Genomic DNA, 54,119 nt, shown 5'->3' on the forward strand with positions numbered 1-54,119 from the left:
GACCAGCGGGTACGGCGGAGGCGTTGCGCGAGGCTGCCAACAGATGTCCTTCCGAGGGCTCGCGGCGGACTGACTACACGCACGCCAGACAACCTCGCAACGTGAGCAAGCATCGCGGGTCGTCAAAGGGCAGCGCAAAGGGGCAGTGTAGCCGAACGGCACACGCCTGTCCACTTTGCTCTCGCTGCATGCTCCACGTTGGTCGCAGCATCGCCCGTTCAGACGGAAACGTCAAGCCCGTGAGCCCGACTTTTAGCCGACTCTGGGCCCGGACGCTGGGTTTTCTCCCCTGTGTGACCGATCGCCTACCGCACAGGCCCAAGACGATACCCGCGAACGGGGGCGGTTAACGCTCCGTCACACCAGGGGTCGAACCCATGCCGACAACCGGTGTAGCTGTGACTGGATTACCCCGGCCATATGCTTCGCTAAACCAGATTTTTGGTAACAATTGAACGAAGCGCCGCGCCGCCGGAGATCGTCCGGTGCGTCATGCGGTGCCGACCAAGGTCGACAGGCTGGCGACCAGCCAGCGCGAGTCCTGCCGGACCATGACGAACCTGGCTCGGTTCCGGAAGTACTCGTGCCGGGGCTTGGGTTCGCCGGAGACCTCCTTGACGGTAGACATGTTCACGAAGAGCAGAACCTCGACGCGGTCCGGCTCGGCTCGCTCCACCCCGGCTCCCGCCACCGCGATGGTCTGCACGATCTTCTGTGCCTTGGCCTTGGCGACCAGGCTCGTGCTCAAGTCTTTGAGGTGCTTGGTCAGCTCACCGGTGGTGTGCGCGCCGGCCCGCACCAGGTCCTCCTCTACGCTCCGATAGTCGTACGAGAGCAGGTCGGGCGCGACCTTCTTGGCCACGGCCACGGCCTCCACGCCGGCCGCGTCGGCGTCACGAAGATCGCGCAGGTTGAACCACATCGCCGGCACCAGCACGCCGGCCACGACCACGAGCACGCCCAGCAGCACGATCACGAACGTCTTCACAACACCTGCACCGCCTTCGACACCAGCCAGGCGCCGCCGACCTTGTCCAGGTCCATCGACCAGCGGTAGTAGCGCGCCTCCGGCGCGTTCTTGGAGTCGTCCCAGCGGATCTCCACATCCGCGACTACCAGCACCTTGGCCTTCGCTCCTGCCAGCGAGACGAGCCCCGTGGCGCGCAGCACGCCCTGCTGGACGACCTTGCTCCCGGTCGTGGTGGACTTGAGCTTGTCCGCGGTGGCGACGTATTCGGCCCTGGCCGCACCCGTGGAGGTGTCGAGCATGCGCTGCAGGTCGGCCTCCACGGTCCGGTAGTCCAGCGAGATCAGGTTCTTGGCATGCGCGCCCGCCGCCAGCAGCACGGCCTCCTTGTCCCCCGCCCTGCCCTGCTCGTCGCGCGCCTGCACGGCGATCCACACGCCCACGCCGACGAGCACCGCCAGCATCCCGCCGAGCACCGCGATCAGGATGCGGGCGAGCCTGACGTCGAGCCCTTCCACGTCTGCCTCACCCCTTCCCGCGCGTCGGCCGCCGCCGGATCATAACGCGGCGGTCACGCCTGGGGCCCCTGAACCAACCCAGGAGGTAAGGGATCGGCGAAAGGGTTGCAGATCCCACAAATGCCTCCATACGGCCCTCAGGGGCTCGCAGAGCGTCCGTTAGAGGCGCGCCCTACGTAAGTGACCCTTCGGGGGCGGAGCTCACTTGATGCCGTGCAGGTAGGCGTTGACCAGGCGCGGGTATTCCTCCAGCCAGTTGCGGCCGCGCTCGTCCACGAACGAGCCCTGCGGCGGGATCACGCCGTTGGCCGCCAGCCAGGTGCCCGGCGGCTGCTGAGCGCGGCGGATCCGATTGCCGGTCGGCATGAGCTGCGGGGGGATCGGCGGCAGTGCGCCGGGGTCGTGCCCCAGCTGGGCCTCGGCCTCCAGCTCGGAGATGTCCTTCTCCTCCGACATGCCGATCGGGCCGTGCCTCCTGGCGTTGAGGAACTGCCGCACGACCGGCTCGTCGCTCGACAACAACATCTCGCGCGGGCCGAACATCACCAGTTCCCGCCGGAAGAGCAGCCCGATGCTGTCGGGCACCGTACGGGCGGTGTTGATGTCGTGCGTCACGATCAGGAACGTCGCCTCGACCTCGGCGTTGAGATCGACGATGAGCTGGTTGAGGTACGCCGTGCGCACCGGGTCGAGTCCGGAGTCCGGCTCGTCGAACAGGATGATCTCCGGATCCAGCACCAGCGCCCTGGCGAGCCCTGCCCGCTTGCGCATGCCGCCCGAGATCTCCCCCGGCAGCTTGCGCTCCGCGCCGAGCAGCCCGACCAGCTCCATCTTCTCCATCACGATCTGGCGGACCTGGGACTCACTCTTCTTGGTGTGCTCGCGCAGGGGGAAGGCGATGTTGTCGTAGAGGTTGAGCGAGCCGAACAGCGCGCCGTCCTGGAACAGCACCCCGAAGAGCCTGCGGAGCTCGTACAGCTTGCTCTCGGTGCAGTTGGCGAGGTCGTAGCCGTCGATCCAGATGTGGCCGCGGTCCGGCCGTAGCAGCCCGACCAGTGTCTTGAGGAAGACCGACTTGCCGGTGCCCGACGGCCCGAGCAGGACCGAGATCTCGCCCGCGGGCAGCGTGAGCGAGACGTCCTCCCAGATGACCTGGCGCCCGAACGACTTGGTGAGCCCGTCTACGACGACTTCGACGCCCACTGGCCACCTTCCCGTGCTCGGGGATGATGCCATCACCGTAACGACGCCCGGCCGGATGACGACCAGGTTCGATAACTTGTTACGAGGCAGTTATGAGACTTCCGGTCCAGTAAGCGCTCGCAGGCTCGGGCGCAGCACGCGCGCGATCTCCCCCTGGGAGACCTCGCGGAGATCGTCCAGCTCCAGCAGCTGATGGCCGACCGTCACGCCGAGCATGATCATCGTCATCAGCGCGGCCCGCAGCCGGGCGTCCTCGCTGGGGATGGAGTCCGCCAGCCGGTCGATCTGCCTGCCCAGCAGCTCCCGCGCCGCGGCGGCGGCCTCGGGGTGGGTGAGCATGGACCGCATCATGGCCAGCGAGCCCTGCGGCAGCTCGCCGATCTTCATGGTGAGCGTGCCGAGGAGGTATTCGACCAGCTCGTTCGCGTCCAGACCCGCGCCGGGGACCGGCGCCACGCGCACGGCCTGGTTGAAGAGCTCCTGCTTGCTGCCGAAGTACTGCATGACCAGGGCGGGATCGACCTCGGCCGCCCTGGCGACGGCCCGGATCGTGGTGCGCTCGAATCCCAGCTCCGCGAAGAGCGTCCTGGCCGCGTCGAGGATCCTGCCCTCGGTCCTGCGTCGCCGCTCCGCCCGCGGAAGCACTCTCTCGCTCACGCGACGACTCTACATGCGTTGACCGATCGCACGTTTTCGCTCTACGCTCGTTGAATCAACGTCTGTTGAGCGAGTTGGGGAGTCACTCATGTCCATGGAAGAGATCGTCACCGCCTTCCACGACGCGATGCTGCACAAGTCGGCCGACGAGCTGGCCGAGCTGTATGCGGAGGACGGGCTGCACGAGTTCCCGTTCGGCGGGCTGCCGCCGTACAAGGGCAGGGAGGAGATCCGCGCGGGCTACCGCGCGTCATGGGGCGCGACGCCCGCCGACGTCAAGGAGGTCCGCAGGCTGGCGCTGCACCGCACGGACGATCCGGAGGTCGTGGTGGTGGAGCAGAGCACGTACGTCACGGCCGGGGACCGGTCGATCACGGTCCCCGGCCTCCTCGTCCTGCGGATCAGGAACGGTGAGATCGTCCACACGAGGGACTACATGGACACCAGCGCCATCGCCCAGGTCCGCGGCTAGGCGTTCTGGGTGAGGTCGAAGACGGTGGCGCCCCCAACGGTCGTGGCGGTGAAGGTCTCCTGGACCCACGCGGCGATCTCGGCCGCGTCGCCGCTGCCGCCCGTGCTCCGCCCGCCGAAGCCGCCCATGCCGGTGCCCAGGAAGTAGTGAATCTTCTTCTCGGCCACGTACTGCTTGAACTGCTCCAGCGTCGGCGCGGGATCGGTGCCGTTGAACCCGCCCACCGCCATCACCGGTTGGCCGCCGGCGAGCTGATATCCGGCCGCGTTATTGGACCCCACGGTCGCCGCCACCCACGTGTAGCCGGAGGCGCCGTTCTTCAGCAGCGCGGTCAGCTCGGCGGCCGGCGTGCCGGCGTTGAGCAGCCCGCCCATGCCGCCACCGCCCATCCTGCCGCGCGCGGCGCCGTCGCCGACGGCCGTCGGCGGGCGGAATGCCTGGCCTCCGCCGCCGGGCCGCTGGAACCCGCCGCGGTTCCCGCCACCGGCCGGCCGGCCGAACCCGCCGCCGCCGGTAGAGGGCCCAGCCGTCGGGATGGCTCCGGTGTGCGGCGAAGCGGCGGTGTCCACGGCGTACGCTGCCGGCCCCGCCAGGCACGCCACCAGGGCGATCGCGACCACGGCCAGGACGCGGCGGGTCAGCAACATCGCCAGCACCGCCCCCAGGCCCGCCACCAGCACGGCGACCCCCAGCCACGCGTTCCAGTCGGCGCTGCGCGACAGCAGCACGTACGACCACACGGCCGTCCCCGCCGTGATCATGGCTGGAAGCCTGCGCGCCCCCCGCTCCCAGAGCACGGCGGCTCCCATGCCCACCAGCGCCGCGATGGCCGGCGCCAGCGCCACGGTGTAGTACGCGTGGAAGATCCCTTGCATCAGGCTGAAGACCAACGCCGTGACGAGCAGCCAGCTCCCCCACACCCAGACGGCGGCGCGGACCGGATCGACCCGAGGCGCCCGCCGGGTCAGCCAGGTGACGGCGACCAGCAGCACCAGGGCCGCGGGGAGCAGCCAGGAGATCTGCCCGCCCGCCTCGGTGTCGAACATCCGCAGCCATCCGGACTGCTGGTTGAGGTTTCCCAGCCCGCCGTAGTCGGCTCCGTTGAGCCGGCCGATGCCGTTGTAGCCGAGCGCCAGCTCCAGCACGCTGTTGGTCTGCGAGCCGCCGATGTACGGCCGCTCGGAGGCCGGCACCAGCGCCACCGCCAGCAGCCACCAGCCGGCGGCGGCCACCATCGCGGCCCCCGCCAGCAGCAACTGCCAGATCCGGCGCCAGAACGCCACGGGCGCGGTCAGGAGGTAGACCAGCGCGAACCCCGGCAGCACGAGAAACGCCTGCAACATCTTCGCCAGGAACGCGAACCCGATCGCCGCCCCCGCCAGCACCAGCCACCGGGTCGCCCCCCGCTCCTGGGCCCGCACCACGCAGTAGCCCGCGACGGTCAGCAACAGCACCAGCAGCGCGTCGGGGTTGTTGAACCGGAACATCAGCACGGCCACCGGCGTGACCGCCATGACTGCCCCGGCCAGCAGCGCCGCCCATGGGCTGAACAGCCGGCGCACGGAGGCGTACACCACGGCCACGGTGCCGACGCCCAACAACGCCTGCGGCACGAGCATGGCCCACGAGTTCAGCCCGAACAGCCGCACGCTGAGCACCATGGGCCACAGCGAGGCAGGCGTCTTGTCGACGGTGATCGCGTTCGCGGCGTCGGAGGCCCCGAAGAAGAACGCCGTCCAGCTCTGGCTGCCGGCCTGCACGGCTGCCGCGTAATACGAATTGGCCCAGCCCGAGGCCCCAAGGCCCCAGATGTACAGCACGCCGGTGCCCACGAGGAGGGCGGCCAGCGCCCAACGAGACTTAGCTTCGGTAACCACGTCAGGCACGCTAGGCACGCCGGTTGGTGGGGCGATGAAACCGGGATGAGAATCTCCTGAGCCGGGCCCGCACGGCACCGCTCAGGAAATGCGAAAAGGGGCGCAGACATCCGGCACCAGGATGTCTCGCGCCCCTTCTCAGAAGAGACAGGACCGTCTTACTTCACGGTCACGCTGGCGCCGGCGCCCTCGAGGGCAGCCTTGGCCTTCTCCGCCTGCTCCTTGTTGACCTTGCCGTCGAAGACGTTCTTCGGAGCGCCGTCCACCAGGTCCTTGGCCTCCTTGAGGCCAAGGGACGTGAGGGCGCGGATCTCCTTGATGACCTGGATCTTCTTGTCACCGGCGGCCTCGAGGATGACGTCGAACTCGTCCTGCTCCTCAACGACGGCGGCCTCGCCACCACCGGCGGCGGCGGGGGCGGCCATCGCGACGGGGGCGGCGGCCTTGACGTCGAAGACCTCTTCGAACTGCTTCACGAACTCGGACAGCTCGAGGAGGGTCATCTCCTTGAACGTGTCGAGCAGCTCTTCGGTGCTGAGCTTCGCCATGATGTTTTCCTTACGTTTAGGACTTGCAGACAACTAGGAACGGGACCGCGGTAGGTGCGGCAATCCCCGGTGTTACTCGCCCGCCTCGTCGCGCTTCGCGCGAAGGGCGTCGGCCAGCTGAGCCATTTGCGTGGGCAGCGCGGCGAACATCGCGGCAGCGGCGCTCTGCTTCGCCTTGAGCGCACCGGCAAGCTTCGCGAGGAGGACCTCGCGGGACTCGAGGTCGGCGAGCTTGGTGATCTCAGTGGCGTTGAGGGCCTTGCCCTCGAGCACGCCGCCCTTGATCACCAGAAGGGGATTGGCCTTGGCGAAGTCACGCAGACCCTTGGCCGCCTCCACGACGTCGCCCTTGACGAAGGCGACGGCGGTCGGACCGACCAGCAGGTCGTCAAGACCCGTCACGCCTGCCTCGTTGGCGGCGATCTTGGTCAGGGTGTTCTTCGCCACGGCGAACTTCGCATTCTCACCGAGAGAGGTGCGCAGCTCCTTGAGCTGAGCGACGGTGAGACCGCGGTACTCGGTCAGAACGGCGGCAGCGCTGCCCTCGAACTCATTCTTGAGCTCGGCAACCGCTGTCGCCTTATCCGGCCTCGCCATGGGCCTCCTTCCAGATGTGCCACCGGCGAAGGCCCCCGAACATGAGAACAGCCCCGGGCGCAGGGCGCACGGGGCTCGCACACACGGGTCAAACCATGTGGGAAACTCGCATCACACCTGCGCGGGTTGTCCACATGACGTGGATCCTTCGGCCGTCAGGCTTGAGCACCTGACGACAACCGGCGGTCTTCGGCAACGACCAGACTACGTCCTGGTCGCCGAGTTTCCAAATCGTTCTCAGTTGGTCGTGCCCTTGGGCAGCTCTCCGACCTGGTCGGCGGGCGGCGTCTCGATGGTCACGGCCTTGTTGAAGTCCTTGAAGAACAGCGTGGCGTCGAGCGTGGCGCCTTCCTTCTGCCCGTTCAACGCGAGCTTGCGCGGCAGCCCGTCGGCGGCCACCCAGATGTCGAACTTGACGTCCTTGAGCTCGGCCAGCCCCGTACGGGCCTGCTGCTGCTCGTCGGCGGGCAGCAGCTGCACGGCCGCGTCGACCGGGAAGCTGCCGCTGTAGTGGGTGGTGTCCTCGCTGTTGACGCTCTCGTTGCCGACCGACTTCACGTCCTGCGAGGCCGTGACGAGCTTGGTCACGTTGGCCAGATCGAACTGCTGGATCTGGTTCAGGTACTGGTTCACCTCGCCGGACTCGCCCATCTCGGTGAGCGGGACCTTGATCCACGGCTTGGTGGCGCCTACCAGGTCCTTGAGCGCTTCGACCTTGACGTAGACGGCGTCGCCCTGCAGCACGGCTCGTACGCCGCCCGGCAGGCTCTGACCGCCCATGTCGACGGTGTCCAGGGTCAGGTCCACGGCCAGGGGCTGCTTCTGGTAGAGCATGCGTCCCTGCACCCGGCCGTCGCCCTGCTGGGGGTGCGTGGCGTTCACCACGGCGTCAACGGTGTAGCTGGTGACCTCAGCCGTCTTCTGCGCGGCCTGCGCCAGCACTTCCGAGGCCGCCAGATTGACCTGGATGGGCTGGGCAGTAGTGCCGCAACCGGCAACCGCGGCCACCACGAGCGCGGCTCCGGCCGCGGCGAGACTTATCGATCGCTTCAGCATGTCTTGACCCTACGTTTGCATTCCACGGCCGTAGCGCCTTCCCCGCACAATTAGGGGAAAACCCAGGGTTATCCCCCACAAGGTCTTCACACCATCTTCACAATCCACCATACGGACGCTCCGGCCCGGCCCACCCGCCGCCCCGCTCCACGGTCATCAAACGAAAAACCCCCGCCCGAAAGGGGCGGGGGCTTGTCGAAGAGCAGAGATCAGCTCTCCAGCTCCGCGGTGATGCCGCGGGTGATGTTGGGGTCGACCGGGACACCCGGGCCCATCGTCGTGGAGAAGGTGACCTTCTTCAGGTAACGGCCCTTGGCCGCCGACGGCTTGAGACGCAGCACCTCATCCAGGGCGGCAGCGTAGTTTTCCAGGAGCTCGCGCTCGCCGAACGACGTCTTGCCGATGATGAAGTGCAGGTTGGCCTGCCGGTCGGTGCGGAACTCGATCTTGCCGCCCTTGATCTCCGTCACGGCCTTGACGACGTCGGGCGTCACCGTGCCGGTCTTCGGGTTGGGCATGAGACCACGCGGACCGAGCACGCGGCCCAGGCGGCCGACCTTGCCCATCAGATCCGGCGTGGCCACGACGGCGTCGAACTCGTTGAGCCTGTTGCCCTTGGAGATCTCGTCGATCAGCTCGTCGGCGCCGACGATGTCGGCGCCCGCCTCGCGGGCCGCCTCGGCACGGTCACCGGTCGCGAAGACCAGGACCCGGGCGGTCTTACCGGTGCCGTGCGGGAGGTTGACCGTGCCGCGCACGATCTGGTCGGCCTTGCGAGGGTCGACGCCCAGCCGCAGCGCAACCTCGACGGTGGCGTCGAACTTGGTGGTCGACGTCTCCTTGGCGAGCTTCGCGGCCTCGACGGGCGAGTAGAGCTTGTCGCGGTCGAACTTGGCCGCCGCGTCTTTGTGCGCCTTGCTGCGCTTCATTCTTAACTCCTAGTGGTGAACGGGCCTGACGGCCCTCCCACGAACGTCTGAAAGGGTGTTACTCGGCGACCGTGATGCCCATCGACCGGGCGGTGCCGGCGATGATCTTCTCGGCGGCCTCGATGTCGTTGGCGTTGAGGTCGGGCATCTTCGTCTCGGCGATGCTGCGCAGCTGCTCGCGGCTGAGCTTGCCGACCTTGTCACGGTGCGGGACCGCGCTGCCCTTGTCGAGGCCGAGGGCCTTCTTGATCAGCTCGGGGGCCGGCGGCGTCTTCGTGATGAAGGTGAAGCTGCGGTCCTCGAAAATGGTGATCTCAACGGGGATGATGTTGCCCCGCTGGGCCTCCGTCGCGGCGTTGTACTGCTTGACGAAGTCCATGATGTTGACGCCGTGGGGACCGAGGGCGGTACCCACCGGCGGCGCCGGGGTGGCCTGGCCAGCGGGAAGCTGGACCTTTACCAACGCGGCGATTTTCTTCTTCGGAGGCATTTGTCCTTCTCCGGGTCTTTGATTGTGATGCCGTCCGGGCTGCGGATTGCAGCCCCGGACATGTCGGAGGCCGCCCTCGCGAAGGCGGCCGCCCGAACGTCTAAGTGTAGGTGATCGTCCTAGATCTTCGAGACCTGGTTGAACGACAGCTCGACCGGGGTCTCCCGACCGAAGATCGAGACGAGCACCTTGAGCTTCTGCGACTCGGGGCTGATCTCGCTCACCGAGGCGGGCAGCGTCGCGAACGGGCCGTCCATGACCGTGACCGACTCGCCGATCTCGAACTCGACCGTCGGGCCCGCGGACGGCTTGGCCGCCGCCTTCTTGGCCTCCTCGGTCGGCTCGGGCGCGAGCAGCTTGGCGACCTCGTCGAGGCTGAGCGGGCTGGGCTTGTTGGACAGGCCGACGAAGCCGGTCACGCCGGGCGTGTTGCGCACCGCGGCCCAGGACTCGTCGGTCAGCTCCATGCGCACCAGCACGTAGCCGGGCAGCACGCGCTCCTTGACCGGCACCTTCTTGCCGCTCTTGAACTCCTGAACGGTGTGCGTCGGCACCTCGATCTGGAAGATGTAGTCCTCCATGTTGAGCGACACGTTGCGGCTCTCGATGTTGGACTTCACGCGGTTTTCGTAACCGGCGTAGGAGTGAATGACATACCACTCGCCGGGCAGGCCGCGCAGCGACTGCTTGAACTCCTCGACGGGGTCGACGTCGGGAAGAGCCGAAACGTCCTCGGCGGCGACAGCCTCGACCTCGGCCGCCTCGTCGCTCTCCGCGACCTCGGCCTCTTCGAGAGCCGCCTCGGTGGCTTCCTCAGTGGCCTCTTCCAGCTCGTCGCCCCACTCCTCGCGGGACTCGTCGGCCGGAATAGAAGACTCGGACACGGTGACTCTTCCTCTTTCGTCTAATCGATTGAGCTCGTATCGATGGCGACTCCGTCAGGCGGGCACCGGCGGCGCCGGGATCAGGCTCCGCCGAAGACGCGGAGGACCAACCATCCCAGGGCGGCGTCGAGGCCGTACACGATGCCAACCATGATCAGAACGAATATCAGAACGACCGTGGTGTAGGTGATGAGATCCTTGCGTGTCGGCCAGATGACTTTACGAAGCTCGCCGACGACCTGCCGGTAGAAAAGGGCAGGCGAAGTGCGCGTCTTCTTTTCGCCACTGGGCTTGTCGGCGGTTTCGCCGCGTGTGTCGATCGCCACAGTCCTCACCTGAATTCGTCCGTATCCAACGCAGTTTGCGGCGCGCTTACACGCCTATCGTTGCGCGGACCGCACTCGCAGGGCACGAGGGACTCGAACCCCCAACCGCCGGTTTTGGAGACCGGTGCGCTACCAATTGCGCCAGTGCCCTATGTCATCAACCAGACTACCCTGATCGACTCACTGCCTGGACCGAACCGCCCGGCGACATGCGGCGGAAGGACCAGCCGAAAGCATACGGGGGAATGCCCGGTACGTCGAACCCAAAGCTGATCGCCCAGGTCACGAGCACGTGGGACGATGGACCCATGTCCACCCGACCTCGCATCTCCGCAAGAATTTCCGCGATTTCCGAATCCGCCACCCTCGCCGTGGACGCCAAGGCGAAGGCGATGAAGGCGGCCGGACGCCCCGTCATCGGCTTCGGCGCGGGCGAGCCCGACTTCCCGACGCCTGATTACATCGTCGAGGCGGCGATCGAGGCGGCCCGCCAGCCGCGCTTCCACAAGTACACGCCGGCGGGCGGGCTGCCCGAGCTCAAGCAGGCCGTCGCCGACAAGACCAGGCGCGACTCCGGCTATGCCGTCGAGCCGTCTCAGGTGCTGATCACCAATGGCGGCAAGCAGGCCGTCTACGAGGCCTTCGCGACGCTGCTCGACCCGGGTGACGAGGTCCTCGTGGTCGCGCCCTACTGGACGACCTACCCCGAGGCGATCAAGCTGGCCGGAGGCGTGCAGGTGGACGTCGTGGCCGACGAGTCCACCGGCTACCTGGCGGGCGTCGAGCAGCTGGAGGCCGCGCGCACCGAGCGTACGAAGGTGGTGTTGTTCGTCTCTCCGTCCAACCCGACGGGCGCGGTTTACTCGCGCGAGCAGACCATCGCGATCGGCCGCTGGGCGGCCGAGCACGGCCTTTGGGTCGTCACCGACGAGATCTACGAGCACCTCGTGTACGGCGGCACCGAGTTCACCAGCATCGCCACGGCCGTCCCCGAGCTGGGCGACCGGGTGGTGATCCTCAACGGCGTGGCCAAGACCTACGCGATGACCGGCTGGCGCGTGGGCTGGCTGATCGGCCCGGCCGACGTGGTCAAGGCCGCCACCAACCTGCAGTCGCACGCCACCTCCAACGTCTCCAACGTGGCGCAGATGGCGGCGCTGGCCGCGGTCTCCGGCGACCTGTCGGCGGTGGCCGAGATGCGCACGGCGTTCGACAGGCGCCGCCAGACGATGGTGCGGATGCTCAACGACATCCCGGGCGTGTTCTGCCCCGAGCCGAAGGGGGCGTTCTACGCGTACCCGACGGTCAAGGAGCTGATCGGCAAGGAGCTGCGGGGCAGGCGGCCTCAGACCTCGAGCGAGCTGGCCGAGCTGATCCTGGAGGAGGCCGAGGTGGCGGTGGTGCCCGGCGAGGCGTTCGGCACGCCGGGTTACTTCAGGCTGTCCTACGCGCTGGGCGACGACGACCTGGTGGAGGGCGTCAGCCGCCTGGGCAAGCTATTGGCCGAGGCCCGCTGAGACGCCGCCGGCGATTCGCCTGATGTGGGTGGCGAGGCCGGGTGTCGCACCGATGTAGACCGCGGTGCCCGGCTGCTCCAGCCACATGAAGTTCCGCAGGCCGCTCTTGGTGGTCCAGCGCAGCGCTGGCCGCCCCTTGTATGCCGTCAGCGTCGACCTGGCGACCAGCGTGGCGAACTGCTCGGCGGTCCGCACCCCGCACACCACGCCGACGTACAGGTGCTCGTCGTTCCTGCGCCAGATCAGGCCGTCGACGTCGAGCCGGCGGGCGAGCGAGGGCAGCTGGGCGAACGCGCCGGCACGCTTCAGCTTCGCGGGCATGGCCGGCAGGCTTACCTCGGTGTCGCCGCAGGACAGCGAGATGGTCTTGCTCCTTGCCGGCTCCTGCGACGGCCGGGCGACGGTGCGGGTGGGCTCGGGCTCCGGCACGCCGTCACCGCCGCCGCAGCCGGTGAGCGCGAGCACGAGGAGCACTGCCGCCAGACGCCGCATCGACCCCCCATGACGTGTGTGGATACCCGGAAGAGAGGGACTGGGAAGGGGACCTAGTCTCCTACAGGAGCCTTCACGGAGGCGGCAACTGCGAGGAGTTCCCTGCTCAGGGAGTCGCTGACTCTGATCCACGCGCCGGTGCCCACGCGTTCCAGCCAGACGATCAGGCGACCGCCGTTCGGATGCCTGCCGACCGCGGCGGGCCGGCCGCGTACGGTGGTGTCACGGGCGTCGAGCATGGTGACCCGGGAGCGGTAGCTTTGCCAGTCCGCCGCCACGATACCGTGCTCGACCTGCGCTTCGACGAACCTGTCCGCGGTCGCGAACCTGGCCCAGCCGCCCTTGACGCCCGGCTCCGGCTCGATCACCCCGCCGCCGCTGCGTTCGAGCCCTGCGGGGAGGTAGGTGAGCCAGAAATCGTCGGAGATCACCGCGAGGACGCCGGCCCGCGGGTCCGAGCCGCGGGTGGGCTCGGCCGAAACGGGGCCGACGTTCGCCTGGTCACCGTGACCAGGCGGGTCTCCGGAGGGGCCACGGCGAGGGGTGGGGGCGCCTCGGCAGGACGGGCGATGCGCCCGAATCCCGACGAGAACAACGCGTGGATGATGAGTCCCGCCATCGCGAACGCCAGCGCCGCCACCACGGCGCGCCATCCCCGTCCGCCGTCGCGCCCCTCAGGGATCATGCGTCATTGATCCCCGGTTCCCGCCCATCCATCACTCGCTCGCCCGGCTTTCACGGTCGCGAGCCCGCGAGTGGGACGGCACCCCACCACAGGCCGGATGGCAAGATAAGCAAATGCCACGGCCCCTAGACGCGCTTCCCAAGGCCCATCTCCACCTGCACTTCACCGGTTCGATGCGGCACACCACGCTGATCGAGCTGGCAAGGGAGCAGGGGCTGCATCTGCCCGACGCGCTGGAGGAGGACTGGCCGCCGAAGTTGCGGGCCACCGACGAGCGCGGCTGGTTCAGGTTCCAGCGGCTGTACGACATCGCCAGGTCCGTGCTGAGCCGGCCCGAGCACGTCTACAGGCTGCTGCGCGAGACGGCCGAGGACGAGGCGGCGGCCGGCTCGCGCTGGCTGGAGATCCAGGTCGACCCGTCGGGCTACGCCCAGCGTTTCGGCGGCCTGACCGCCACGCTGGAGCTAGTGCTCGACGCGGCGCGGCAGGCGGCCGAGCACGCCCGGATCGGGATCGCGGTGGTCGTGGCGGCGAACAGGACCAGGCATCCGCTCGACGCGAACACGCTGGCCAGGCTGGCCACGCAATACGTCGGCAAGGGCGTGGTCGGGTTCGGGCTGTCCAACGACGAGCGCAGGGGCGCGGCCAGGGACTTCGAGCGGGCGTTCAGGATCGCCAAGCGGGGCGGGCTGCTGTCCGTGCCCCACGGGGGCGAGCTGATGGGGCCGCGCAGCGTGGCGCAGTGCGTGGACGACCTGGCAGCGGACCGGGTCGGGCATGGTGTGCGGGCGGCCGAGGACGAGTGGCTGATGCACCGGCTCGCCGACCGGCAGATCTGCTGCGAGATCTGCCCGACCTCCAACGTCGGGCTGGGGGTTTCCGAGCAGGCGGCCGACGTGCCGGTGCGGCGGCTGTTCGACGCGGGCGTGCCGCTCGCGCTGGGGTCCGACGACCCGCTGCTGTTCGGTGCGCGGCTGCTGCCGCAATACGAGCTGGCCAGGGACGTCTACGGCTTCAGCGACGCCGAGATCGCCGAGCTGGCGCGGCAGTCCGTACGCTCGTCGGCGGCTCCGGAGTCCGTGCGCAAGGAGCTGCTCAAGGGTGTGGACGACTGGCTGACCGGATCACTGGAGTGACTCGGCGATCGTGATGGCCTCCTCCTTGGTCCGTACGCCCTCCAGGCGGTAGTTGATCGTGTCCTGGCTCCAGATGAGCGTGGCGGCGGCCTGGCGCAGCGGCACCTGTGTGCCGTCCTGGCGCGCGATGTAGCCGAGCGGGTGCTCACCCTCGAGCCAGAACGCCTGGTAGGGGCCCACTTTCACGAAGTCGGGGTACGGCGGGCCGGCCTTCTTGAAGAAGATGGGGTCGACGGCGCCGTCGAACTGGTCGAGCCGGATGCCGCCCGGCCAGAACAGCGACACCACCCTGCCGTTGTCGGCAACCGACGCGCTCTGCGGCGGGCCGAGCCTGGCGGGGATCTTGACCTCGAACCTGGCCAGGCTCCGCACCCCGGACGGGGGCACGGTGCGCTCGCCGGGCAGGGACGCCGTGGTGGTGACCGGCGGGGGTGTGCTCTCGCCGATCTCCAGCTCCACCCCGGCGAACCGCAGGATCCTCGCCACCGCGGCCCGGCCCTGGGGGGTGGCGGCCGTGATGGCGATGACCACGACGACCACCGCTGCCACGATCGTCCACCTCGCCCGCCTGCCGCGCCGCGCCGGCCGCCCACCGTCCCGCCGCCCCGGCGGCCGCGATCGAGCCGGCCTGACGGGGCCGACATAGGGACCGTGCGCCGGATCGGGCCCTTCCCCGGACTCGCCACCCGCCCCGGCGTCGGCGTCGGCGTCGGCGTCGGCGTCGGCGTCGGGATCGGGATCGGCGTCGGAAGACGAGGCGGGGTCGGGGGGCTGAGGGGTGGATTCGAGGCGGGCGCGAACGGCTGCCGCCACATCGGTGGGAGGCGGCGCGGGCACGTCGATGAGATCGCCGAGCGCCAGCAGCTCCGCCTGCAGCTCATCGAGAGGCTCGTCGAAGGGCTCACGCGAACTCATTGCCCACCTCCTCCCTCAACCGGGCCAGCCCACGGTGGGTGCTGGACTTGACGGTGCCGACCGGCCAGTCGAGCACCTGCGCCGTCTCCGCCTCGCTCAGCTGTAAGAAGTACCGGCAGACGACGGCCTGGCGTTCCCGCTCGGGCAGTCCCCGTACCGCCGCCAGCAGGCGAGAACGCCGGTCGGTGGCCACGGCCGCACCCTCGGGATCGTCGGGAGCCGTGACGTCGGCGGTAGCGCCGAGCCGGAGCGCCAGCTCGTTCCGCCGCCCCCGCGACCGGGTCAGGTTGTGCGTCTCGTTGGCCACGATGCGCAGCAGCCACGGCCGGAACGGCGCCTCCCGGCGGAAGCTCGCCAAATGCCGAAACGCCTTGACGAAAGCCTCCTGTACCACGTCCTCGGCCTCGTCCCCCGCACCCAGCATGTACGCGGTACGGTGGGCGAGCGCGCTGTAGCGGGCGACCAGCGCCTCATAGGCCGCTAAGTCACCCTCCAGCGAGCGCGCGATCGCCTCGTCGTCGTCCATGGCGAGTCAGATTCCACCGCATGGAGGGGTCCGCGGGGAAGGGCGTTTCGCAGATCGCGTGACCCCCACCGCCGACAGGGGCATTAGACTCGGGCAATCCGTGTGCCCCCTAGAAGGAACGGGACTATGTCTTCTGGGTATGACCGTGTAGTACAACCGGCGGCCGGTGACGAGGCCCTGGAGAACCACCTAGGTGGGGACGAGGCCAAGAACTATCGGCAGTACGAGTTCGACATGGTCGCCCCGCATGTCGGCCGCTCCATGCTGGAGATCGGCTCGGGGCTGGGCCACTTCGCCGAGCAGTTCCTGCCGCGCCTCGACCGGCTGGTCGTGAGCGACTTCGACCCCTACTGCGTCGAGCAGTTGAAGAAGCGCTTCGAGGGCCGCGACGAGATCGACGTCCTGCAGTTCGGGCTGCCGACCGACATCCCGCTCGAGGACAAGGTCGACACCGTCGTCATGATGAACGTGCTGGAGCACATCGAGGACGACGCCGGGGCCCTGCGCTCGCTGGCCCGGGTCACGCTGCCCGGCGGCCGGATCATCATCTGGGTGCCCGGCTACATGCAGCTTTATGGAGACTTCGACCGCAAGGTGGGCCACGTTCAGCGTTACACGCCCAAGACGCTGGCCTCGGCGGTCGCCAAGGCGGGCCTGGACGTCGAGGTGCTCAAGCCGATCAACTTCCTGGGCGGCATCGCCTGGTGGGCGGCGGTGCGCCGGGGCGGCGTGGGCTACCCGGACCCGCGGCTGGTCAAGATCTACGACCGGACGGTGGTCCCGCTGACCCGCCTGATCGAGCGGTTCGTCCGTCCGCCGTTCGGCCAGACGGTGTTCTGCGTGGCCCGAGTGCCGCAGAAGTAAATCCCAGGGGAAGACTCCCCCTGGGCTTCACTTGATGGAGCCGGCGGTCAGCCCGCCCACCACCTTCCGCTCGATCAGCGCGAACAGGATGATCACCGGGATGGTGGCGATCACAGAGCCGGCGAACAGGTTCTGCCAGTCCACCTGGTATTGCCCGATGAACGAGTTGAGCGCCACGGTCAGGGGCTGGTTCGCGGGCGTCGTGGTCAGGGTCAGCGCGACGACGAACTCGTTCCACGCCGCGATGAACGTGAAGATCAGCGCGGTGATGACGCCCGGCATGGCCAGCGGCAACGTAATCCTGAACAACGCGCCGAAACGCCCGTTCCCGTCGATGAACGCGGCCTCCTCCAGCTCGCGCGGGATCGAGGCGAAGTACGCGTTCAGGATCCACACCGCGAACGCCAGGTTGAACCCGCCGTTGACCAGGATCAGCGACCAGACCGAGTCCACCAGCCCGAACTGGAAGAACTCGCGGTAGATGCCGACCAGCATGGCCGTGGGCTGGAACATCTGGGTGATCAGCACCAGGATCAGGAACGCCGTGCGCCCTCTGAAGCGGTGCCTGGCCGTGTAGTACGCCGCCGGCAACGCCACCAGCAGCACGAGGATCGTCGACCCGGCGGCCACCTTGATCGTGACCCAGAGGTTCCCGGCCAGCCCGCTGGTCCAGAAGTTGGTGAGGTTGGACCACACCCACTCATCGGGCCAGAACGTCACATCCCGCAGCGAGTCCTGTGCCCGAAGCGAGGTGAGCAGCATCACCACGTACGGGAACAGGAAAATGAACGCGATGACGTACGCGCTCGCCGCCACGATCACGGTCTTGAGCCGGGGCATGCCGCGTGCCGCGGTGCGCCGGGGCCGGGCGTGGTGGTGCGGACTGGCCTGCCGCTGGATCGTGTTGACGGCCATCACGCCACCTCCTTGTTCCACCGGGACACCCGAAGGAAGATCACGGTCAGCACGATCACCATGCCGAAGTTGACGACGGACATGGCGGCCGACTCGCCGATGTCGGAGCCCTTGAGGATGAACATGAGGATCGTCGAAGTGGCCGTCGAGTAGCCGGGCTGCCCGTGCGTCATCGCCCAGATGATCGGGAAGCTGTTGAAGACGTTCATCACGTTGATCAATGCCGCCACGGTGAGCGCGGGACGCAGCAGCGGCAGCGTGATCGACCAGTACGTACGCAACCGCCCGGCCCCGTCCATCCTGGCCGCCTCGTAGACGTCGGAGGGAATCGTCGCCAGCCCGGCCAGCAACGCGTACGTGGTGAACGGCACCGACACGAAGACCGCCACGAAGATCAGCCACGGCATCGCCGTGGAGGCGTCGCCGAGCTGGTCGGCCGATGCCCCGCCCATGGCGTCGATGAGCCCGAGCTTCAACCGGATCTGGTTGATCACGCCGACCTCGGGGTCGAGCATCCACTTGAAGATGATCGCCGTCATCAGCACCGAGGCCGCCCAAGGCGCGATCAGCGCCCAGCGTGCGATCTTGCGACCGGGGAAGCGCTGGTTGAACAGCTGGGCCAGGGCCAGCGAGATCAGCACGGTGAGCGCGACGACCGCGACCACCCAGATCACGCTGCGGACCATGATGTCGGCGAAGTCCTTCTCACCGAACAACTTCTCGTAGTTGGCGAACCCGTTGCCGCCCTGGACCACGCCGAACCGGCTGATCTTGAGGAACGACGACCTGATCATCTCGATCACGGGCCAGAGCACGACGACCGCGATGAGCACCACGGCGGGCCCGACCCAGGCGATGGGCTCCAGGGCGCGCAACCTTCTCAATGCAAAGCCTTCCGTGAAAGGGATGGCCCAGCGAGGAGACGCTGGGCCATCCGCCCCGATCAACCGGCCTCGGCGACCTTCTGGAGCTCACCGAGGACCTTGGCCGGGTCCTCCTTGACGGCTCCGCCGATGGTCTGCTTGATCGCCGGGTTCACCTCGGCCCACTTGGGGTCCTGGAACGGGTAGAAGCTGGCGTTGGGCAGCGCGTCCAGGAACGGCTTGAGCTTCTCGTCACTCGACAGCTTCTGGATGCCGCCGTTGGTGACGGGCAGCAGCTTGTAGGTGTCGGAGATCTTCGTCGCGGCGTTGCCGGTGTAGAAGAAGTCGAAGAACTTCTTGATCTCCGCGGCGTGGCCGTTCTTGTTGAACGCCATGATCCAGTCCATGACGCCGAGCGTGGTGTCGAGAGGACCGGCCTTGCCGGGGATGGGCGCGACGCCGTAGTTCTTCAGCCCGGCCGCGTCGAAGATCGGGATGGACATGGGTCCGCCGTTGACCATGCCGACCTTGCCGGCGCCGAAGTCCTCCCAGACCGTCTTGCGGTCCTTGGTGCCCGGGTTGGGGGTGGTCAGGCCGGCGTCGACCAGGCCCTTCATGTACGTGAACGTCTCGACGTTCTGCGGCGAGTTGATCGACCACTTGCCGGAGGCGTCCTTGTAGCCGCCGCCGTTGCCGAGCATCCACAGGAACGACTCGGCCTGGGCCTCCTCCTGGCCGAGCGGCAGGCCGAACGGCTGCGTCACGCCGGCCGCCTTCAGCTTCTCGGCCGCGGCCTTGAGCTCGTCCCACGTCTTCGGCGGCTCGGCGATGCCGGCCTTGGTGAACAGGTCCTTGTTGTAGAACAGCGCGCGGGCGGAGGAGACGAACGGGATGCCGTACGCGGCCCCGTCCACCTTGCCGAACTCGGCGAACTTCTGCAGCATGTCGCCGGAGACGTTCGGGGACAGGACCTCGTCCACCTTGTGGAGCAGGCCGTCCTTGACGAAGCCCGAGTAGTCGCCGGTCTGCAGGATGTCGGGCACCTGGCCGTTCTGGACCATGGTGGCGACCTGCTTGTCGATGTCGTTCCAGTTGATGACCTGGACCTCGACCTTGATGTTCGGGTTCGCGGCCTGGAACTCGTCCACGACGCCCTTCCAGAACGTCTCACCCGAGTTCGGCTTGCCGGGTCCGTCGCCGTAGTCCGCGGCGACCATCTTGAGCGTGACCTGACCGCCGCCCGATGCCTGGGTGCCGCCGCCGTCGCCGGAGCTGCCGGAGCCGCAGCTGGACAGGACCAGCATCGTGGCAAGGCCGAGAGCGGCGCCGCCCACAAGCTTCATGTTCACTGGAGATACCGCCTTCTCGTCGGACGGGTGACGCTGGTCCGTACCAGCTACCGGACCCCGCCCTGGGGGGATGGGCACGCGCGACGCGCGTTTGCGCCAGAGTAAGCCAGCGTTCAGGAGCCGGTCTATACCGGCTTGTCTCGATTTGAAAACACTCTTACCAGTAAGTGCTCACAACCGGTCTAGACCGGACGTCAGAGGATCTTCCTCCGGACGTTCTCCCCGCCCTCCGGCGCGCCGATCCACGGCCCCTCGATGGACGGGTCGAGGATGCCTTCCTCGACGAAGCCGTAGCGGCCTTCCAGCACATACCCGGCCAGCCGCGCGTCGTGGGCGTCGCTGTTGTCCCAGAGCCGGTCGAACAACGCATCCACGCGGCGTCGCGCCTGGTGGCAGAAGGTGTCGGCCAGCTCGTACGGCCTGCGCCCCAGATCCTTGGCGTCCTCCTCGGCCTTGACGCAGGCGGCGGTCATGGCGAACAGCTCGGCCCCGATGTCCACGATCCTGCCCAGGAAGGACTGCTTGTGCTCCAGCCTGCCCTGCCAGCGGGACATGCCGTAGAAGGTGGACCGGGCCAGTTTCCTACTGGTCCGCTCCACGAAACGCAGGTGCGCGGCCAGCGGGCCGAAGTCGGCGTACGCGGTGGGCAGGTTGCCGGTGCCGGCGACCAGCGTGGGCAGCCACTTGGCATAGAAGCGGCTGGCCCGCTTGAGCGCCTGCGTGCGTTCCTGGCGGGACGCCTCGGGGTTGATCAGCTCCCCGGCCGCCGACAGGTGCGCGTCCACCGCCTCCCTGGTGATCATCAGCCGCATGATCTCGGAGGAGCCCTCGAAGATGCGGTTGATGCGCGAGTCACGGAGCATCTGCTCGGCGGGCACGCCGCGCTCGCCGCGGGCGGCCAGCGACTCGGCGGTCTCGTAGCCGCGCCCGCCCCTGATCTGGACCAGTTCGTCGAGCGCCTGGTACGACATCTCCGTCGCGTAGAGCTTGCCCAGCGCGGCCTCGATCCTGATGTCATTGCGCTTGTCGTCGGCCAGGCGGCTGGTGAGCTCCATGACCGCTTCCAGCGCGTACGCGGTGGCCGCGATGAAGGCGATCTTCGTGGCCACGGCCTCGTGCGTGCCGATCTTGTGTCCCCATTGCACGCGCGCGTTGCCCCACTCGCGGGCGATCTTCAGCGCCCACTTGGCGTTCCCCGCACACGTGGCGGGCAGCGACAGGCGGCCGGTGTTCAGCGTGGTGAGCGCGATCCGCAGCCCATCTCCCTCACGCCCGATCAGGTTCTTCGCGGGCACTCTCACCTGGGCGAACTCGGTGACACCGTTCTCGATCCCGCGCAGCCCCATGAAACCGTTGCGCCGTTTGACGGTGATGCCCGGCGAGTCGGCCTCGACCACGAACGCACTGATCTTCTTACCGGTCCTGGCCATGACCACGAGCAGGTCGGCGACGACGCCGTTGGTCGTCCACAACTTCACGCCGTCGAGCACGTAGTCGTCGCCGTCGCGGACAGCGGTCGTGGACAGGCGTGCCGGGTCGGAGCCGACGTCCGGCTCCGTCAGCAGGAAAGCCGAAATTTCGCCCGCCGCGCACCTTGGGAGGAATTCTCGCTTCTGTTCCTCCGTGCCGAACAACTTCAGCGGCTGCGGCACCCCGATCGACTGGTGCGCCGACAACAACGTCGCCAGTGCCGGGGAGTACGAGCCCACCAGCATGAGGGCCCGGCAGTAGTACAGGTACGGCAGGCCGAGCCCGCCGTACTCCTCGCCGATCGTGATCCCGAACGCACCGAGCCCGGCCAGCCCTTTCACGACCTCGTCGGGCACCTGCCCGGTCCGCTCGATGAGCGCAGGATCGACGTGCGCGTCGAGATAGCGGCGCACCGCGCGGACGAACTCCTCGCCGCGTTTGGTCGCCTCGTCGGGCAGCTTGGGCGCCGGATACACCAGATCCAGCCGGAAGTCGCCGAGGAACAACTGCTTGGCGAAACTCGGCAGGGCCCACTCCTTCTCGCGGGCCTGCTCGCCGACTGCCCTGGACTCCGCGTACTTGGCGTGCTCGGTCATAGCACCTCCCGACCTTGCGCCGTCCCGTGCATATGAGTAGTGCCCCGCCTAACGGCGCGCCTGTCGCCGTTTATATGCCCTTTTTCAGCGGACGGCGAGCACCGGCCGCCGGCACAACGGTCGCCACGAGCGCGAGGACGGCGGGAAACACCAGGTAGACGCCGCAGAATGTGAGCGATGCGACCGACATCAAAGCACCGATCACAGCTGTGTTCCGATGCCGGCCCGCAGGCAACATGCGCACCGCGGCCACCACGCCCGCCGCCGTGACGGCGGCCAAGCACGCTGAGGTGGCCCGCATCAGCAGGTCCAGATCCACCGCCCACACCAGCACGGGCAGGCACAGCACGGCCAGCAATCCCAGGCTCCGGTACGGCGTGCCTCCAGGCTCCCCACCCTTGGCGAACCACCCGGGTAGCGCTCCCTCCCTCGCCAGGGCCGCCCCGAGCCGCGCGGCCCCGGCGATGTAGGTGTTGACCGCCCCGAACGTCAGCAGCACGGCCACCACCCCGGTCACGGGCCGCGCCGCGGCACCGATGCCCAGCTCCAACATCGCGGTCAGCGGCACCTCGGTCATGTCCGCGCCCAGGACGGCCACGGAGGAGACCGACACCCCCAGGTAGAGGACGGCGATCACGGCGAGCGTCACCACCGTGGCCCTGACCAGGCCGTTCGTCCGATCGGCGAACTCAGCCGACAGGTGGCTGGCCGCCTCCCAGCCGACGAAGGCGAACATGAGCACGCCGGCCGCCCCGGCCACGCCCGCGAAGCCGTACGGGGCGAAGGGGGTGAAGTTGGCCGGGTCGGCGTGCGGAGCCGCGCTGATCACGGCGGCGGCCAGCAGCGCGACGAGGAGTACGACGAAGGCGATCTGGAGACGCCCGGAGGTCCGGAGGCCCGCCGCGTTGGCCGCGAAGGCGGCGATCATGATGAGCCAGGCGGCCAGGGTGCCGTCCACGCCGAAGCACGCCTCGACGTACTGGCCGCCGACAAGCGCGCCCGCGACGGTGCCGATGGGGACGGCGCCGAAGAACCACCAGCCGGCCACGGCGGAGGCGCGCCGGCCGAACGCGAGCCCGACGAAGCTCGCCACTCCGCCACCGTCCGGGTACCGCGCGCCGAGCGCGGCGAAGGTCAGCGCGACCGGGACGCTCAGCACCAGCAACCCGGCCCAGGCCAGCACGGAGGCGGGCCCCGCGGCGGCGGCCGCCAGATGCGGCAGCACCAGCATCCCCGGCCCCAGCACCGCCCCGACCAGCAGCGCCATGCCTTGTCCGGTGGTCATCCGTCGTGTCATAACCCATGAAATTACTCATCTGAGCGAGATAGGCCGCTGCCCACCGAACGTACGACCGGACGGAGATGCGAATATCCCTCCATGGATGAACTTGATTCGGCCATTGTGCGGTTGCTCCAAACGGATGCTCGGCAGTCCAACAGGGAGCTGGCGCGACAACTCGGCATCGCGCCCTCGACCTGTCTGGAACGGGTCAGGTCGCTCACCCGGCGCGGCGTCATCCGCGGCTACCACGCCGACATCGACCCGGCCGCGCTCAACCGCGGCGTGCAGGCCATGGTCTCGGTCCAGGTGCGGCCGCTCAGCCGGGCGGTGATCAACGCGTTCAAGTCGTCGGCCGCCGAGATGCCCGAGGTGCTCAGCGTGTTCGTGCTCGCGGGCGGGGACGACTTCCTGCTGCACGTGGCCGTCCAGGACCTGGATCATCTGCACGCGTTCCTGCTGGACAAGCTGAGCAAACGCAAGGAGATCGTCGGCTTCCGCACCTCGGTGGTCTTCCAGCAGGTCCAGAAGGCCGTCCCGACCCGCCTGCCGCCAGCCGGCGAGACCTGACTTTCGTCAGGGGCCGTCCTGGACGATCGGTGGATCCGGAGAGGGGCCGCCCCCTTCTAGGTTTTCTCGGGTGAAATCCCTCCTGATCGCCCTGTACGCGGCCACGGCCGTCGCCGCCCCGACACCCACGATGACCCCGGCCGCCATCGACACCTACATGCGTGACGCGCTGGAGGCCACCGGTCTCCCAGGTGTGTCCGTGGTCGTCACGCACGGCGGCAACGTCGTCCATGCGGCCGGCTACGGCCACGACTCACAGGGCCGCGCGGTCACCGCGAACACACCGATGCGCGTAGCCTCGGTGAGCAAGTCGTTCACCGCGATGGCGGTCATGACGCTCGTGGAGCGCGGCAAGATCAAGCTGGACGAGCCGGTGGCCGCCCAGCTCCCGGGCTTCAGGATGACCGACCCGCGCGCGGCCCGGATCACCGTGAGGCACCTGCTGAACCAGACCTCCGGCTTGTCGGACACCACGATCGACATCCGAGAGCTGGACAGCTCCACCTCTCTCGCCGATTACACCGCTCGCCTGGCCGACGACGGGCTACGTGCCGACCCCGGCACACGTTGGGAGTACTGCAACGTCAACTACAACCTTGCTGCCCGGCTGGTCGAGGCCGCCAGCGGCCAGGGCTTCGGCGACTATTTGCGCGAAAGGGTCTTCGGCCCGCTGGGCATGAAATCCAGCGCCGTCAGCGACCAGATCGTCAAGCCCGCCGACGGCCACAACTCGATCTTCGGCGCCTGGCTCCCCCGCCCTGAGCTTCCTGCCTTCCTCAGCGACAGCGGCTCAGGAGGTGTCATCACCACGGCCGCCGACATGGGCAAATGGCTGATCGCCCAGTCCGGGAACGGCAACCCCCTCGTCAAGCGGCAGAGCCTGGAGACCATGCACACGCCCACCGCCCTCCGGGACTACGGCATGGGCTGGGGCGTGGACGACGAGACTGAGCTACTCACGCATTCCGGGAACCTGTTCACCTACACCGCTGTGGAGGCCATCTCTCCCAGGACCGGCTACGGCATCGCCGTCATGACCAACAGCGCCGCACTGCAAGACGACGCCTACACCATCATGCTCGGGCTCGCGGCCATGAGCGAAGGCCGCAGCCCGGAGCCGCCCGGGGGCGACCGGCAGCTGTTCGAGCTGATCCTGGCCGTCATCGCGCTGGCTGCGATCGGTCTCGCAGCCGTGGGCGTGGTGCGGGCCCGGCGCTGGGCCGCCCGGCGGACGGGCAGGGCGCAGTGGCGGACCGGGCTGCGCCTGGTGCCCGCTCTCCTGCCCGCGGCGATGCTGGCCGCGTATCCGGACCTGCTCTCGTTCCTGATGAACGGGCGCACGGTCACCTGGGCGCAGCTCACGTACTTCCCCGCGCCGATGTCGATCACGTTGCTCGTGACGGCGCTCGCAGGCGTGCTTGTAGCCGCCGTCAGGATTTGTGTACTGCGCTGGGGCGGACCTCGTCGGTCGTCGTCAGCTGCCGACCCGCTTCGAGCACCGGTTCGCGGCCGGAATTAATTCGGTTGCGGCGGGTTCCGGATGCCCCGTACCTTCATGGGCATGCGCCTTTACCTGTAATTCGCAGCTTCAGTCCGTCCCGTCCGTCCATCCAGACGCGGCAGCTGAGCATGTCGACCGGCCTTCGTTCGCGAGTGAGCCGCGTCATGAATTACGTAAAGGAGCCTCTTATGCGAGTTCGCGCAGCCAAGAAGGGCAAGAAGACCCCGGCCTTCCCCGGCCGGGAGATGCCGCCCTTGCCCCGGCAGATGCCCCGGATGCCGCAGCGTCCGATCGCGCCGCCCCGGCGCATCCCGCCCAAGGGCCGCTGAGACTACTACCAGGATGGGTAGTTAGGGCGAGCGCCGCCTCCCTCGTTACGCCCGGAGGCGGCGCTCGCAACCCGTTACAACCTTTCGATGATCGTGACGTTGGCCTGGCCGCCGCCCTCGCACATCGTCTGCAGCCCGTAGCGACCGCCCGTGCGCTCCAGCTCGTGCAGGAGCTTGGTCATGAGGATCGCTCCCGTGCCCCCAAGCGGGTGGCCCAGCGCGATGGCGCCGCCGTTGGGGTTGACCTTGGCGGGGTCGGCGCCGAGCTCGTGCGTCCAGGCCAGCGGCACCGGTGCGAACGCCTCGTTGATCTCCACGACGTCGATGTCGTCGATCGACAGGCCGGCCTTCTGCAGGGCCCGCCGCGTGGCGGGGATCGGCGCGGTCAGCATGTAGACGGGGTCGTCACCCATGAGCGCGAGCTGGTGGATGCGGGCGCGGGGCGTCAGCCCGTGGTCCTTGACGGCCTGCTCGGAGGCGATCAGAAGCGCGCCGGAGCCGTCGGAGATCTGCGAGGAGGTGGCGGCGGTGATCTGGCCGCCCTCCTTCAGCGTCTTCAGCGAGGCCATCTTCTCCAGCGTCGTGTCCGCGCGCGGGCCCTCGTCGTCCTCGACGCCGTTGACGGGCTCGATCTGGTCCTTGAAGTGGCCGTTCGCGATCGCCTTGGCGGCCCGCTGGTGGGACTCGAGCGCGTACTGCTCCAGCATCTCTCGCGTGTAGCCCCACTTCTCGCACATCAGCTCCGCGCCGCGGAACTGCGAGATCTCCTGCTTCCCATACCGCTCGACCCATTTCTCGCCGAACGGGAACGGCATGCCTTTCTCCAGGGCGGCCGTGATCGAGGAACCCATGGGGACGATGCTCATCGACTCGACACCGCTGGCCACGACCAGATCCTGGGTGCCGGACATGACGCCCTGGGCGGCGAAGTGGATCGACTGCTGCGAGGACCCGCACTGCCGGTCGATCGTGACGCCTGCGGTGGTCTCCGGCAGCCCTGCCGACAACCAGGCGTTGCGAGCGATGTCCATGCTCTGGGGGCCGAACTGCATGACGCACCCCATGATGACGTCCTCGACCGCCACCGGATCGACGCCGGTGCGGTCGATCAGCGCCTTCAGCGTGTGAGCGGCCAGGTCAGTGGGGTGGACGGTGGAAAGGCCGCCCTTCTTCTTGCCGACCGGGGTGCGGACCGCCCCGACGATGTACGCCTCTGCCACGGTGCCTCCTGAGAACCGAGCATTATTCGGTTACTAAAGGCAGGGTACAACAGAATGACGTTCGGCCGCTGCTCACGCCGGCGGCAGAAGGTCCTCCGCCGCGTCCACCCGGAACCGCCACCGGTCCACGACCAGCCCGTTCAGTGCCTCGGACAGCTCCAGCGCCAGCGTCCCCAGCTTGACCTGCTCGTCGCCGCGCAGCTCGATCGCGGTCAGCTCGGTGGCGAAGGGCAGCAGCTCCTGCACGGCCGGAGGCTGGCCCTTCTGCGGGACCAGGACGGCCTTGATGTCGCCGGCGGTAAACGTGAACTCGTCGTCCTCCTGCGGCTCCAGCAGCGGCGCCAGCTCCTCGGCGGTCGGACGGACCGGGAGGATGACCGCGGGCCCCGTGTTCTCCTCATCGGACGGGTCGCTCACCTCACCCCGGCAGACCGCGAGCCCCTTGAGCCTGAACGCGATGCCCTCGGCCAGGTAGCGGTCGAAGAAGTCCAGCGGCAAAGGCCCTTCGGCGGCAACCCGCACCGCCCAGACCTTCTCCAGCTCACCGCCCGCCAGGTCGGCGTCCGCCTCCACGGCAGCGCTCACTCGGACGTCGGTGGCCACGATGTCGTCGCCGTCCTTCCTGGCCCCTGGGTCGGCGAGCTGGACGATGCGCAGCAGCTCGGCCGGATCAGGTTTGGCCGGCAGCGCCGCCGTGGGACCAGTACGCAGTCTCCGCTTCGCCATCCAGCCCATGCCCGCCTCCGCGCTCAGCTTCGATAGGAGCTTGTCATCGTCGCGTAGACGATGATGTTGTCGGTGTAGTGCCCGGTACGCCGATCGTAGGTCCCGCCGCAGGTGATCAGATGGAGCTGGGCGTTGTCCTGCGGCCCGTAGACCCGCTGGGTCGGGAACGTCTTCTTGTTCGCCTGCTCCACGCCGCCGACGGTGAAGACCGCCGTGGTCCTGTCCTGGCGCTTGACCTCGATGATGTCACCGTTCTTGATCTGGAACAACGCGCTGAACACCGCACTGCGCGTCCTGGTGTCCTTGTGTCCGAGCAGCACGGCGGGACCCGCCTCGCCCGGGGTGGACATGTTCCGATACCAGCCCACCAGGTTGGGGTTGTCCGGCGGCGGCACCTGGATCGTGCCGTCCTTGGCCAGGCCGACGGACCTGATCGGCGCGTTGATCCCCAGACGCTTGACCACGATCCGGACAGGGGTGGACGGCATCATCGGCGGCGCCGGGTTGATCTGCGGCAGCGGCGGCGGCACGTCGGGCGCCGCCTGGAACAGCGCCTGCTCCGGCTTGCCGCTCTGGTTCGGCTGCGACGGCAGCGCCAGGCTGTCCCTGTTGTTCGACGCGAGGCCGTACTCGTCCGGGGAACGCAGCACGATCAGCAGCCCGGCCACCACGGTCGCGACGCCGGCGATGGCGGCCACGATCAGCGCGGTCCTGAGCGCCGTGCTGCCCTTGTGCTCGGGTGGAGGCGGCGGTGCCGCCCCGCCGCCACCGTACGGGTAGTAGCCGGACACTTCGGTCAGCCCCGGGTGGCGTTACGGCGACGTATGAACAGCCCACCCACCGTCGCGGCCGCGATCAGCGCGGTGCCGGTCAGGATAAACATCCGCCCATCAGGCCCCATCTCGCCACCGGCCCCGGTGTCCGCCCCTTCCTTGGGGGTCTTGGACTTTTCGGTCTTCTCGGGCGGGGTGACGGTCACCGTCGCGGTGCTGGTCTTGGTGGGCTTGGGGGTGCTCGAGGTCGGCGGGGTCGTGGTCGGCGTGTTCGAGGTGGTCGGGGTATTCGTGCCGGTGGCGGTGCTGCCGGTGCCGACGACCAAGGTGGCGGCGGGTCCGGCACCGGAGGCGGTCGGCTGGCAGTTGTAGTTACTGCCGTTGACCTGGAGAGCGAAGCCCTCGCCCTTGAAAACGACCGTCCCGCTCGCGGTCGGCGTGACCACCATGGTCATCGTGGGGATCGGCAACGCACCGCCCTGCGTGATGGCCGTCGCGGGTGCGGCGCTACCGGTCGCCGTAATCTGCGCCGAAGCCACCGGTGACCCGCTAGGGCTGACGGTTCCCGCCACCGTCACGGTGCTGCTCGGACTGATCGCAGCAGCCGCCGCCAAAGGGCTGGTCGACGGCTGGATGATCTCCCATGTGAGGGTCGCCGTGGAGCTGGGGCTGGGCTGCGAGGCCGGCGTCTTCACTTCCATGGAGAAGGTGACGTTCGCGGAGGCACCGCCACTCGTGCACGAGTAGACCACGGGCACCGGGGCGGCGATAGCAGCCATCACCGGTAGCCCACCGAAGATCCCTGCGCCTAGGACGGCCATAGCGGATGTCTTGAGGGCGAGGCGGCGCCTCGCCTTGGACGTCTGCACTTCCATCTCCATTCAGCGCAGTATCAACAGTCGTGCCAGAATCCCAGCCGTTTGTCACGGTTAGGTTGAGATCCTACGAACTGTCCCTGTCAACTTCCGGTAAACCGCCAAATCGGCCACAGCTACCTCGGTCACCCCTTCTTCTTGGACAACGTCGCGTACACGATGATGTTGTCCTGGTAGCTGTGCGCCCCCTTGTTGAAGACACCGCCACAGGTGACGAGCCTGAGCTGGGCCCCGCTGGTGTTGCCGTACACGCGCTTGGTCGGGAACGTCGACTTGCTCACCTGCTCGATGCCGCTCACCGTGTACCGCGTGACCTTGCCGTCCGACCGGTACACGTAGATGTGGTCACCCTTGGCCAACTCCGACAGCCGGGCGAAAACAGCGGGACCCTTGCGGGTGCTGACGTGACCGTTGATGATCGAGGGCCCGGCCTCGCCGGGGACCGGCGAGAAGCGGTACCAGCCGGTCTGGTTCTGCTTGGTCAGCGGCGGGGTGCCGAGGTTGCCCTTGATGTCCACCGTGACCGGTCCCACCGGCGCGTTCACCTTGATCTTGGGAATCTTGATGCGAGCCGGCTTGGCCTTGGCCTTGGCGACCTTGGTCTTGGGCACCGGGATCGGAGCCACGGTCGGCACGGCGGCGAGCGGCGGCGGGGCGTCGAGGCGGGCCGGGGTGAGGCCGGACGGCCCGCCGGGGCCGACGGTCGGCGGCAGCACGAATGCGCCAGCGTTCTCGATCTGCACGGTGGACGGCTCGTCCATGGCCGCGACGCCCGGTCCGGAGCCGTCGTCCACCGCGGGCGCCAGCGAGAGCAGACCCACCATGACGGCGCCCACACCGGCCAGCGAGCCGGCGATGAGCAGGCCGGGCACCGCCTTGTTGAGCGGCGACTTCTGCTGCTGCTCGGTCATTACTTCACACCTCCGGCGTGCACGGCGCGGCGGCGCCACAACAGCAGGCCTCCGGCCGCACTGCCCATGATCATCGCGGATCCGCTCGCGATCAGTCCGTACGCTCCCGTGTCCGCGGGCGGATCGGGCGCCTCACCGGTCTCCACTCCGCCCTTGGGCGTCTTGGCCACCTGCGGTCTCACATACTTCGTCGCCGTCGGGGATACGGACGTCGTGGTGCTGGTGGTCGGCGTCGCGGTGCTCACCACCCCGGGGACGACGGCCACGATCGGGGGATGGATGTCCTGCGACGTGGGGTTCGGCGAGCCCGTCGTCGGGGAGACCGAGGGCGACGTGCCGTTGGTCGGGGACTGGCTGGTGGTGGGGCTGGTCGACGGCGTCGAGGTCGGGCTGGTCGGCGGCGTGCTGCTCGGACTGCCCCCGACGGTCACCACGATCGACCCGGGAGGGCTGGCGGGCGTGCACTTCGCGCTGTGGAAACCGGTCGGGTTCTGAGCCGTGGCGGTCGAGACCTCGAACGCGTCCAGCCACATCGGCTTGGCCGAACTGGTCGAGGCGTTCTCGACCTTGATGACGTGCTTGCCGTATTTCAGCGGCGTGGGCGACTCCCACAGCACTTTGCCGCCCTCAAGGTCATCATTGACCGGATCGTCGTTGGCGTCGCGCGAAGGATCGACCGTGGCCCGCTTGCTGCCGTCGATGTAGATGTTGACCGGTCCCGAGTCCTTGTCCGTAGGCCCGATGTACTTCACGCTCGTGCCGACGAAGGTCAACTCGGCGGAAGCGCCCAGCTGGGTGGTCTCGTGCAGGTCGTTGTGCACGTGGTGCTCGGAGGACGGGAGGTCGTCCCGCGGCACCCACGTGCCGTTGTAGACGATCATCATGTCGCTCGGATTGTCGGCATCGTCACCGTCGTTGATGACCACGCTGTTGTCCGGCGGGGTGAAGTCGAGGTCGATGTCCTTCGGGGTGATCCTGATGGTGCCCGTCCTGTTGATCAGGCCGGGGTCGTTCAGCATCGGAGGCAGGCCGAGGGGGGCGTCCGGGCGCAGTTCCTTCTCAGGCTCGGCACTGCCCCTGGGCTGAAGGATGCCCTGCCAGTCGCTCTTGAGCTCGAGGTTGCCGATGGCATGCACCTGTCCGCCAGGTCCGAAGTAGCCAGGCGACTGGAACGTGCTGCCGTCGCCGGTGTACTCCAGCTTCCAGGAGTAGTTGAGCGGGCCGCCGACCACGAGATCCGTCTCGAAGGTGAGGTAGGTGGTCAGCTTCACCGGACCGTTCCGAACAATGCTGCTCGTACCGGTCTCCGTACAGATGTACTCGACCTCAAGATCGGCCGGCGCCGCCGATGCGGGCAGGTTGGGCAGCACCACTACGCCTAACGCCGCCAGGGAACCGACCGATGCGGCGATCCACGCCTTGCGCCACCGACTCACGGAAGACTCCGATCACCCACGTAATAGACCGAGGGTAGATCTTAGGGGCGAAAACACCCGCAACACATGCCAAATGAAGCCTCTTCCAGCACTTGTGATGAAGCCGTGTCCAGCACCAGAATCCTGTTCGGGAGGCGAGGATGGAAAGAGATCTCTTCGACGAGGAACACCTGCTGTTCAGGGACACGGTGCGCGAGTTCATGGCCCGCGAAGTGGTGCCGCACCACGCGCAGTGGGAGAAGGACGGCATTGTCCCGCGCGAGGTGTGGAAGAAGGCCGGAGAGCTGGGCATGTTCGGGTTCTCGGTCCCCGAGGAGTACGGCGGCGCCAGCGTCACGGATTTCCGGTACAACACGGTGATCGTCGAGGAGATCATGCGGCACGGCGCGACCGGGCTCGGCTTCTCGTTGCACAACGACGTCATGGCCCCGTACGTGGTCGATCTGACCAATGACGAGCAGAAGCAGCGGTGGCTGCCCGGCTTCGCCAGCGGCGAGCTGATCACCGCGATCGCGATGAGCGAGCCGGGCGCGGGCAGCGACCTGCAGGGCATCAGGACCACCGCCGTCCGCGAAGGCGACCACTACGTCGTCAACGGGCAGAAGACGTTCATCACCAACGGCATCAACGCCGACCTCGTGGTCGTGGTGGCCAAGACCGATCCGGAGGCGGGCGCCAGGGGGACGACGCTGATCGTCGTGGAGCGGGGCATGGAGGGGTTCAGCCGGGGGCGCAACCTGGAGAAGGTCGGCATGAAGGCGCAGGACACCGCCGAGCTGTTCTTCGAGAACGTCCGCGTGCCCGTCGCCAACCGCCTCGGCCCGAACGACGGCGAGGGGTTCTTCCAGCTCATGAACAACCTGCCCCAGGAACGCCTGTCGATCGCGGTGGCGGCGGTGGCCGCGGCGGAGGCCGTGCTGGAGCAGACCATCGAATACTGCAAGACCCGCCAGGCCTTCGGCCGCAGCATCGGTTCGTTCCAGAACACCCGGTTCGTCCTGGCCGAGCTGGTCACCGAGACCGAGATCGCCCGCCACTACGTCGACAAGTGCATCCTGGCGCTCAACGCCAAGCAGCTCACGGCGGTGGACGCGGCCAAGGCCAAGTGGTGGACGACCGAGCTGCAGAACAAGGTCATCGACCGCTGCGTCCAGCTCCACGGCGGATACGGATATATGACCGAATACCCGGTTGCGAAGGCGTGGCTGGACAGCCGCGTCCAAACCATTTACGGCGGCACGACCGAGATCATGAAGGAGATCATCGGTCGGTCATTCGGGTTTTAGCACCTGACGCGCGGGCCGCCGTCCGACGCCGCATACTGGACAGCATGGACGGCGGCCTGATCCTCCTGGTCTTCCTGGCATTGCTCGTCGCTTGGGGGCTCAATCGTGTGCGCCGGGCGTTCCGCCTGGGTCCCGTCGGCTATGCCGGCGTGATGATCGTGTTCATCATCGCGATGCTGCTCGTGTGGGGCCAGACCAAGGTCTAGGCGATCGCTTCGACGAAGCGGGTGAGCAGCCGGGCGAACTCGGCACGCTCGGCCGCCGACCAGCCCTCCATCGCCGTCGCGAACGCCGCTTGCCTGGCGCGATGCGCCCGTTCGAGCGCGGCGCTCCCCTCGTCCGTCAGCACCAGGCACGACCTGCGGCCGTCCGCCTGATCGGCCTCGCGCCTGACCAGGCCCGCCTCCACGGCCGCGGCCACCAGCCGGCTCGCCCGCGGCTGATCCACACTCAACGCCTGCGCGACCGCGGTCACGGTGACGGGCTCGCGGGCGGCCTCGATCACGTCGAGCACGTCGTATTCGGGCCCGGCGCCCTGCGCTTTCGCCAGCACCCGCCTGCTCTGCCTGCGCCTGATGGCGACCATCGACTGCTCGATCGCGCGGAGCTCCCGGAGCTCGCGGAGCCCGGCAATTTCCTTGTCTTCATACATATAGTTGCTATAGTACATGCATGGAGAAGCATATCGGCTACTGGGTGAAGAATCTGGATACGGTGCTGGAGAGCGCCATGGACGACGCGCTGCAGATGTCGCGGCGCGAGTGGCAGGTGCTCAACACCGTCGCTCATGACGCCCGGCCGGAGGAGCTGGCGCCGTTCCCCGGGGTGGGTGAGGCCGTGGAGCGGCTCACCGCGCGCGGGTGGCTGGTGGACAGCCGGATCACCGAGGCCGGCAGGGCCGCGCACGCGGAGATCGCCGAGCGGGTGCGTGGGTTCAGGCAGCGGGTGGGCGCGGGTGTGACCCCGGAGGACTATCAGGTGACCGTGGACGTGCTGCGTCGCATGGCCGCCAATCTCACGGCTTCATGAAGCCGAGGCCTCTAGGAGGACGCCGGCCACGAGGTCCGGGTCGTCGCTCATCGGCACGTGCCCGCAGCCCTTCAGCAGCTTGACCCGCTGCCCTGACCACCGCGCCGCACGCACCGCCTGGCGGCGCGGCAGCAGGCGGTCGTGCTCGCCCCACGCGATCGTGATCGGCGTCTTGGGCGGCGCGGGCGGCATCACCCCGGCGAACGACTCCAGCGTCTCCTCGAAGCCGGTCGAGGCGGCCAGCGCCCGCGTGGCCGCGATCAGCGCGGCCGGCTCCATCCGGGACGGGTGCGCGACCAGCACGCCCGTGGACAGGGCGCGCAGCAACGGGCTCTCGGCCGTCCTGACGGCCTGCTCGGGCGGCATCGCCCGGGCGGTGGCTCGCAGCGCGCGCAGCACGGTCCGGCAGTAGAGCAGCTCGGCACGGGACCAGAAGCCGGCCGGCGACAACGCGGTCGCCGTGCGTACGACGCCGCGCGAGGCCAGCTCCAGCGCGATGTAACCGCCGAGCGAGTTGCCCGCCACGTGCGGCTCGCGCACGCCGAGCAGCGCGCAGAACGACTCGACCGCGTCGGCCAGCGACTCGGCGGTGTAGGGGATGCCGTCAGGCAGCCCCGGCGACGCCCCGAACCCGGGCAGGTCGATCGCGATCACGGTCCTGGAGACGGCCAGGCGATCCAGCACCGGCGACCAGGCCTGCCAGTGGTGGCCGATGCCGTGGAGGAGGATCAGCGGCGGACCGCTGCCCCGCCGTTCGAAGGCCAGCTCCATACGGCCAGTGAATCATTCACCTGCCGCGCGTGGGAATCTCGAACCAGACCGCTTTGCCTTCCCTGGTCGGTCGCGAGCCCCAGCGTCTGGCCAGCTGGTCGACGAGGTAGAGGCCGCGCCCGCCCTCGTCGTTCTCCCCCGCGCTGCGGATCCGCGGCAGGCGCAGGTCCTGGTCGAAGACCTCTACCCAGACCGACTCCTCGCCCCTGCGCAGCCGCAGCGTGAACTCCTTCTCGCCGACCACTTCGTCCTCGAAGCCCGGCATGTCCCAGGACTCCTCGAACGGCAGCGGCGGCCCCTCCACGACCAGCTCCCTGCGCGGCACGCTGGCGCTGGCGGCGTGCAGGACCACGTTCGTCACAACTTCGGAGACCAGCAGGCAGGCCAGCTCGGCCCGCTCCTCGGGTACGTTCCAGCCGGCGAACGCCTCCGAGGCCATCCGGCGCGCCTCGCCGACCATGATCGGCTGGGCGGGGAACGTGCGCTCCTCGACGTCGAGATCCACGTCGCTGGAGCGTACGACCAGGATCGCCATGTCGTCGTCGATCTCGCCGGGCACCGCAACCGTGGCGGCGTCGGCGATGCGCTCGACGTCGACGTCGGCCATCTTGGCGAGCTTGTCGCAGAGCACGCCGAGCGTCTCCTCCTCGCTCGGCATCCTGCCGTCGCGGCCGGGACGGCGGTCGACCAGGCCGTCGGTGTAGAGGAGCAGCGCCGCGCCGGGCGGCAGCGTGCGGGTCTCCTCCTTGTAGACCAGGTCGGCGTGCATGCCCTTGGCGCGTACGCCGAGCGGCTGGCCGACCTCCTCGATGTCCAGCTCGACGCACTGGCCGTCGACCAGCAGCAGCGGCGGGGCGTGGCCCGCGTTGGCGAAGGACAGCTGCCTGGACCAGGCGTCGTAGACGAGGTATTGGCAGGTCACGATGGGTGGGATGCTGACGTCGGCGCCGTTGTCGTCCTGCTCGGGGGTGGCGATGATGCGGGTCCACTCGTCGAGCCTGGCCAGGATGTCGGCGGGCGACTTGTCGTCCTGGGCGAAGGCCCGCAGCGCGGCCCGGAGCTGTCCCATGATGGCCGCCGCCTTGGCGCCCCGGCCCTCGACGTCGCCGATCACGATGCCGACGCGGCCGGCGGACAGCGGGATCACGTCATACCAGTCGCCGCCGACCTGCGTCTGGATGCCCTGCCCGTGGGAGGCGAGCGGCGCGGCCGGATAGTAGCGCACCGCGATCTCCAGGCCGTCGAGCTGCGGCAGCGCCCGGGGCAGCAGGTATTTCTGGAACGACTCCGCCGTGTGCCGCTCCTCCTCGAACAACAACGCGTTGTCGATCGCGAGCGCGACCCTGGTGGCGATGGCGCCCACGAAGTCGCGGTCGAAGGCGTCGTAGTGGGGGCTGCGGCGGTCGGTGAGGTTGGACAGGCTGAGGTACATCAAGCCGAGGGTCTCACCGCGCACCAGCAAGGGGGCGACGATGGCCGAGGTCATGCCGATCTCGCCGCACAACCGCGCGCTGTCCTCATGGGGCGCCGGGTAACTGCTGGAGGAGAAGTCCTCGACGAGGATGGTCTCCTGACGGCGCAGCGCCGTGTCCGCGTAGTGGCCGGAGGGGTAGCGGATCTCCGCGCCCACCGGCTTCCATGTTCCCGACGGGGGCGTCCACCCCTGCACGTGTTGTGAGACCCGGCGGACGAGCCGGTCACCCTCCATCAGCTCGATGAAGCAGTGGTCGGCGAACTGCGGGACGAGCATCTCGGCGACGCGCTTGAGCGTCTCCTCGACATAGAGCGAGCCGGCCAGCCGCTCGCCGATGCGCTCGAGCAGTCCGAAACGGTCCTTCTCCCGCTCGTTGCTCCGCAGCGCCTCGCGGGCCATGATGACGATGCCCGTCACCGAGCCCGTCGGGTGGCGCAACGGCACAGCCTGGGCGCGGACGTAGACGATGGTGCCGTCGCCGCGCTTGACGTCGAACGTGCCCTCCCACACGCCGCCCTTGAGCACGTGCTTGGCCAGCTCGATCGCCAGGGGATGGTCCTTCTCCATGATCCCGAGGGACAGGACGGACGTTCCCCTCGAAGGGGCGCTGTCCGGACGGCCGAACAGCTTCTCGGCGAACGGGTTCCAATAGAGGAGGTTGCTGAAACGGTCGGTGACGACCACCGCCATTTCCGCGTGGTCTAGCACGGATCCGGCAGCAAGGTGATCAGCCGCATCTTGTGACAGATCCCCCCAACGCTTCATCCGGAGACCACTCCTCGGGGTGGCGAGCATGCAAAGCGAACCACGAGCGCTCCTGCAACAGTCTTGGCCAGGGGAGAGTGGAGGGCCTCCCAAGAGGGATTCAACCAAGCAGCCGCGCGCGCGTCAGCGCTTGGAGACAAAAACGTGCGCGGCAACATCGCGCGGAAGCTCCGCGGGAGTGTCGTTCGCGTCACCGTCACCTGTCACCCGCACACCGTCGTCGCTCGCCGCGAGCGTGACCTCGCGTCCGGGTTGTATCCCAACTTGCTTGAGTTTAAGCATCACAGCGGGATCACTTTGCACTTGTTCGCTAATTCGGCGGACGACGACGGGTATATCTCTCGGTCCTGCCACGTCGCTCATGGACATCAGCTGGTTGCCGCCGGCCTCGGCCTCCTTGGCGCCCAGCTCGGCGAGCCCGGGGATCGGGTTGCCGTGCGGGCACACCGTGGGGTTGTCGAGCAACGTCACCAGCCGCGCCTCCACGGACTCCGACATGACGTGTTCCCAGCGGCACGCCTCGATGTGCACCTCTTCCCAGGGAAGTCCGATCACCTGGGTCAGCAGGCACTCGGCGAGCCGATGCTTGCGCATCACCCGCGTGGCGAGCTGGCGGCCGAGGTCGGTCATCGACAGGTGCCGGTCACCCTCGACCCGGACGAGGCCGTCACGCTCCATGCGCGCGACCGTCTGGCTCACCGTGGGCCCGCTCTGCTGCAGGCGCTCGGCGATGCGCGCGCGAAGGGGGACGATGCCCTCCTCCTCGAGCTCGTAAATCGTGCGGAGATACATCTCCGTCGTATCGATCAGGCCGTGTGCGGTCAAGACAGTCCTCCCAACTGAATGTTACGCCGGTCGTGGCGTTTGGGTCCCCCTGGACGCTGACCACCCGACCCAGGACTGAGCCCGTTCGCCTCGGGCACAGGCCTCACAGGAACCCTATTGGGAGAACGACCGACGATGGATAAGGACGGCAACACCAGCGCGGCCCAGTTCCTTCCCGACAAGCTGGACCTCGAGTCGCTGCGGCTCGCCGCGGCCTGTTGCGAGGGGTGTGGCCTGTACAGGAACGCCACGCAGACGGTGTTCGGCGAGGGGCCGAGTCAGGCGAGGTTCATGCTGGTGGGCGAGCAGCCGGGGGACCAGGAGGACCGTCAGGGGCATCCGTTCGTCGGCCCGGCGGGCCGCATTCTGGACAAAGGTCTGGCGGAGGCCGGTATTCCGCGTGACGACGTTTACGTCACCAACGCGGTCAAGCACTTTTCCTTCGTGCCGCGCGGGAAAAGGCGCATTCACCAGAAGCCGACGGCTGCCGAAGTCACGGCCTGTCATCCGTGGCTCGACGCGGAGCTGGCCGTGGTGGATCCGTCGGTGATCGTGGTGCTGGGTGCGACGGCCGCGCAGGCGCTGCTGGGGCGGACGTTCCGGGTGACGCAGCACAGGGGGGAGCCGGTGCCGCTCGGCAACGCGCTCGCGGTGGCCACGATCCACCCGTCGGCCGTGTTGCGCGCGCCGGACAGGGACGCCGCGTACGCGGGCTTCCTGTCCGACCTCCAAGCGGCGGCTCGGGCGACCTGACCATCAAGCGGCGGCCCGGGTGGCCTGAGCATCAAGCGGCGGCCGGATCGCCTGACTATTCCGGGGCGGCCACCGGACTCTTGGCGACCGTGCCCGCCCGGTAGTTCCTGAAGGTGGCCACCGACAGGCCCACGACCAGCACCACGGCCGCGCACGCCAGGCCGCCGCCCACCCACGCGCCGGTGAGCCCGAACACCGTCGCCGTCGCCCCGGCTCGCAGGTCGCCCAGGCGCGGCCCGCCCGCCACGACGACCATGAACGCGCCCTGCATCCGCCCCCGCATCTCGTCGGGCGCGTACAGCTGCAGGATCGACTGCCGCCACACCGACGACACCACGTCGGCCGCGCCGCCGACGGCCATGAACGCCACCACCAGCCACAGCTCGGACACCAGGCCCGCCGCGGCCACGGCCAGCCCCCAGACGGCGATGACGACGACCAGCGCCACCCCCTGCCGGCTGACCCGCCCCACCCACCCGGAGAACAACGCGCCGACGACCGAGCCACCGGCCATGGCCGAGTTCAGCAGGCCGAGCGCGATCTCCGACCCGCCGAACGACTTGTCGGCCAGCTCGGGGAACAACGCCCGCGGCAGCGCGAACACCATCGCGATGATGTCCACCACGAACGACATCAGCAGCACACGGCTCCTGACGATGAAGCTGAGCCCCTCCAGCACCGCCCGCGCACCTGGACGGCTCACTTCGCCCTTCGGAGGCAGTGAGGGCAGTCTGAGGGCCGCGTAGAGGCTGCCGGTGAACAGTAGGGCATCCACCGCGTACGCCGCCGCGAACCCTCCGGTGGCCAGCAGCACGCCCCCGACCATCGGTCCGACCACCGCGCCCATGCTGTAAACCAGCGAGTTGAGCGCGTTGGCGGCGGGCACCAGCTCCGGCTCCAGGATCCTCGGGATGATCGCGCCCCTGGTCGGGCCGGTGATGGCGAAGCCCGTGGCGTTCAGCGCGACCGCCGCGAAGATCAGGTAGACGTTCGCCAGCCCGAGCAGCGCCTGCCCCAGGATGAACAGGGTCGCCGCCCAGGCCACGAACGAGCCGATGATCAGCACCTTGCGCCGGTCCATGGCGTCGGCGACCGCCCCGCCCCACAGGCCGAACACCACCAGCGGCACCAGGTTGGCCATGCTGAGCAGCCCGACCCAGAGCGAGGAGTGCGTCAGCTCGTAGACCTGCTGGCCGACCGCCACGACGGTGACCCCGACCCCCATGTGCGAGACCGCTTGGCCCAGCCAGATCCGCCGGTACGCGGGTACGCCCAGCGGCCGGGTGTCCACCAGATGACGTTTGACCAGCTCCCCGAATGCCACTCAACGCACACTAAGGCGCGAGTCTCTCCAAGGCCCAGCCGGGTCGGGTCCGCCGGTAGCGAAGGCGGTCGTGCATCCTGTCGAGCTGCCCCTGCCAGAATTCCACCTCGTTCGGGGCCACGCGGTAGCCGCCCCAGAAGTCGGGCACCGGCGGGTCGTCCGGCCAGCGGTCGGCCAGCTCGCGGTAGCGGGCGTCCAGCTCCTCCCTGGAGCGCACGACCGCCGACTGGCGTGAGGCCCACGCGCCGATGCGCGAGCCGTACGGACGGGAGTTGAAATATGCCGCCGACTCCTCGTGGGAGATCTTGGCGACGGTTCCCTCGATGCGGACCTGGCGGCGGATGGGGTGCCAGGGGAACAACAGCGAGGCCCGGGGGTTCTCGGCCAGGTCGCGGCCCTTGCGCGACTCGTAGTTGGAGTAGAAGACGAATCCGCGTTCGTCGTAGCCCTTCAGCAGGACCGTCCTGGCGCTGGGGCGACCTCCGGCGGAGGCGGTGGCCAGGATCATGGCGTTGGGTTCCGGCAGGCCGGCGTCGACCGCGTCCTGGAACCAGACGGTGAATTGCGCGATGGGGTCGGACGCGAGGTCTGATTCGAGCAGCGGCTCGCCCTCGTACGTACGGCGAAGCCCCGCCAGCACGGGCGGGCGCGGGGTGGCATCCACGAGACCGTATTCTTGCGTGCCCGCGGGCAAGATCCCATGCACCCGCTTCCCACGGCGATCTCATGCCGACTCTGTGACCGCTGCGTCATGGCGATCTCATGCCGACTCTGACACCACTGTGTCATGGCGATCTCTTGCCGGCTTCCGAGACCGCTCCGACCAGCGGGTTTGGCCTTACGGCGGGTCCCGAGACCGAGCATGACCTGGGAGGGGGTTAAATTGACCCGCCGGTATCTCGACATCAAGGCTTTGCGTTGCCGAAACATGGCAAGAAAGGGAGGCGGCCGAGCATGTCCGACTTCAAACCCGGACTCGAAGGCGTCGTAGCTTTCGAGACCGAGATCGCGGAACCGGACAAAGAAGGGGGCGCCCTTCGATACCGGGGCGTCGACATCGAAGAGCTGGTCGGCCGTGTCCCGTTCGGGGCCGTCTGGGGCCTGCTGGTCGACAACACGTTCCAGCCGGGCCTGCCCCCGGCGGAGCCGTACCCCATCCCTGTCCACTCCGGTGACATCCGCGTAGACGTACAGAGCGCGCTGGCCATGCTGGCTCCGGCCTATGGCTTCAAGCCGCTGCTCGACATCAGTGACGAAGAAGCCCGCGACCAGTTGGCGCGGGCTTCCGTCATGGCACTGTCGTTCGTGGCGCAGTCCGCGCGCGGGCTCGGCCTGCCGATGGTGCCGCAGAGCCGGGTCGACGAGGCGAAGACCATCGTCGAGCGGTTCATGATCCGCTGGCGCGGTGAGCCCGATCCCAAGCACGTCAAGGCCATCGACGCTTACTGGACCTCCGCGGCCGAGCACGGCATGAACGCCTCGACGTTCACCGCCCGCGTCATCGCCTCCACCGGCGCCGACGTGGCCGCCGCGCTCTCCGGTGCCGTCGGCGCCATGTCCGGTCCGCTGCACGGCGGCGCCCCGGCCCGGGTGCTGCACATGATCGAGGGCGTCGAGCAGCTGGGCGACGCCAAGAAGTACGTCCAGGGCGAGCTCGACAAGGGCAACAGGCTCATGGGCTTCGGTCACCGCGTCTACCGCGCCGAGGACCCGCGCGCCCGCGTGCTGCGCCGTACCGCCAAGGAGCTCGACGCCCCGCGTTACGAGGTCGCGGCGGCGCTGGAGCAGGCCGCGCTGGAGGAGCTGCACGCGCGCAAGCCCGACCGGGTGCTCGCCACCAACGTCGAGTACTGGGCGGCCGTGGTGCTGGACTTCGCCGAGGTTCCGCCCCACATGTTCACCTCGATGTTCACCTGCGCCCGCACGGCCGGCTGGGCCGCGCACATCCTGGAGCAGAAGCGCACGGGCAGGCTGGTCCGCCCCAGCGCGAACTACGTCGGCCCCACCACGCGCCCGCTCAGCGAGGTGCCCGGTGCCGACGAGGTGACCGGCGCGTACTGATCCACGTCACAGCGGCTACCGCGCGGCTCGCATCCGCGCGGTAGCCGTTTTTCGTGGAACAGCCTTAGGGGAAAGTTGTCCTTGACCGCCTTCTGACAGCGGATCAGCCTGAGCGCAGGCACCCCCCAGCCTCCCCCGAGCAGGACGGACAACCACGCGTAGCGGGTTGTCGGCGCGCGCCTGCCCTCCTCCGGTGGGAGGCCCGTAAGGAGGCACGTCATGCGCCAGTCGACCGACGACTCCAAGCCCGGTTTAAGCAGGCGAGGTTTCCTCGCGGGCGTGGGAGCAGGGACCGCCGCCCTAACGCTCACCCCCACCGAGGCGCTCGCCAAAGTCATCACCGTCCAGGCCGGCGGCCTGGCCACCGCCCCGGACCGGTTCGGCCGGATCTTCAACATCGCCCCGTTCGCCGACTTCAACGCGCCCACCCTCCGGCAGGCCCTCATGTCGATGGGCCGTCCCGGGGGCGTGATCGACGCCCAGGACCCGCTCCAGGAGGGCCCGATCCGGCTGATCACCAACCCGGAGCTCAGCCCCAACAACCTCGACAACGCCGCGCAGACCGCCGGCATCACGTTCCTCGGCCAGTTCATCGACCACGACCTGACGTTCGACGAGACCTCGCCGCTCGGCGTCCCCACCGCTCCCGAACAGTCGCCCAACACCCGGACGCCCGGCCTGGACCTCGACACCGTCTACGGCGGCGGACCGACGGCCGACCCGCAGTACTACAACCCCTCCGACCCCGCCAAGTTCCGGTTGGAGAGCGGCGGCAGGTTCGAGGACCTGCCGCGGCTGCCGAACCGCAGGGCGATCATCCCCGACCCGCGCAACGACGAGAACCTGATGATCAGCGGCCTGCACGCCGCGTTCTTGTTGTTCCACAACCGGGTGGTCGACCATCTGCGCGCGTCGGGGCAGACCGGCAAGGTCTTCGAGGCGGCCAGGCAGCAGGTCAGGTGGCACTACCAGTGGATCATCCTGCGCGAGTTCCTGCCGTTGATCATCGGGCCGGCCGTGGTCAACGACATCCTGGCCAACGGGCGGCGGTTCTACCGGCCGGCGCAGGGCCAGCAGTTCATCCCGGTCGAGTTCCAAGGCGCCGCGTACCGATTCGGGCACAGCCAGGTCCGGCCCTCCTACCGGGCCAACCTCGCGGGCAACGCCGACAACACGCCGTTCTTCGGGTTCGTCTTCGACCCGGCGGGCCAGGGCCAGGCCGATCCCGTCGACCTGCGCGGCGAGGCCCGGGCGCCCAGGCGCTTCATCGGCTGGCAGACGTTCTTCGACTTCGGCGACGGTCAGGTGCGCCCCAACAAACGCATCGACACCAAGATCTCCACGCCGCTGTTCAACCTGCCGCTGATCGCGATCCCGTCCGGGGACGCGCCGACCGCGCTGCCGCAGCGCAACCTGCTGCGGCACATCACCTGGTCGATCCCGTCCGGGCAGAACATCGCCCGTGCCGTCGGCGTGCAGGCGCTGGAGTCGCAGCACTTCCCGGAGCTGCAGCAGTTCGGGCACGGCCTGCCCGCCAGCACGCCGCTGTGGTACTACGTGCTCAAGGAGGCCGAGGTCCTGGCCGGCGGCGTCCGGCTGGCCGGGGTCGGGGCGAGGATCGTGGGCGAGGTCTTCATCGGGCTGCTGCAGCTCGATCCGAGCTCTTTCCTCAGGACCAACCCGTCCTGGCGCCCCACGCTGCCGCGCAGGACCGGCGGGACCGGCGACTTCCGGATGGTGGATCTGCTCACGTTCGCGCGGGTCGATCCGGCCAGCCGGGGCCAGTGAGCGGCTCCGCCGGGATCAGCCCCGCTCGACCGGCGTCGGCGGTTCCGCCGGGATCAGCCCCGCTCGACCGGCGTCAGCGGTTCCGTCGGAAGCAGTCCCGCCCGGTAGGCGTTGGCGAGCACCTCCGACCTGTTGCGCGCGTCGAGCTTCCTGAACAGGCGGGCCCGCGTGCTCTCCACGGTCTTGCTCGCGATGCCCAGCAGGCGGCCTGTCTGCCTGATCGTGCGGCCTGCGGCGATCGCGACCAGCACGTCGTGCTCGCGGCCGGTGAGGTGAGGCGTGGGCAGGAGGCGGCGGCACATGTCCGCGCCCACGACCACGTAGTCACCGGCCACCAGGTCGAGGACCGCGCAGAGGTGGTCGGGGACGTCCTCCAGCCACAGTACGGCGTACGCGCCGTGGGCCATGGCGTCCGCCACCGTGGTGGGACACGGTGGCGCGGACGGCACGGCGACGGCGCGGGCGCCGAGGCGTACCGGCAGCAGCCAGTCCGCGGGGAGCGGGTCCACGAGCACCGTCGTGAACCTGAGCACTCCCTGCCAGGCCGCGGCGTCATCGCCGGTGACCGTGTCCCGCACGGCGAAGAGCGGTCTGCCGCCCCCGATCATGGTCCGCGTCACGATCTCCGTCGCCACGACGCACCTGGCGTGCAGCACCACGAGGTCGCGCCCGGACGACACGCGCGGGCGCGGCGCGCTGTGTTGAATGGTCGCGCTCACTTGGCCCTCGCTGGTCACGCGAGCTACCGCCCTCGGGCCTGAACGTTCACCGCTCCTGTAGCGGCCCTCGCCGATCACGCGAGCGACCGCTCCCGGGCGGAGATGGAGCAGGTCGAGCGCGAGGCCGTGCGACACGGCCTGCGCCTGGCCGGCGACGCCGAGCTTCTGGTAGATGTGCCGCTTGTGGTTCTCCACCGTGCAGCGGGCGATGTGCAGCCGGTCGGCGATCTCCTGGGCGCTGTGACCCGCACAGGTCAGGGAGAGGACCTGCAGCTCTCTGGCGGTGAGGCCATCCATGTCGACCATGGGCATCACGCTCCCGCGACTAGTGAGGAACGTGAGTTGGAAAGGGCGTTTCGTCAAGTCCCCGGCCCTCTTTCGGCCGCTGACCTGGGATCATCTGTGAAAGTTTCACGGATCTCATAATCCGGACCCCGTGCGAGCCACTCCACGCCGGTCAGTACGCTGGTTCACGTGGCTGACATCGTGATTCCCGCTGACATCAAGCCCGCCGACGGCCGATTCGGCTGCGGGCCCTCGAAGGTACGCACCGAGCAACTGGCCGCGCTCGCCGCCTCCGGCGCGAGTCTCATGGGCACCTCCCACCGCCAGAAGCCGGTCAAAAACCTGGTCGGCCGCGTACGCTCCGGACTCGCCGACCTGTTCTCGCTGCCTGAGGGCTACCAGGTCGTGCTGGGCAACGGTGGCACCACGGCGTTCTGGGACATCGCCGCCTTCGGGCTCGTCCGCGAGAAGTCGCAGCACCTGTCGTTCGGCGAGTTCTCCTCGAAGTTCGCCGCGGTCACCAAGAAGGCCCCGTGGCTGGCCGAGCCGAGCGTGATCAAGTCCGAGGTCGGCACCCACCCAACCGCGGTGACCGAGGAGGGTGTGGACGTCTACGCGCTCACCCACAACGAGACCTCGACCGGCGTCGCCATGCCGATCAAGCGGGTGGGCCCGAACGACTCGCTCGTGCTCGTGGACGCCACCTCCGGCGCCGGCGGCCTGCCCGTCGACATCACCGAGAGCGACGTCTACTACTTCGCGCCGCAGAAGAGCTTCGCCTCCGACGGCGGCCTGTGGATCGCGATCATGTCGCCGCGCGCCCTGGCCAGGGTCGAGGAGATCGCCGCGAGCGGCCGTTACGTGCCGGAGTTCTTCAGCCTGCCGGTCGCGATCGACAACTCCGGCAAGGACCAGACCTACAACACCCCGGCCGTGGCCACGCTGTTCCTGCTGGCCGACCAGCTCGACTGGATGAACGGCAACGGCGGCCTGTCCTGGACCACCGCCCGCACGGCGGACTCCGCCTCGCGCCTCTACACGTGGGCCGAGAAGTCGTCCTACACCACGCCGTTCGCCGCTCCCGAGTTCCGCTCGCAGGTGGTCGGCACGATCGACTTCTCCGACGACGTGGACGCCGCGGCCGTGGCCAAGGTGCTGCGCGCCAACGGCATCGTCGACACCGAGCCCTACCGCAAGCTGGGCCGCAACCAGCTGCGCATCGCGATGTTCCCGGCCATCGACCCGGCCGACGTCGAGGCGCTGACGGTGTGCGTCGACTACGTGGTCGAGCGTCTCTGACGACGACGTAGCTCTGCCAGGAGGGCGAGCGCGTCCTCCTCCGCGACGCTCTGCGCGAACCTCGCCAGCACCGGCAGCCGGTCGGTGCTGGCTGCGAGCGCTTCCATCATGAGGTCGCTGACGTGCTCGTCCCTCGACTTGGCCGCGGCATACCTGAAGGCGTTGCGATATGGCGTGCGCACGAGCAGGCCCTTCTTCACCAGCCGCTCGGCCACGGTCTGGACCGTCGTGTAGGCCAGCTCGCGTTCCTCGTTGAGCAGGCCCAGGAGCTCTCTGACGCGCAGCGGCTTGTCCGCGTCCCACAGGGCTTCCATAATCGCGCGTTCCAGGGACCCCAGGTTCGCCAACTGACTAACCTTTCCGGCTCAAGCTGTAGGAATCATTCTTGCCCGCTATCCCCCCATTCGGCCAGGGAACCGTGCGCCCCAAGAGCCTCGGTTATCTGATGTTCGCCAGCCGCTGGCTCCAGGTGCCGCTCTACCTGGGCCTGATCGTGGCGCAGGCGGTGTACGTGTGGCAGTTCGTGCTGGAGCTCTGGCACCTGATCGAGACGGTGTTCCTGCACGCCGCCCCGGCGTCGGCGGGCACGCCGTCCGCCGAGGTCGTGGTGATGCTCACCGTCCTGGGCCTCATCGACGTGGTGATGATCTCCAATCTGCTGATCATGGTGATCATCGGCGGTTATGAGACGTTCGTCTCCCGCATCAACCTCAACGACCATCCCGACGAGCCGGAGTGGCTCTCCCACGTCAACGCCAACGTGCTGAAGGTCAAGCTGGCCACGGCCATCATCGGCATCTCATCGGTGCATCTGCTGCAGACCTTCATCCGGGCGCAGTCGACGCCCAACGACAAGATCATGTGGCAGACGATCATCCACCTGGCGTTCGTGGCCTCCGCCGTGGGCCTGGCCTTCATCGACCGCCTGCTCTCCGCCTCCCCGGCCGAGCACACGCGGTCACATATTTAGCGCTCGCTTACGACGGAGCACCCAGCCGGACACCACACCGCCGACGAGGCCGAACAAGTGTCCCTGCCAGGAGATGCCCTCCTGGTTGGGCAGCAGGCCCGCCAGGATCCCGTAGTAGACGATGCCCACGCCCACGGCGATGACGATGTCGAGCAGCCGCCGGTCGAACACGCCCCTGGCCAGGATGTAGCCGAAGTAGCCGAACACCAGCCCGCTCGCCCCGACCGTGTAGACGGCGGGGCTGGTCAGCCAGGTGCCGAGTCCGCCGATCACGATGATGATCAGGCTGGCCCACAGGAACTTGCGCACGTCACGCAGCCCGGCCAGGAAGCCGAGCACCAGCAGGGGCACCGAGTTGGCCATGAGGTGGCCGAAGCCGCCGTGCAGGAAGGGCGCGAACAGGATGCCGACCAGCCCCTCGGGATCCCAGCCGAGGATGCCGAACTGGTCGAGCGCGCCGTTGAGCACGAAGTCGACGCCCTCGACGACCCACATCACGACGAGCATGCCGACCACGATGATGAAGGCGCTCAACGCGCCGGAGAGAAGGGCTCCGGCGCCACGTTTGGCGGACTCGAACCTCGGCTGACCCGAATAGTCGCTCATACGCCCTCCCGGTAGCTCGTCTTCTCCCTTTACGGTACGCAGGAAGTCCTATGAGTGCGCTAAAAGTATCCCCTCCCGGTGCCGGGAGGGGATACCGGTGCCGGGAGGGGGAGAGCTATTCGCCCTTCCACTGGGGCGCGCGCTTCTCGGCGAAGGCCGCGGCGCCCTCCATGGCGTCCTTGGAGCCGAACACCGGACCGACGATCGCGCCTTGCTTGGCGAACATCTCCTCCAGCGACCAGTCCTGGGACTCGATGATCACCTTCTTGGTGGCGGCGAGCGCCAGCGGGGCATTGGCGGCGATCTTGCGCGCCAGCTCCAGCGCTCCCTCCAGGGCCGCCCCCGGCTCGGTGATCCGGTTCACCAGGCCGAGTTCGTACAGGCGGGAGGCCGGGTAGTGCTCGCCGGTCAGCGCGATCTCCATGGCCACGTGGTACGGGATCCGCCGCGGCAGCCGCATGATGCCGCCCGCCCCGGCCACCAGCCCGCGCCTGGGCTCGGGCAGCCCGAACGTGGCCTGCGACGAGGCCACGATGACGTCGCAGGCCAGCGCGAGCTCGAACCCGCCCGCGAGCGCGTACCCTTCGACGGCGGCCACGAGCGGCTTCTTCGGCGGCGCCTCGGTCACCCCGCCGAACCCGCGCCCCTCGACCACCGGGAAGTCGCCGGTCAGGAAGCCCTTCAGGTCCATCCCCGCCGAGAACGTGCCACCGGCGCCGGTCAGGACATATGCCGAAATGTCGGGACGTTCATCGAGCTCGTCCAGCGCGCCCGCGATCCCGCGCGCCACCGCCCCATTGACGGCGTTGCGCGCCTTGGGCCGGTTGATGGTAATGATCGCGACATTGCCGGACTCCTCGACGAGCACTTCGTCAGACACGGGAAGCCTTTCAACTCGGGGGTTCGCGGGGGGGCGTACCCCCGCGGGTGCCTCACTTGGGCTGGAAGCGGATGCCGCCGTCGAAGCGGATGACCTCGGCGTTCATGTAGTCGTTCTCGATGAGGCTGCGCACCAGGTGCGCGAACTCGTCGGCCCGTCCCATGCGTTTGGGGAACACCACCGGCGCGACCAGCTTGGCCTTGAACTCCTCGGCGTTGGAGGAGAAGCCGTAGATCGGGGTGTCGATGATGCCGGGGCAGATCGTGTTCACGCGGACGCCGATGGCCGACAGGTCGCGGGCCGCGGGCACCGTCATGCCCACGATGCCGCCCTTGGAGGCCGAGTACGCCAACTGCCCGGTCTGCCCCTCCAGGGCCGCCACAGACGCCGTGTTGATCACCACGCCGCGCTGCCCGTCGGCGTCGGCCGGCTCGGTCTTGGCGATCGCGGCCGCCGCAATGCGCATGAGGTTGAACGTGCCGATCAGGTTGACCTCGATGACCTTGCGGTAGGTGGCCGGGTTGTGCGGCTGGCCGTCGCGGTTGACGGTGCGCTCCGCCCAGCCGATGCCGGCGCTGTTGACCACCACGCGCAGCGGCTTGCCGGTGGCCACGGCCGCGTCCACGGCCGCCTGCACCTGCTCGTCGTCCGACACGTCCGTCTTGGCGAACACGCCGCCGATCTCGTCGGCGACGCTCTTGCCGCGCTCCTCGTTGAGGTCGGCGACGACCACGGTGGCGCCGGCGCGGGCCAGCTCGCGAGCGGTGGCCTCGCCCAGGCCGCTGGCGCCGCCGGAAATGATTGCTGCAGATCCGTTCACGTCCATAGACCGGACCCTAACCCGGCGACCGAATGAAGTTCTACTCGGGGGTCGTCAAATCTCACCCACGGCGCTGTCCACGTCGGAGTAGACCTTGATCCGCCGGTCCAGCCCCGTCGTGCGGAGTATGCGTGCCACGGGCGCCTGCGGCGCCGCCAGCGACACGCCGCCGCCCTCACCGGTCGCCAGCCGCCAGGCCTCGATCAGCACCGACAGCCCGCTGGAATCCATGAACGACAGCTGCTGCAGGTCGAGCACGAGCCTGGCACCGTCCTGCTTGATGGCATCGCGTACCTCGTCACGGAGGAACGGCGCGGTGAACAGATCGAGCTCTCCCTCAACGGCCACCACCACGGCGTCTCCCAGGGCGTGTCGCGCAAGCCGCAGCTTCATTTGGCCCCTCCTCGATGAGCCACTGTACTTCGACATCCCCGGAAACCGGACATGCAAGACTCCGAAGATTTGATGCCTAACTTCCTCACACCGCGGGGATGGCGAACCCGTACGGGAGCTCCAGGCGGTGCGAGGCCAGCAGCTCGGTGTCCGCCAGCAGCTCGCGGGTGGGCCCGTCGGCGGCGATCACGCCGTCGGAGAGGATGAGCGAGCGCTCGCACAACTCCAGCGCGTACGGCAGGTCGTGCGTGACCATGAGCACCGTCACGTCCAGGGAACGCAGGACCTCGGCCAGTTCCCTGCGGGCGGCCGGGTCCAGGTTGGACGAGGGCTCGTCGAGCACCAGGATCTCCGGCTCCATGGCCAGCACCGTGGCGACCGCCACCCGGCGCCGCTGACCGAACGACAGATGGTGCGGCGGCCGGTCGATGGCCTCCAGCATGCCGACCCGCTCCAGCGCGCCCTTGACGACCCGATCCAGGTCCTCGCCCCGCACGCCCGCGTTGGCCGGGCCGAAGGCCACGTCGTCGCGGACCGTGGGCATGAAGAGCTGGTCGTCGGGGTCCTGGAAGACCAGGCCGACCCGTTGCCTGACCTCGTGGAGCGTGTCCTTGCGCACCGGGGTGCCGGCCACGGTGACAGTGCCGTGCCCTGGGGTGAGGATCCCGTTGAGGTGCATGACCAGTGTGGTCTTGCCGGCGCCGTTCGGGCCGAGCAGGGCCACCCGCTCGCCGCGGGCGATCGACAGGTCCACGCCGTACAACGCCTGCGTGCCGTCGGGGTAGGCGTAGGCGAGCTGCCTGACGTCGAGAGAATTCACAGGCCGAGTCCCAACACTGCGAGTGCCGCTGCGGGCAGAGCGAGAGCGGCGCCCCATTGGGGGACGGATGCCGACATGTCATGAATTATCGGCACGCGGCCGGAGTATCCGCGGCTGAGCATCGCCAGATGCACCCGCTCGCCCCGCTCGTACGAACGAATGAACAACGCCCCGGCGGATCGCGCCAGCACGGGGACGTGCCGGAAATTTCGGGCTTCGAACCCGCGGGACTCCCGCGCCACCCGCATCCGCCGCATCTCATCCATGATCACGTCCATGTACCGCAGCATGAACATGGCGATCTGCACGAGCAGGCTCGGCAGCCGCAGCTGCTGCGCCCCGATGAGGATGACCCGCGGCTCCGTGGTGGCCGCCAGCAGGATCGAGGCGGCCACCCCCAGTGTGGCCTTGGCCAGGATGTTCCAGGCGGCCCAGAGGCCGGGCACGCTCAGCGAGAGCCCCAGCACGGCGACCCGCTCCCCCAGCCCGATGATCGGGATGAGGAACGCGAACAGCACGAAGGGCACCTCGATCACCATGCGCCGCACGATGTACGTGGCCGGCACCCGCGCCGCCACCGCGACGACGCCGAGCAACACCGCGTAAGCCGCGAACGCCCAGAACCGCTCGCGCGGCGTGGCCACCACCACGACGGCGAACGCGAAGACCGCGAGCAGCTTGCACTGCGGCGGCAGCCGGTGCACGACCGAGCCGCCCGGCAGGTAGAGCTGATGGTGACGCCCGGCGCCCACCCCTCACACCTTGACCTTGTCACGGCTCCTGGCGGCGTACGCCACCGCCCCGGCGACCAGCAGCACGAGCCCGACGCCGACGAGCCCGGCCACGCCCACGGGGATCCCGCCCACCTCGCCGTAGTCGGCCAGCGCCCACCCACCGAACACGTGGTCCGTGCCCTGGCCCAGGAAGCCCTTGCTCTCGGCCACCGACTCCAGCCCGTCGGGAGAGGAGGAGGCGAAGAACGACACCACCCCGGCCAGCACCGCCGTCACCCCGAGCCCGCCGAGCAGGAATGGCCGGCCGGCGCCGCGGACAGGGGCCGGCTCGGGCTCGCCCACGGTGGTCGTCCCGTCGGCGCCGCGCAGGACCAGCGGCTTGGCCAGGCCGCGGGCGCCGTACACGAGGTCGGGCCGCACGGCGAGCACCGCGCCGACGGTCAGCGCCGTGATCACGCCCTCGCCGATGCCGATCAGCAGGTGCACACCGCCCATCGCGGCCGCCACCGCCGACACCTCGATCGGCGCGGTGCCGCCGAGCCAGAACAGCAGCGTGAACACCATCGCGGAGGCCGGCACGGAGATCAGCGCGGACAGGAACGCCGCCAGCGTGATCCCGCCCTTGCCCCTGGCCAGCCCGCTGACCAGCCGGAAGACCACCCAGCCGACCAGCACGCCGACGAGGCCCATGATCGTGATGTTGACGCCCAGCGCGGTCAGCCCGCCGTCGGCGAAGAACACGCTCTGGACGAGGAGGACCACGGCGATACACAGAACGCCGGTATAGGGCCCGACGAGTATCGCGGCCAGTGCCCCGCCCATCAGGTGGCCGCTGGTGCCCGCGGCGACGGGGAAGTTGAGCATCTGCACGGCGAACACGAAGGCGGCCACGAGCCCCGCCATGGGCGCGGTCCGGTCGTCGAGCTCCCGCCGCGCCCCGCGGAGACACACCGCGACCCCGGCCGCCGCCACCACTCCGGCTGACAGGGATGTCACCGCATTGAAGAAGCCATCGGGTACGTGCACGACCATTGCCTCCCAAGAGGACGAACAAGCGTTCCTACCTTAAGGCATCGTCTTGCACCTGCACATAGATGGCAATTAGCCCATGATCTTTTTCACGAGAGTCGCCGGCGTCAGCCGCCGTACGACCGTGCTCAGCCGCCCCTTCCCCGACGTCGCGTACGGTCGCACGCTCCGCAGCAGGGCGGCGAACCACCACCGGCGCGGCGGCGCGACCAGCTCGGCGTCGGCCTCGATCCTGAACCGCGCGGGCGGTCCGCCCAGATCGAGCTCCAAATAGGCGTCCCAGGTACCGGGCGCGAGCTTGCCCACCGCCGGCCTGGCCGTGAACCCGCCGCCGGGCAGCGCCGTCACCGGCTCCGTCAGCTCGCGGCCCGTGTGGCGCTCGCGCCAGACGATCCGCTTGATCGCCGCGGCCGCCGGGGTGGTGCCGGCGACGGCGATCTCACCGTCCACCACCAGCCGGCGCACGAGCCCCCACCTGGTCCTGATGATCCTGGCCGTGCCGGGCACCCCGACCACATGCCCGCCGACGTCGATGCTCAGGTTGCCGTTGTCCCTGGTGAAGTAGGGCAGGACCGCTCTTTTGCCGATCAGCCTGGGCTGCGGCAGGGTGACGCCGCTGTCGCGCTCCGCGCCGAGCCTGCCGAAGCGCACGACGCCCTCGAGCTCGACCGCCACCCGCAGGTCCCAGATGCCTGAGTCGAGCCTGCTCGCCTCGACGCGGGCGGTGAACTCGCCGCCCTTGCGCTGCGCGGGCACGACCAGTTCGGTGTGCGGGGCGTACCGGGAGCGCAGCACCACGGCCACGCCGTCGTCCCTGCTGATGCCGTCGAGCCGGGCGGCGCCCGTCACCACCAGGCGGTCGCCGTCCCAGCGCAGCCCGGTCAGTCTGCGCCGCACGGTGGCGCTCTCGATGCGGGCCAGGCGCACGAGCCGGTCGATGTCGTCCAGCGCGCCCGACCGCTGCCGGTCGATGCTGCCCAGCCGCTCGTGCACACCCGGCGTGTACCACTCGTCGCAGAGGGCGGCGACCTCCCGCGCGATGTCCTTGCGCCGGATGTCGTCGCTCTCCAGGAACACCGCCCCGAGCTGCGCGAACGCATCCAGCCTGAAGTGCCTGCGCAGCAGGTGGTCGCGGAGCGGACCGGGCTCGACGTGCCTGGCCATGAGCCGGATCGGCTCCCTGATCATGGCGAGCCAGGCGAGGGGGTCCCTGCTGCTCGGCTGCTGCATGAGGCTGCTGCCGTCGGGCCTGGCCACGAGGTGGTAGCAGTCGTAGTCGGCGACCACGGAGATCACGCGGGCGTGGCAGTAGGCGTGGACCGTGAAGAGGATGTCCTCGCCGATGCTCATGCCCTCGCCGAACCTGATGTGGTGGCGTTCGAGCAGATCCCTCCTGAACAGCTTGAAACAGCACAGGCTGTTGTAGACGGCGCTGTCGCCGAGCTCCGCCCGGTCGGCATTGTGCTGGAACATCGACGCCGGCGCCCGCCTGCCGTGTCCCACGATCTTGCCGAGGACGATGTCGGAGTCGTTCCTGTCGCCCATGGCGACCATGCGTTCCAGCGCCTCTTGCCCGAGGTAGTCGTCGGCGTCGCAGAAGAACACGTACCGCCCGGTGGCGTGCTCGAGGCCGACATTGCGCGGGCGGCCCGCGCCGCTGCCGTGCTCGATGCGCACCACCCGGATGCTGTCCTTGTGGTAGGCCGCGTAGAGGTCGAGCAGGTCGGCGCTGCCGTCCGTGGAGCCGTCGTCGATGACGACGATCTCCTTCTTGACCCGCTGCACGAGCACGGACGTGAGGCATCTGTCGAGGTAGTCTCGGCAGTTTTGCGCGGGGATGACGACGCTGACGTCCACCGCATCGTCATTGCCTGTCGCCGGCATCGCCACCACTCCCGGGCTACGGTCCGCTGTCGCTCCGCTTCAGTATGTGACGAACGGCCGCCGCCATGGGGCCCGATCGCATCTCTTCATCCCCGGCTTTTGCTGACACCGGATATTCACGGCATTCTTCGA

General features: G+C 68.7%; 60 protein-coding genes and 1 tRNA gene. 16 read left to right on the plus strand and 45 right to left on the minus strand.

The features are described from left to right. Positions 1–490: 490 nt before the first annotated feature. The 4 genes from ACTWQA_RS20900 to ACTWQA_RS20915 form a co-directional block, all read right to left on the minus strand. On the minus strand, positions 491–988 hold the full coding sequence (locus ACTWQA_RS20900; protein WP_443160840.1) for a hypothetical protein: 498 nt from the start codon (positions 986–988) through the stop codon (positions 491–493). After that, positions 985–1,485 carry a hypothetical protein gene (locus tag ACTWQA_RS20905; protein ID WP_443160841.1) on the minus strand — a complete coding sequence of 167 codons (501 nt, stop codon included), beginning with the start codon at positions 1,483–1,485 and terminating at the stop codon, positions 985–987. Before ACTWQA_RS20905 ends, ACTWQA_RS20900 begins: the two co-directional genes overlap by 4 nt. Positions 1,486–1,686: 201 nt before the next feature. After that, a complete protein-coding gene (locus ACTWQA_RS20910; RefSeq protein ID WP_443160842.1) occupies positions 1,687–2,688 on the minus strand; it encodes an ABC transporter ATP-binding protein in 1,002 nt (333 codons plus the stop codon). Between the two features lie 90 nt (positions 2,689–2,778). After that, complete coding sequence (locus tag ACTWQA_RS20915) at positions 2,779–3,345, minus strand: TetR/AcrR family transcriptional regulator (RefSeq protein WP_443160843.1); 567 nt, start codon at positions 3,343–3,345, stop codon at positions 2,779–2,781. An 88-nt stretch (positions 3,346–3,433) separates the two neighbouring features. Between ACTWQA_RS20915 and ACTWQA_RS20920 the strand changes: the two genes are divergently transcribed. Next, a complete protein-coding gene (locus ACTWQA_RS20920; protein ID WP_443160844.1) occupies positions 3,434–3,817 on the plus strand; it encodes a nuclear transport factor 2 family protein in 384 nt (127 codons plus the stop codon). Here ACTWQA_RS20920 and ACTWQA_RS20925 read toward each other — a convergent pair. The 9 genes from ACTWQA_RS20925 to ACTWQA_RS20965 all read right to left on the minus strand — a co-directional run bounded on the left by ACTWQA_RS20925 (position 3,814) and on the right by ACTWQA_RS20965 (position 10,675). After that, entirely contained in the window at positions 3,814–5,694 is a 1,881-nt protein-coding gene (locus ACTWQA_RS20925; protein ID WP_443160845.1) for an ArnT family glycosyltransferase, read from the minus strand. The two genes, ACTWQA_RS20920 and ACTWQA_RS20925, sit on opposite strands and share 4 nt — an antisense overlap. A gap of 158 nt (positions 5,695–5,852) precedes the next feature. Next, positions 5,853–6,242, minus strand: a complete 390-nt coding sequence (gene rplL, locus ACTWQA_RS20930; protein WP_443160846.1) for a 50S ribosomal protein L7/L12 — start codon at positions 6,240–6,242, stop codon at positions 5,853–5,855. A 72-nt stretch (positions 6,243–6,314) separates the two neighbouring features. Continuing rightward, positions 6,315–6,839, minus strand: coding sequence for a 50S ribosomal protein L10 (gene rplJ, locus ACTWQA_RS20935; protein ID WP_305915094.1), 525 nt, complete (start codon positions 6,837–6,839; stop codon positions 6,315–6,317). 237 nt (positions 6,840–7,076) lie between these two features. After that, entirely contained in the window at positions 7,077–7,895 is an 819-nt protein-coding gene (locus tag ACTWQA_RS20940; protein WP_305915093.1) for an LppX_LprAFG lipoprotein, read from the minus strand. 209 nt (positions 7,896–8,104) lie between these two features. Next, positions 8,105–8,824, minus strand: a complete 720-nt coding sequence (gene rplA, locus ACTWQA_RS20945) for a 50S ribosomal protein L1 (protein WP_305915092.1) — start codon at positions 8,822–8,824, stop codon at positions 8,105–8,107. 58 nt (positions 8,825–8,882) lie between these two features. Continuing rightward, on the minus strand, positions 8,883–9,314 hold the full coding sequence (rplK, locus tag ACTWQA_RS20950) for a 50S ribosomal protein L11 (RefSeq protein WP_127939574.1): 432 nt from the start codon (positions 9,312–9,314) through the stop codon (positions 8,883–8,885). 119 nt (positions 9,315–9,433) lie between these two features. After that, a complete protein-coding gene (nusG, locus tag ACTWQA_RS20955; protein WP_443160847.1) occupies positions 9,434–10,198 on the minus strand; it encodes a transcription termination/antitermination protein NusG in 765 nt (254 codons plus the stop codon). 80 nt (positions 10,199–10,278) lie between these two features. Continuing rightward, positions 10,279–10,524, minus strand: coding sequence for a preprotein translocase subunit SecE (secE, locus tag ACTWQA_RS20960; RefSeq protein WP_164904133.1), 246 nt, complete (start codon positions 10,522–10,524; stop codon positions 10,279–10,281). Positions 10,525–10,602: 78 nt separating this feature from the next. Continuing rightward, a tRNA-Trp gene (locus ACTWQA_RS20965) sits at positions 10,603–10,675 on the minus strand. Positions 10,676–10,832: 157 nt separating this feature from the next. Between ACTWQA_RS20965 and ACTWQA_RS20970 the strand changes: the two genes are divergently transcribed. After that, positions 10,833–12,041 carry a pyridoxal phosphate-dependent aminotransferase gene (locus ACTWQA_RS20970; RefSeq protein WP_327585764.1) on the plus strand — a complete coding sequence of 403 codons (1,209 nt, stop codon included), beginning with the start codon at positions 10,833–10,835 and terminating at the stop codon, positions 12,039–12,041. Here ACTWQA_RS20970 and ACTWQA_RS20975 read toward each other — a convergent pair. From ACTWQA_RS20975 to ACTWQA_RS20985, 3 genes are read right to left on the minus strand one after another with little or no spacing between them, the layout of a single operon-like run. Then, on the minus strand, positions 12,021–12,533 hold the full coding sequence (locus tag ACTWQA_RS20975; RefSeq protein ID WP_443160848.1) for a hypothetical protein: 513 nt from the start codon (positions 12,531–12,533) through the stop codon (positions 12,021–12,023). The genes ACTWQA_RS20970 and ACTWQA_RS20975 overlap by 21 nt on opposite strands. 53 nt (positions 12,534–12,586) lie before the next feature. Further along, entirely contained in the window at positions 12,587–12,964 is a 378-nt protein-coding gene (locus ACTWQA_RS20980) for a hypothetical protein (protein ID WP_443160849.1), read from the minus strand. Further along, positions 12,961–13,218: a hypothetical protein gene (locus tag ACTWQA_RS20985; RefSeq protein ID WP_443160850.1), complete on the minus strand. Its 258-nt coding sequence runs from the start codon at positions 13,216–13,218 to the stop codon at positions 12,961–12,963. The genes ACTWQA_RS20980 and ACTWQA_RS20985 overlap by 4 nt, the downstream gene beginning before the upstream one ends. A 113-nt stretch (positions 13,219–13,331) precedes the next feature. Here ACTWQA_RS20985 and ACTWQA_RS20990 point away from each other — a divergent pair, with 113 nt between their 5' ends. Beyond that, a complete protein-coding gene (locus tag ACTWQA_RS20990) occupies positions 13,332–14,354 on the plus strand; it encodes an adenosine deaminase (protein ID WP_443160851.1) in 1,023 nt (340 codons plus the stop codon). Here the strand turns inward: ACTWQA_RS20990 and ACTWQA_RS20995 are convergent. Next, the gene (locus ACTWQA_RS20995) at positions 14,343–15,269 is read right to left on the minus strand and encodes a hypothetical protein (protein ID WP_443160852.1); all 927 of its coding nucleotides are present in this window, start codon (positions 15,267–15,269) and stop codon (positions 14,343–14,345) included. The genes ACTWQA_RS20990 and ACTWQA_RS20995 overlap by 12 nt on opposite strands. Continuing rightward, complete coding sequence (locus ACTWQA_RS21000) at positions 15,256–15,795, minus strand: RNA polymerase sigma factor (protein WP_443160853.1); 540 nt, start codon at positions 15,793–15,795, stop codon at positions 15,256–15,258. The genes ACTWQA_RS20995 and ACTWQA_RS21000 overlap by 14 nt, the downstream gene beginning before the upstream one ends. A gap of 126 nt (positions 15,796–15,921) precedes the next feature. Here ACTWQA_RS21000 and ACTWQA_RS21005 point away from each other — a divergent pair, with 126 nt between their 5' ends. After that, entirely contained in the window at positions 15,922–16,659 is a 738-nt protein-coding gene (locus ACTWQA_RS21005) for a class I SAM-dependent methyltransferase (RefSeq protein ID WP_305915084.1), read from the plus strand. 27 nt (positions 16,660–16,686) lie between these two features. Here the strand turns inward: ACTWQA_RS21005 and ACTWQA_RS21010 are convergent, their stop codons facing one another. The 5 genes from ACTWQA_RS21010 to ACTWQA_RS21030 form a co-directional block, all read right to left on the minus strand. Next, positions 16,687–17,574, minus strand: coding sequence for a carbohydrate ABC transporter permease (locus tag ACTWQA_RS21010; protein ID WP_443160854.1), 888 nt, complete (start codon positions 17,572–17,574; stop codon positions 16,687–16,689). Next, on the minus strand, positions 17,574–18,458 hold the full coding sequence (locus ACTWQA_RS21015; RefSeq protein WP_443160855.1) for a carbohydrate ABC transporter permease: 885 nt from the start codon (positions 18,456–18,458) through the stop codon (positions 17,574–17,576). The genes ACTWQA_RS21010 and ACTWQA_RS21015 overlap by 1 nt, the downstream gene beginning before the upstream one ends. Positions 18,459–18,517: 59 nt before the next feature. Continuing rightward, a complete protein-coding gene (locus ACTWQA_RS21020) occupies positions 18,518–19,780 on the minus strand; it encodes an extracellular solute-binding protein (RefSeq protein WP_443161123.1) in 1,263 nt (420 codons plus the stop codon). A 200-nt stretch (positions 19,781–19,980) separates the two neighbouring features. Next, positions 19,981–21,852, minus strand: a complete 1,872-nt coding sequence (locus tag ACTWQA_RS21025; protein WP_443160856.1) for an acyl-CoA dehydrogenase family protein — start codon at positions 21,850–21,852, stop codon at positions 19,981–19,983. Between the two features lie 70 nt (positions 21,853–21,922). Next, positions 21,923–23,137, minus strand: coding sequence for an APC family permease (locus ACTWQA_RS21030; protein WP_443160857.1), 1,215 nt, complete (start codon positions 23,135–23,137; stop codon positions 21,923–21,925). Between the two features lie 93 nt (positions 23,138–23,230). Here ACTWQA_RS21030 and ACTWQA_RS21035 point away from each other — a divergent pair, with 93 nt between their 5' ends. From ACTWQA_RS21035 to ACTWQA_RS21045, 3 genes are all read left to right on the plus strand, one after another. After that, a complete protein-coding gene (locus ACTWQA_RS21035) occupies positions 23,231–23,701 on the plus strand; it encodes an Lrp/AsnC family transcriptional regulator (RefSeq protein ID WP_443160858.1) in 471 nt (156 codons plus the stop codon). A 70-nt stretch (positions 23,702–23,771) separates the two neighbouring features. After that, positions 23,772–25,220 (plus strand): serine hydrolase domain-containing protein, encoded by a 1,449-nt coding sequence (locus ACTWQA_RS21040; RefSeq protein ID WP_443160859.1) that lies wholly within the window; start codon positions 23,772–23,774, stop codon positions 25,218–25,220. A gap of 170 nt (positions 25,221–25,390) precedes the next feature. Beyond that, entirely contained in the window at positions 25,391–25,531 is a 141-nt protein-coding gene (locus ACTWQA_RS21045; RefSeq protein WP_443160860.1) for a hypothetical protein, read from the plus strand. A gap of 74 nt (positions 25,532–25,605) precedes the next feature. Here the strand turns inward: ACTWQA_RS21045 and ACTWQA_RS21050 are convergent, their stop codons facing one another. The 4 genes from ACTWQA_RS21050 to ACTWQA_RS21065 form a co-directional block, all read right to left on the minus strand. Beyond that, positions 25,606–26,751: an acetyl-CoA C-acetyltransferase gene (locus ACTWQA_RS21050; protein ID WP_443160861.1), complete on the minus strand. Its 1,146-nt coding sequence runs from the start codon at positions 26,749–26,751 to the stop codon at positions 25,606–25,608. A gap of 72 nt (positions 26,752–26,823) precedes the next feature. Further along, positions 26,824–27,486 carry a hypothetical protein gene (locus ACTWQA_RS21055; protein ID WP_443160862.1) on the minus strand — a complete coding sequence of 221 codons (663 nt, stop codon included), beginning with the start codon at positions 27,484–27,486 and terminating at the stop codon, positions 26,824–26,826. Positions 27,487–27,500: 14 nt separating this feature from the next. Beyond that, entirely contained in the window at positions 27,501–28,268 is a 768-nt protein-coding gene (locus ACTWQA_RS21060; protein ID WP_443160863.1) for a class F sortase, read from the minus strand. 5 nt (positions 28,269–28,273) lie between these two features. After that, on the minus strand, positions 28,274–28,705 hold the full coding sequence (locus tag ACTWQA_RS21065) for a hypothetical protein (RefSeq protein WP_443160864.1): 432 nt from the start codon (positions 28,703–28,705) through the stop codon (positions 28,274–28,276). A gap of 1 nt (position 28,706) precedes the next feature. Between ACTWQA_RS21065 and ACTWQA_RS21070 the strand changes: the two genes are divergently transcribed. After that, positions 28,707–28,997, plus strand: coding sequence for a hypothetical protein (locus ACTWQA_RS21070; RefSeq protein WP_443160865.1), 291 nt, complete (start codon positions 28,707–28,709; stop codon positions 28,995–28,997). 253 nt (positions 28,998–29,250) lie between these two features. Here the strand turns inward: ACTWQA_RS21070 and ACTWQA_RS21075 are convergent, their stop codons facing one another. Together ACTWQA_RS21075 and ACTWQA_RS21080 are read right to left on the minus strand one after the other, a co-directional pair. Continuing rightward, positions 29,251–30,036 (minus strand): class F sortase, encoded by a 786-nt coding sequence (locus ACTWQA_RS21075; protein WP_305915071.1) that lies wholly within the window; start codon positions 30,034–30,036, stop codon positions 29,251–29,253. Further along, positions 30,036–31,472: a hypothetical protein gene (locus ACTWQA_RS21080; protein WP_443160866.1), complete on the minus strand. Its 1,437-nt coding sequence runs from the start codon at positions 31,470–31,472 to the stop codon at positions 30,036–30,038. Before ACTWQA_RS21080 ends, ACTWQA_RS21075 begins: the two co-directional genes overlap by 1 nt. Positions 31,473–31,612: 140 nt before the next feature. On the opposite strand from ACTWQA_RS21080, the gene ACTWQA_RS21085 reads away from it, so the two are divergent. Next, complete coding sequence (locus ACTWQA_RS21085) at positions 31,613–32,758, plus strand: acyl-CoA dehydrogenase family protein (RefSeq protein WP_443160867.1); 1,146 nt, start codon at positions 31,613–31,615, stop codon at positions 32,756–32,758. A 44-nt stretch (positions 32,759–32,802) separates the two neighbouring features. After that, entirely contained in the window at positions 32,803–32,964 is a 162-nt protein-coding gene (locus ACTWQA_RS21090) for a hypothetical protein (RefSeq protein ID WP_165977497.1), read from the plus strand. Here the strand turns inward: ACTWQA_RS21090 and ACTWQA_RS21095 are convergent. Next, positions 32,961–33,410 (minus strand): MarR family winged helix-turn-helix transcriptional regulator, encoded by a 450-nt coding sequence (locus ACTWQA_RS21095; RefSeq protein ID WP_443160868.1) that lies wholly within the window; start codon positions 33,408–33,410, stop codon positions 32,961–32,963. The two genes, ACTWQA_RS21090 and ACTWQA_RS21095, sit on opposite strands and share 4 nt — an antisense overlap. A 20-nt stretch (positions 33,411–33,430) precedes the next feature. On the opposite strand from ACTWQA_RS21095, the gene ACTWQA_RS21100 reads away from it, so the two are divergent. Next, positions 33,431–33,787, plus strand: a complete 357-nt coding sequence (locus ACTWQA_RS21100; RefSeq protein WP_443160869.1) for a MarR family winged helix-turn-helix transcriptional regulator — start codon at positions 33,431–33,433, stop codon at positions 33,785–33,787. Here the strand turns inward: ACTWQA_RS21100 and ACTWQA_RS21105 are convergent. The 3 genes from ACTWQA_RS21105 to ACTWQA_RS21115 all read right to left on the minus strand — a co-directional run bounded on the left by ACTWQA_RS21105 (position 33,782) and on the right by ACTWQA_RS21115 (position 37,622). Next, positions 33,782–34,558, minus strand: coding sequence for an alpha/beta fold hydrolase (locus ACTWQA_RS21105; RefSeq protein ID WP_443160870.1), 777 nt, complete (start codon positions 34,556–34,558; stop codon positions 33,782–33,784). The two genes, ACTWQA_RS21100 and ACTWQA_RS21105, sit on opposite strands and share 6 nt — an antisense overlap. Positions 34,559–34,574: 16 nt before the next feature. Continuing rightward, positions 34,575–36,797 (minus strand): SpoIIE family protein phosphatase, encoded by a 2,223-nt coding sequence (locus ACTWQA_RS21110; RefSeq protein WP_443160871.1) that lies wholly within the window; start codon positions 36,795–36,797, stop codon positions 34,575–34,577. A gap of 123 nt (positions 36,798–36,920) precedes the next feature. Then, on the minus strand, positions 36,921–37,622 hold the full coding sequence (locus tag ACTWQA_RS21115) for a metal-dependent transcriptional regulator (protein ID WP_305915064.1): 702 nt from the start codon (positions 37,620–37,622) through the stop codon (positions 36,921–36,923). 135 nt (positions 37,623–37,757) lie between these two features. Between ACTWQA_RS21115 and ACTWQA_RS21120 the strand changes: the two genes are divergently transcribed. Then, entirely contained in the window at positions 37,758–38,375 is a 618-nt protein-coding gene (locus ACTWQA_RS21120; RefSeq protein WP_443160872.1) for a UdgX family uracil-DNA binding protein, read from the plus strand. A gap of 55 nt (positions 38,376–38,430) precedes the next feature. On the opposite strand, the gene ACTWQA_RS21125 is transcribed toward ACTWQA_RS21120, so the two are convergent. Both ACTWQA_RS21125 and pdxH read right to left on the minus strand, forming a co-directional pair. Further along, positions 38,431–39,699: an MFS transporter gene (locus tag ACTWQA_RS21125; protein WP_443160873.1), complete on the minus strand. Its 1,269-nt coding sequence runs from the start codon at positions 39,697–39,699 to the stop codon at positions 38,431–38,433. A 10-nt stretch (positions 39,700–39,709) separates the two neighbouring features. Continuing rightward, on the minus strand, positions 39,710–40,363 hold the full coding sequence (gene pdxH, locus ACTWQA_RS21130) for a pyridoxamine 5'-phosphate oxidase (protein ID WP_443160874.1): 654 nt from the start codon (positions 40,361–40,363) through the stop codon (positions 39,710–39,712). Between the two features lie 290 nt (positions 40,364–40,653). Between pdxH and ACTWQA_RS21135 the strand changes: the two genes are divergently transcribed. Continuing rightward, complete coding sequence (locus ACTWQA_RS21135) at positions 40,654–41,760, plus strand: citrate synthase 2 (protein WP_443160875.1); 1,107 nt, start codon at positions 40,654–40,656, stop codon at positions 41,758–41,760. Positions 41,761–41,979: 219 nt separating this feature from the next. Further along, positions 41,980–43,548: a peroxidase family protein gene (locus ACTWQA_RS21140; RefSeq protein WP_443160876.1), complete on the plus strand. Its 1,569-nt coding sequence runs from the start codon at positions 41,980–41,982 to the stop codon at positions 43,546–43,548. Positions 43,549–43,601: 53 nt separating this feature from the next. Here the strand turns inward: ACTWQA_RS21140 and ACTWQA_RS21145 are convergent, their stop codons facing one another. Then, entirely contained in the window at positions 43,602–44,573 is a 972-nt protein-coding gene (locus ACTWQA_RS21145) for a LuxR family transcriptional regulator (protein WP_443160877.1), read from the minus strand. Positions 44,574–44,741: 168 nt separating this feature from the next. On the opposite strand from ACTWQA_RS21145, the gene serC reads away from it, so the two are divergent. Further along, the gene (gene serC / locus ACTWQA_RS21150; RefSeq protein ID WP_443160878.1) at positions 44,742–45,851 is read left to right on the plus strand and encodes a phosphoserine transaminase; all 1,110 of its coding nucleotides are present in this window, start codon (positions 44,742–44,744) and stop codon (positions 45,849–45,851) included. Here serC and ACTWQA_RS21155 read toward each other — a convergent pair. After that, positions 45,830–46,198, minus strand: a complete 369-nt coding sequence (locus ACTWQA_RS21155; RefSeq protein WP_443160879.1) for a BlaI/MecI/CopY family transcriptional regulator — start codon at positions 46,196–46,198, stop codon at positions 45,830–45,832. The genes serC and ACTWQA_RS21155 overlap by 22 nt on opposite strands. Before the next feature lie 71 nt (positions 46,199–46,269). Here ACTWQA_RS21155 and ACTWQA_RS21160 point away from each other — a divergent pair, with 71 nt between their 5' ends. Beyond that, positions 46,270–46,821, plus strand: coding sequence for a TIGR00645 family protein (locus ACTWQA_RS21160; RefSeq protein WP_443160880.1), 552 nt, complete (start codon positions 46,270–46,272; stop codon positions 46,819–46,821). Here ACTWQA_RS21160 and ACTWQA_RS21165 read toward each other — a convergent pair. The 8 genes from ACTWQA_RS21165 to ACTWQA_RS21200 form a co-directional block, all read right to left on the minus strand. Further along, on the minus strand, positions 46,810–47,427 hold the full coding sequence (locus tag ACTWQA_RS21165; RefSeq protein ID WP_443160881.1) for a rhomboid family intramembrane serine protease: 618 nt from the start codon (positions 47,425–47,427) through the stop codon (positions 46,810–46,812). The two genes, ACTWQA_RS21160 and ACTWQA_RS21165, sit on opposite strands and share 12 nt — an antisense overlap. Before the next feature lie 115 nt (positions 47,428–47,542). After that, positions 47,543–48,307: a crotonase/enoyl-CoA hydratase family protein gene (locus tag ACTWQA_RS21170; RefSeq protein ID WP_327585795.1), complete on the minus strand. Its 765-nt coding sequence runs from the start codon at positions 48,305–48,307 to the stop codon at positions 47,543–47,545. A gap of 52 nt (positions 48,308–48,359) precedes the next feature. Then, positions 48,360–49,133 (minus strand): SDR family NAD(P)-dependent oxidoreductase, encoded by a 774-nt coding sequence (locus tag ACTWQA_RS21175; RefSeq protein ID WP_443160882.1) that lies wholly within the window; start codon positions 49,131–49,133, stop codon positions 48,360–48,362. Positions 49,134–49,181: 48 nt separating this feature from the next. Continuing rightward, a complete protein-coding gene (locus ACTWQA_RS21180) occupies positions 49,182–49,520 on the minus strand; it encodes an STAS domain-containing protein (RefSeq protein ID WP_090946873.1) in 339 nt (112 codons plus the stop codon). Positions 49,521–49,605: 85 nt separating this feature from the next. Then, on the minus strand, positions 49,606–50,340 hold the full coding sequence (locus ACTWQA_RS21185) for an energy-coupling factor ABC transporter ATP-binding protein (RefSeq protein WP_327585796.1): 735 nt from the start codon (positions 50,338–50,340) through the stop codon (positions 49,606–49,608). Next, positions 50,337–51,092 carry a cobalt ECF transporter T component CbiQ gene (cbiQ, locus tag ACTWQA_RS21190; protein WP_443160883.1) on the minus strand — a complete coding sequence of 252 codons (756 nt, stop codon included), beginning with the start codon at positions 51,090–51,092 and terminating at the stop codon, positions 50,337–50,339. The genes ACTWQA_RS21185 and cbiQ overlap by 4 nt, the downstream gene beginning before the upstream one ends. Positions 51,093–51,095: 3 nt before the next feature. Continuing rightward, positions 51,096–52,100, minus strand: coding sequence for an energy-coupling factor ABC transporter permease (locus ACTWQA_RS21195; protein ID WP_443160884.1), 1,005 nt, complete (start codon positions 52,098–52,100; stop codon positions 51,096–51,098). A gap of 75 nt (positions 52,101–52,175) precedes the next feature. Then, positions 52,176–53,987 (minus strand): glycosyltransferase family 2 protein, encoded by a 1,812-nt coding sequence (locus ACTWQA_RS21200; protein WP_443160885.1) that lies wholly within the window; start codon positions 53,985–53,987, stop codon positions 52,176–52,178. Between the last annotated feature and the right edge of the window lie 132 nt (positions 53,988–54,119).

Source organism: Nonomuraea sp. 10N515B (genome assembly GCF_052245915.1).
Lineage (GTDB): Bacteria > Actinomycetota > Actinomycetes > Streptosporangiales > Streptosporangiaceae > Nonomuraea.

Excerpts from the sequence above, each read along its gene's own strand:
- rplA (WP_305915092.1), bottom strand. The coding sequence starts at position 8,824 with ATGAAGCGCAGCAAGGCGCACAAAGACGCGGCGGCCAAGTTCGACCGC.
- ACTWQA_RS21145 (WP_443160877.1), bottom strand. The coding sequence starts at position 44,573 with ATGGTCGACATGGATGGCCTCACCGCCAGAGAGCTGCAGGTCCTCTCC.
- ACTWQA_RS20940 (WP_305915093.1), bottom strand. The coding sequence starts at position 7,895 with ATGCTGAAGCGATCGATAAGTCTCGCCGCGGCCGGAGCCGCGCTCGTG.
- ACTWQA_RS21020 (WP_443161123.1), bottom strand. The coding sequence starts at position 19,780 with ATGAAGCTTGTGGGCGGCGCCGCTCTCGGCCTTGCCACGATGCTGGTC.
- ACTWQA_RS20920 (WP_443160844.1), top strand. The coding sequence starts at position 3,434 with ATGTCCATGGAAGAGATCGTCACCGCCTTCCACGACGCGATGCTGCAC.
- ACTWQA_RS21120 (WP_443160872.1), top strand. The coding sequence starts at position 37,758 with ATGGATAAGGACGGCAACACCAGCGCGGCCCAGTTCCTTCCCGACAAG.
- ACTWQA_RS21180 (WP_090946873.1), bottom strand. The coding sequence starts at position 49,520 with ATGAAGCTGCGGCTTGCGCGACACGCCCTGGGAGACGCCGTGGTGGTG.
- ACTWQA_RS21030 (WP_443160857.1), bottom strand. The coding sequence starts at position 23,137 with ATGACCACCGGACAAGGCATGGCGCTGCTGGTCGGGGCGGTGCTGGGG.
- ACTWQA_RS21200 (WP_443160885.1), bottom strand. The coding sequence starts at position 53,987 with ATGCCGGCGACAGGCAATGACGATGCGGTGGACGTCAGCGTCGTCATC.
- ACTWQA_RS21140 (WP_443160876.1), top strand. The coding sequence starts at position 41,980 with ATGCGCCAGTCGACCGACGACTCCAAGCCCGGTTTAAGCAGGCGAGGT.
- ACTWQA_RS20995 (WP_443160852.1), bottom strand. The coding sequence starts at position 15,269 with ATGAGTTCGCGTGAGCCCTTCGACGAGCCTCTCGATGAGCTGCAGGCG.
- ACTWQA_RS21010 (WP_443160854.1), bottom strand. The coding sequence starts at position 17,574 with ATGGCCGTCAACACGATCCAGCGGCAGGCCAGTCCGCACCACCACGCC.
- ACTWQA_RS20985 (WP_443160850.1), bottom strand. The coding sequence starts at position 13,218 with ATGATCCCTGAGGGGCGCGACGGCGGACGGGGATGGCGCGCCGTGGTG.
- ACTWQA_RS21135 (WP_443160875.1), top strand. The coding sequence starts at position 40,654 with ATGTCCGACTTCAAACCCGGACTCGAAGGCGTCGTAGCTTTCGAGACC.
- ACTWQA_RS21055 (WP_443160862.1), bottom strand. The coding sequence starts at position 27,486 with ATGGGCTGGATGGCGAAGCGGAGACTGCGTACTGGTCCCACGGCGGCG.
- rplL (WP_443160846.1), bottom strand. The coding sequence starts at position 6,242 with ATGGCGAAGCTCAGCACCGAAGAGCTGCTCGACACGTTCAAGGAGATG.
- ACTWQA_RS21045 (WP_443160860.1), top strand. The coding sequence starts at position 25,391 with ATGCGAGTTCGCGCAGCCAAGAAGGGCAAGAAGACCCCGGCCTTCCCC.
- ACTWQA_RS21175 (WP_443160882.1), bottom strand. The coding sequence starts at position 49,133 with ATGGACGTGAACGGATCTGCAGCAATCATTTCCGGCGGCGCCAGCGGC.
- ACTWQA_RS20990 (WP_443160851.1), top strand. The coding sequence starts at position 13,332 with ATGCCACGGCCCCTAGACGCGCTTCCCAAGGCCCATCTCCACCTGCAC.
- ACTWQA_RS20970 (WP_327585764.1), top strand. The coding sequence starts at position 10,833 with ATGTCCACCCGACCTCGCATCTCCGCAAGAATTTCCGCGATTTCCGAA.
- ACTWQA_RS21075 (WP_305915071.1), bottom strand. The coding sequence starts at position 30,036 with ATGACCGAGCAGCAGCAGAAGTCGCCGCTCAACAAGGCGGTGCCCGGC.
- ACTWQA_RS21165 (WP_443160881.1), bottom strand. The coding sequence starts at position 47,427 with ATGAGCGACTATTCGGGTCAGCCGAGGTTCGAGTCCGCCAAACGTGGC.
- rplK (WP_127939574.1), bottom strand. The coding sequence starts at position 9,314 with ATGCCTCCGAAGAAGAAAATCGCCGCGTTGGTAAAGGTCCAGCTTCCC.
- ACTWQA_RS21090 (WP_165977497.1), top strand. The coding sequence starts at position 32,803 with ATGGACGGCGGCCTGATCCTCCTGGTCTTCCTGGCATTGCTCGTCGCT.
- ACTWQA_RS21065 (WP_443160864.1), bottom strand. The coding sequence starts at position 28,705 with ATGACCATGGTGGTCACGCCGACCGCGAGCGGGACGGTCGTTTTCAAG.
- ACTWQA_RS21000 (WP_443160853.1), bottom strand. The coding sequence starts at position 15,795 with ATGGACGACGACGAGGCGATCGCGCGCTCGCTGGAGGGTGACTTAGCG.
- ACTWQA_RS21100 (WP_443160869.1), top strand. The coding sequence starts at position 33,431 with ATGGAGAAGCATATCGGCTACTGGGTGAAGAATCTGGATACGGTGCTG.
- ACTWQA_RS21005 (WP_305915084.1), top strand. The coding sequence starts at position 15,922 with ATGTCTTCTGGGTATGACCGTGTAGTACAACCGGCGGCCGGTGACGAG.
- ACTWQA_RS21105 (WP_443160870.1), bottom strand. The coding sequence starts at position 34,558 with ATGGAGCTGGCCTTCGAACGGCGGGGCAGCGGTCCGCCGCTGATCCTC.
- ACTWQA_RS21110 (WP_443160871.1), bottom strand. The coding sequence starts at position 36,797 with ATGAAGCGTTGGGGGGATCTGTCACAAGATGCGGCTGATCACCTTGCT.
- ACTWQA_RS21035 (WP_443160858.1), top strand. The coding sequence starts at position 23,231 with ATGGATGAACTTGATTCGGCCATTGTGCGGTTGCTCCAAACGGATGCT.
- ACTWQA_RS21025 (WP_443160856.1), bottom strand. The coding sequence starts at position 21,852 with ATGACCGAGCACGCCAAGTACGCGGAGTCCAGGGCAGTCGGCGAGCAG.
- ACTWQA_RS21095 (WP_443160868.1), bottom strand. The coding sequence starts at position 33,410 with ATGTATGAAGACAAGGAAATTGCCGGGCTCCGCGAGCTCCGGGAGCTC.
- rplJ (WP_305915094.1), bottom strand. The coding sequence starts at position 6,839 with ATGGCGAGGCCGGATAAGGCGACAGCGGTTGCCGAGCTCAAGAATGAG.
- ACTWQA_RS20975 (WP_443160848.1), bottom strand. The coding sequence starts at position 12,533 with ATGCGGCGTCTGGCGGCAGTGCTCCTCGTGCTCGCGCTCACCGGCTGC.
- ACTWQA_RS21085 (WP_443160867.1), top strand. The coding sequence starts at position 31,613 with ATGGAAAGAGATCTCTTCGACGAGGAACACCTGCTGTTCAGGGACACG.